This is a genomic window from Facklamia lactis, assembly GCF_015863205.1.
In the GTDB taxonomy this organism is placed as follows: domain Bacteria; phylum Bacillota; class Bacilli; order Lactobacillales; family Aerococcaceae; genus Facklamia; species Facklamia lactis.
The window spans coordinates 403,699-461,369 of record NZ_JACBXQ010000002.1 but is presented as its reverse complement, the minus strand read 5'-3'; the positions used below and the strand labels follow the sequence as shown (position 1 = coordinate 461,369).

General features: G+C 37.1%; 47 protein-coding genes and 3 pseudogenes (2 of these 50 only partly in view). 42 read left to right on the top strand and 8 right to left on the bottom strand.

The window, feature by feature from the left end:
• Nucleotides 1-1,085: the 3' portion of a glutamate-5-semialdehyde dehydrogenase gene (locus HZY91_RS05200; protein ID WP_197115197.1), read on the top strand. Its footprint begins 178 nt before the window's first position; only the last 1,085 of its 1,263 coding nucleotides appear in the window; its start codon lies beyond the left edge, outside the window; it ends in the stop codon at nucleotides 1,083-1,085.
• Nucleotides 1,086-1,211: 126 nt separating this feature from the next.
• Here the strand turns inward: HZY91_RS05200 and HZY91_RS05195 are convergent, their stop codons facing one another.
• Entirely contained in the window at nucleotides 1,212-3,926 is a 2,715-nt protein-coding gene (locus HZY91_RS05195) for a cation-translocating P-type ATPase (protein WP_197115196.1), read from the bottom strand.
• 311 nt (nucleotides 3,927-4,237) lie between these two features.
• On the opposite strand from HZY91_RS05195, the gene HZY91_RS05190 reads away from it, so the two are divergent.
• From HZY91_RS05190 to HZY91_RS05165, 6 genes are all read left to right on the top strand, one after another.
• Nucleotides 4,238-4,546, top strand: coding sequence for a hypothetical protein (locus tag HZY91_RS05190; protein ID WP_197115195.1), 309 nt, complete (start codon nucleotides 4,238-4,240; stop codon nucleotides 4,544-4,546).
• A gap of 151 nt (nucleotides 4,547-4,697) precedes the next feature.
• On the top strand, nucleotides 4,698-7,370 hold the full coding sequence (locus HZY91_RS05185) for a SpaA isopeptide-forming pilin-related protein (protein ID WP_197115194.1): 2,673 nt from the start codon (nucleotides 4,698-4,700) through the stop codon (nucleotides 7,368-7,370).
• Between the two features lie 135 nt (nucleotides 7,371-7,505).
• The gene (locus tag HZY91_RS05180) at nucleotides 7,506-9,017 is read left to right on the top strand and encodes a helicase HerA-like domain-containing protein (RefSeq protein WP_197115193.1); all 1,512 of its coding nucleotides are present in this window, start codon (nucleotides 7,506-7,508) and stop codon (nucleotides 9,015-9,017) included.
• A gap of 4 nt (nucleotides 9,018-9,021) precedes the next feature.
• Nucleotides 9,022-9,942 (top strand): aldo/keto reductase, encoded by a 921-nt coding sequence (locus HZY91_RS05175; RefSeq protein ID WP_197115192.1) that lies wholly within the window; start codon nucleotides 9,022-9,024, stop codon nucleotides 9,940-9,942.
• A 17-nt stretch (nucleotides 9,943-9,959) separates the two neighbouring features.
• Nucleotides 9,960-10,808, top strand: coding sequence for an HAD family hydrolase (locus HZY91_RS05170; RefSeq protein WP_197115191.1), 849 nt, complete (start codon nucleotides 9,960-9,962; stop codon nucleotides 10,806-10,808).
• 14 nt (nucleotides 10,809-10,822) lie between these two features.
• Nucleotides 10,823-11,164, top strand: a complete 342-nt coding sequence (locus HZY91_RS05165) for a hypothetical protein (protein WP_197115190.1) — start codon at nucleotides 10,823-10,825, stop codon at nucleotides 11,162-11,164.
• Nucleotides 11,165-11,208: 44 nt separating this feature from the next.
• Here the strand turns inward: HZY91_RS05165 and HZY91_RS05160 are convergent, their stop codons facing one another.
• Complete coding sequence (locus HZY91_RS05160) at nucleotides 11,209-12,225, bottom strand: LTA glycolipid anchor biosynthesis glycosyltransferase, IagA/BgsA family (protein WP_197115189.1); 1,017 nt, start codon at nucleotides 12,223-12,225, stop codon at nucleotides 11,209-11,211.
• A gap of 388 nt (nucleotides 12,226-12,613) precedes the next feature.
• Here HZY91_RS05160 and HZY91_RS05155 point away from each other — a divergent pair, with 388 nt between their 5' ends.
• The 3 genes from HZY91_RS05155 (at nucleotide 12,614) to HZY91_RS05145 (ending at nucleotide 16,684) form a co-directional block, all read left to right on the top strand.
• Nucleotides 12,614-13,411, top strand: coding sequence for a hypothetical protein (locus HZY91_RS05155; RefSeq protein WP_197115188.1), 798 nt, complete (start codon nucleotides 12,614-12,616; stop codon nucleotides 13,409-13,411).
• A 120-nt stretch (nucleotides 13,412-13,531) separates the two neighbouring features.
• Nucleotides 13,532-14,917, top strand: coding sequence for a 23S rRNA (uracil(1939)-C(5))-methyltransferase RlmD (gene rlmD, locus HZY91_RS05150; protein WP_197115187.1), 1,386 nt, complete (start codon nucleotides 13,532-13,534; stop codon nucleotides 14,915-14,917).
• Nucleotides 14,918-15,478: 561 nt separating this feature from the next.
• Entirely contained in the window at nucleotides 15,479-16,684 is a 1,206-nt protein-coding gene (locus tag HZY91_RS05145; RefSeq protein WP_197115186.1) for an ATP-binding protein, read from the top strand.
• 326 nt (nucleotides 16,685-17,010) lie between these two features.
• Here HZY91_RS05145 and HZY91_RS05140 read toward each other — a convergent pair whose 3' ends face one another.
• Nucleotides 17,011-18,633 (bottom strand): ATP-binding cassette domain-containing protein, encoded by a 1,623-nt coding sequence (locus HZY91_RS05140; protein ID WP_197115185.1) that lies wholly within the window; start codon nucleotides 18,631-18,633, stop codon nucleotides 17,011-17,013.
• Nucleotides 18,634-19,019: 386 nt separating this feature from the next.
• Entirely contained in the window at nucleotides 19,020-20,213 is a 1,194-nt protein-coding gene (locus HZY91_RS05135; RefSeq protein ID WP_197115184.1) for a coenzyme F420-0:L-glutamate ligase, read from the bottom strand.
• Between the two features lie 106 nt (nucleotides 20,214-20,319).
• Here HZY91_RS05135 and HZY91_RS05130 point away from each other — a divergent pair, with 106 nt between their 5' ends.
• From HZY91_RS05130 to malQ, 13 genes and pseudogenes are all read left to right on the top strand, one after another.
• Entirely contained in the window at nucleotides 20,320-21,177 is an 858-nt protein-coding gene (locus tag HZY91_RS05130) for a LysR family transcriptional regulator (RefSeq protein ID WP_197115183.1), read from the top strand.
• Between the two features lie 48 nt (nucleotides 21,178-21,225).
• Nucleotides 21,226-21,654: an aminoglycoside 6'-N-acetyltransferase gene (gene aac(6'), locus HZY91_RS05125; RefSeq protein WP_197115182.1), complete on the top strand. Its 429-nt coding sequence runs from the start codon at nucleotides 21,226-21,228 to the stop codon at nucleotides 21,652-21,654.
• 270 nt (nucleotides 21,655-21,924) lie between these two features.
• A pseudogene (locus HZY91_RS11145) lies at nucleotides 21,925-22,320 on the top strand (EamA family transporter); the annotation flags it as partial.
• Nucleotides 22,303-22,806, top strand: coding sequence for a DMT family transporter (locus tag HZY91_RS10960; protein ID WP_328752123.1), 504 nt, complete (start codon nucleotides 22,303-22,305; stop codon nucleotides 22,804-22,806). The pseudogene HZY91_RS11145 and the gene HZY91_RS10960, both read left to right, overlap by 18 nt.
• 292 nt (nucleotides 22,807-23,098) lie before the next feature.
• Entirely contained in the window at nucleotides 23,099-23,512 is a 414-nt protein-coding gene (locus tag HZY91_RS05115) for a DUF3278 domain-containing protein (protein ID WP_197115181.1), read from the top strand.
• Between the two features lie 221 nt (nucleotides 23,513-23,733).
• The gene (locus tag HZY91_RS05110; protein WP_197115180.1) at nucleotides 23,734-24,510 is read left to right on the top strand and encodes a nucleoside phosphorylase; all 777 of its coding nucleotides are present in this window, start codon (nucleotides 23,734-23,736) and stop codon (nucleotides 24,508-24,510) included.
• Between the two features lie 663 nt (nucleotides 24,511-25,173).
• Entirely contained in the window at nucleotides 25,174-26,712 is a 1,539-nt protein-coding gene (locus HZY91_RS05105; RefSeq protein WP_197115179.1) for an ABC transporter substrate-binding protein, read from the top strand.
• Nucleotides 26,713-26,804: 92 nt separating this feature from the next.
• Nucleotides 26,805-27,761, top strand: a complete 957-nt coding sequence (locus tag HZY91_RS05100; protein ID WP_197115178.1) for an ABC transporter permease — start codon at nucleotides 26,805-26,807, stop codon at nucleotides 27,759-27,761.
• Nucleotides 27,761-28,588: an ABC transporter permease gene (locus tag HZY91_RS05095; RefSeq protein ID WP_197115177.1), complete on the top strand. Its 828-nt coding sequence runs from the start codon at nucleotides 27,761-27,763 to the stop codon at nucleotides 28,586-28,588. The genes HZY91_RS05100 and HZY91_RS05095 overlap by 1 nt, the downstream gene beginning before the upstream one ends.
• The gene (locus tag HZY91_RS05090; RefSeq protein WP_197115176.1) at nucleotides 28,585-29,472 is read left to right on the top strand and encodes an ABC transporter ATP-binding protein; all 888 of its coding nucleotides are present in this window, start codon (nucleotides 28,585-28,587) and stop codon (nucleotides 29,470-29,472) included. Before HZY91_RS05095 ends, HZY91_RS05090 begins: the two co-directional genes overlap by 4 nt.
• 2 nt (nucleotides 29,473-29,474) lie before the next feature.
• Nucleotides 29,475-30,350 carry an ATP-binding cassette domain-containing protein gene (locus HZY91_RS05085; RefSeq protein ID WP_197115175.1) on the top strand — a complete coding sequence of 292 codons (876 nt, stop codon included), beginning with the start codon at nucleotides 29,475-29,477 and terminating at the stop codon, nucleotides 30,348-30,350.
• Between the two features lie 316 nt (nucleotides 30,351-30,666).
• Nucleotides 30,667-31,608 (top strand): NAD(P)H-dependent flavin oxidoreductase, encoded by a 942-nt coding sequence (locus HZY91_RS05080; protein ID WP_268888814.1) that lies wholly within the window; start codon nucleotides 30,667-30,669, stop codon nucleotides 31,606-31,608.
• A gap of 122 nt (nucleotides 31,609-31,730) precedes the next feature.
• Nucleotides 31,731-33,269: pseudogene (malQ, locus tag HZY91_RS05075) on the top strand (4-alpha-glucanotransferase); the annotation flags it as partial.
• 62 nt (nucleotides 33,270-33,331) lie between these two features.
• Here malQ and HZY91_RS05070 read toward each other — a convergent pair.
• From HZY91_RS05070 to HZY91_RS05060, 3 genes are all read right to left on the bottom strand, one after another.
• The gene (locus tag HZY91_RS05070; protein ID WP_197115173.1) at nucleotides 33,332-34,204 is read right to left on the bottom strand and encodes a carbohydrate ABC transporter permease; all 873 of its coding nucleotides are present in this window, start codon (nucleotides 34,202-34,204) and stop codon (nucleotides 33,332-33,334) included.
• Nucleotides 34,204-35,121, bottom strand: a complete 918-nt coding sequence (locus tag HZY91_RS05065; protein WP_197115172.1) for a carbohydrate ABC transporter permease — start codon at nucleotides 35,119-35,121, stop codon at nucleotides 34,204-34,206. The genes HZY91_RS05070 and HZY91_RS05065 overlap by 1 nt, the downstream gene beginning before the upstream one ends.
• 70 nt (nucleotides 35,122-35,191) lie before the next feature.
• Nucleotides 35,192-36,475: an ABC transporter substrate-binding protein gene (locus tag HZY91_RS05060; RefSeq protein ID WP_197115171.1), complete on the bottom strand. Its 1,284-nt coding sequence runs from the start codon at nucleotides 36,473-36,475 to the stop codon at nucleotides 35,192-35,194.
• Nucleotides 36,476-36,607: 132 nt separating this feature from the next.
• Here HZY91_RS05060 and HZY91_RS05055 point away from each other — a divergent pair, with 132 nt between their 5' ends.
• Together HZY91_RS05055 and rlmD (HZY91_RS05050) are read left to right on the top strand one after the other, a co-directional pair.
• Nucleotides 36,608-37,909, top strand: a complete 1,302-nt coding sequence (locus HZY91_RS05055) for an alpha-amylase family glycosyl hydrolase (protein WP_197115170.1) — start codon at nucleotides 36,608-36,610, stop codon at nucleotides 37,907-37,909.
• Nucleotides 37,910-38,030: 121 nt separating this feature from the next.
• Nucleotides 38,031-39,437 carry a 23S rRNA (uracil(1939)-C(5))-methyltransferase RlmD gene (gene rlmD / locus HZY91_RS05050; RefSeq protein WP_197115169.1) on the top strand — a complete coding sequence of 469 codons (1,407 nt, stop codon included), beginning with the start codon at nucleotides 38,031-38,033 and terminating at the stop codon, nucleotides 39,435-39,437.
• 353 nt (nucleotides 39,438-39,790) lie between these two features.
• On the opposite strand, the pseudogene HZY91_RS05045 reads toward rlmD (HZY91_RS05050), so the two are convergent.
• Nucleotides 39,791-40,177: pseudogene (locus HZY91_RS05045) on the bottom strand (IS30 family transposase); the annotation flags it as partial.
• A gap of 930 nt (nucleotides 40,178-41,107) precedes the next feature.
• On the opposite strand from HZY91_RS05045, the gene HZY91_RS05040 reads away from it, so the two are divergent.
• The 17 genes from HZY91_RS05040 to HZY91_RS04960 all read left to right on the top strand — a co-directional run.
• Nucleotides 41,108-41,863 carry a DeoR/GlpR family DNA-binding transcription regulator gene (locus HZY91_RS05040; RefSeq protein WP_153833502.1) on the top strand — a complete coding sequence of 252 codons (756 nt, stop codon included), beginning with the start codon at nucleotides 41,108-41,110 and terminating at the stop codon, nucleotides 41,861-41,863.
• A 276-nt stretch (nucleotides 41,864-42,139) separates the two neighbouring features.
• Nucleotides 42,140-42,568, top strand: coding sequence for a galactose-6-phosphate isomerase subunit LacA (lacA, locus tag HZY91_RS05035; protein WP_153833503.1), 429 nt, complete (start codon nucleotides 42,140-42,142; stop codon nucleotides 42,566-42,568).
• A gap of 23 nt (nucleotides 42,569-42,591) precedes the next feature.
• Nucleotides 42,592-43,107 (top strand): galactose-6-phosphate isomerase subunit LacB, encoded by a 516-nt coding sequence (gene lacB, locus HZY91_RS05030; protein ID WP_197115168.1) that lies wholly within the window; start codon nucleotides 42,592-42,594, stop codon nucleotides 43,105-43,107.
• Nucleotides 43,108-43,123: 16 nt separating this feature from the next.
• The gene (locus HZY91_RS05025; RefSeq protein WP_197115167.1) at nucleotides 43,124-44,059 is read left to right on the top strand and encodes a tagatose-6-phosphate kinase; all 936 of its coding nucleotides are present in this window, start codon (nucleotides 43,124-43,126) and stop codon (nucleotides 44,057-44,059) included.
• Between the two features lie 2 nt (nucleotides 44,060-44,061).
• Entirely contained in the window at nucleotides 44,062-45,030 is a 969-nt protein-coding gene (lacD, locus tag HZY91_RS05020) for a tagatose-bisphosphate aldolase (RefSeq protein WP_197115166.1), read from the top strand.
• 31 nt (nucleotides 45,031-45,061) lie between these two features.
• Nucleotides 45,062-45,373, top strand: a complete 312-nt coding sequence (locus HZY91_RS05015) for a PTS lactose/cellobiose transporter subunit IIA (protein WP_086950604.1) — start codon at nucleotides 45,062-45,064, stop codon at nucleotides 45,371-45,373.
• 9 nt (nucleotides 45,374-45,382) lie between these two features.
• Complete coding sequence (locus HZY91_RS05010; RefSeq protein WP_197115165.1) at nucleotides 45,383-47,107, top strand: lactose-specific PTS transporter subunit EIIC; 1,725 nt, start codon at nucleotides 45,383-45,385, stop codon at nucleotides 47,105-47,107.
• Nucleotides 47,108-47,124: 17 nt separating this feature from the next.
• The gene (lacG, locus tag HZY91_RS05005) at nucleotides 47,125-48,528 is read left to right on the top strand and encodes a 6-phospho-beta-galactosidase (RefSeq protein WP_197115164.1); all 1,404 of its coding nucleotides are present in this window, start codon (nucleotides 47,125-47,127) and stop codon (nucleotides 48,526-48,528) included.
• A 166-nt stretch (nucleotides 48,529-48,694) separates the two neighbouring features.
• Nucleotides 48,695-50,626: an ImmA/IrrE family metallo-endopeptidase gene (locus tag HZY91_RS05000; protein WP_197115163.1), complete on the top strand. Its 1,932-nt coding sequence runs from the start codon at nucleotides 48,695-48,697 to the stop codon at nucleotides 50,624-50,626.
• A 388-nt stretch (nucleotides 50,627-51,014) separates the two neighbouring features.
• Nucleotides 51,015-51,512, top strand: coding sequence for a sigma-70 family RNA polymerase sigma factor (locus tag HZY91_RS04995; RefSeq protein WP_197115162.1), 498 nt, complete (start codon nucleotides 51,015-51,017; stop codon nucleotides 51,510-51,512).
• A gap of 63 nt (nucleotides 51,513-51,575) precedes the next feature.
• Complete coding sequence (locus HZY91_RS04990) at nucleotides 51,576-51,794, top strand: hypothetical protein (RefSeq protein WP_197115161.1); 219 nt, start codon at nucleotides 51,576-51,578, stop codon at nucleotides 51,792-51,794.
• Nucleotides 51,757-52,083, top strand: a complete 327-nt coding sequence (locus HZY91_RS04985; RefSeq protein WP_197115160.1) for a hypothetical protein — start codon at nucleotides 51,757-51,759, stop codon at nucleotides 52,081-52,083. Before HZY91_RS04990 ends, HZY91_RS04985 begins: the two co-directional genes overlap by 38 nt.
• On the top strand, nucleotides 52,073-53,200 hold the full coding sequence (locus tag HZY91_RS04980; protein WP_197115159.1) for a DUF2800 domain-containing protein: 1,128 nt from the start codon (nucleotides 52,073-52,075) through the stop codon (nucleotides 53,198-53,200). Before HZY91_RS04985 ends, HZY91_RS04980 begins: the two co-directional genes overlap by 11 nt.
• A 16-nt stretch (nucleotides 53,201-53,216) precedes the next feature.
• On the top strand, nucleotides 53,217-53,771 hold the full coding sequence (locus HZY91_RS04975) for a DUF2815 family protein (protein ID WP_197115261.1): 555 nt from the start codon (nucleotides 53,217-53,219) through the stop codon (nucleotides 53,769-53,771).
• 11 nt (nucleotides 53,772-53,782) lie between these two features.
• Nucleotides 53,783-53,935, top strand: coding sequence for a hypothetical protein (locus HZY91_RS04970; protein WP_197115158.1), 153 nt, complete (start codon nucleotides 53,783-53,785; stop codon nucleotides 53,933-53,935).
• Nucleotides 53,916-55,859, top strand: a complete 1,944-nt coding sequence (locus HZY91_RS04965; protein WP_197115157.1) for a DNA polymerase — start codon at nucleotides 53,916-53,918, stop codon at nucleotides 55,857-55,859. Before HZY91_RS04970 ends, HZY91_RS04965 begins: the two co-directional genes overlap by 20 nt.
• Nucleotides 55,860-55,872: 13 nt before the next feature.
• A protein-coding gene (locus tag HZY91_RS04960; RefSeq protein ID WP_197115156.1) for a phage/plasmid primase, P4 family crosses the window boundary here: on the top strand, nucleotides 55,873-57,671 show its 5' portion. Its footprint extends 436 nt past the window's final position; 1,799 of the gene's 2,235 nt are visible here — the first part of the coding sequence; its start codon is at nucleotides 55,873-55,875; its stop codon lies off the right edge, out of view.

Below are 57,671 nucleotides of genomic sequence, written 5' to 3'. Positions count from 1 at the left end.
CAAGAGAAAACGGCATGGCCCCAGCCATGCTAGAACGTTTAACCTTGGATGATAAACGACTTAAAGCCATGGCGGAAGGGTTAAGGAAAATTGCTCAATTAGAAGATCCTTTAGCGCAAGCAAATAAACAATGGAAGAATGATAATGGGTTAATGATTACTCAACGTCCAGTCCCATTGGGTGTGATTGGCATCATTTATGAATCTCGTCCAAATGTTACAGCAGATGCAACGGGTCTTTGCTTGAAGGCGGGAAATGTCGTTCTTTTAAGAGGAGGCAAGGAAGCTATAGCTTCTAATGAAGCGATTGTTGAGGCTCTTCATATGGCTCTGGAAGAAGTAGGCTTTCCAAAAGAATCCGTCCAATTGATTACTAATCCGGATCGCCAGCTAGTTACACAATTAATGCAGATGAATGATTATGTAGATTGTTTAATTCCACGTGGAGGGGCAGGTCTGATTCAGAACGTAGTCAAAAATGCAACAGTACCAGTGATTGAAACAGGTGTAGGAAATGTGCACATTTATATTCATGAAAGTGCCGATTATGAAACCGCAAGAGATATTGTGTTAAATGCTAAAATACAACGTCCTTCTGTGTGTAATGCAGTAGAAAGTTTGCTGGTTGACCAAGCGTTTGCTGAACGTTATCTGTCGTCTTTGGGTAATGCTTTATATGATGGAAATGTTGAGTTAGTGGGAGATGAAAAGGTTCGCAAGTTAATACCTTTTGCAACGGTAGCACATGAAGAAGAGTATGAAACTGAGTTTTTAGATTTAAAATTAGCTATTAAAGTGGTAGCCAATTATGATGAAGCGATTCAGCATATTGAAAAATATTCGAGTGGTCATTCTGAAGCGATCATTACATCTGATTATCAAATTGCCCAAGATTTTCTAAATGATATTGATGCAGCAGTTGTTTACGTGAATGCATCAACTCGTTTTACAGATGGTGAAGTATTTGGTTTTGGGGCAGAGATAGGTATTTCCACTCAGAAACTTCATGCCCGTGGCCCAATGGGGCTTGAGGCCTTAACGAGTTATAAATATACCATTGAAGGATCAGGACAAATTAGAGAATAAAGTAAAAGTTTATGATTGATTTTTCTGATTTTAATGAGAATGGACAATCGAAAAAATCCTGCTAAGACACATCTTAGCAGGATTTTTTGACTTATTTCTAAAGTAACTAATTAAGCTCTGAAAGGCTTACTCTACAGCACGATTATATTTTTCATCAGTTCCGGTTGCACGGAATAAGAATTTAACGATCTCAACGATGATTACTATTGAGAAGGCTGCAGCAATTACAATTCCCCATTGACTACCTGTTAAGGCATGAACATCAAAGAATTGGCTGATACCAGGAATTAAAATAACTCCTAGTAGCATGAACCCTGATAACAAGAATGCCCCATTGAGCCATTTGTTATCAAAAGGATTCCGTCTAAATAATGATCCAAAAGTTGACTTCACATTATATGAATGGAAAAGTTGGATTAAACCTAAGGTGATAAAAGCCATGGTTTCTGCAAGTACATGGCGTTCGTCGCCGACTAGGTTTGTTTGCATTGGACCTTCTGCTGCATACCAGTATACAAAGAGTGTGATAGCAGCTTCAAGAATTCCTTGGTACAAGATAGAGGGTGCGATACCGAAAGATAAGAAAGAGTCATCTTTTGTTCGTGGACTATGCGACATAACGTTCGCTTCAGCTGGCTCCATTCCTAGAGCAATAGCTGGGAAGACGTCTGTGACTAAGTTAATCCATAGAATATGGATAGGTTCTAAGATTACCCAACCAAATAGGGTGGCCATAAATAACGTAATGACTTCTCCTAGATTGGCTGATAATAAGAATTGAACCGCTTTTTGAATATTAGAGAAAACTTTACGTCCTTCTTCAACTGCCACAACAATTGTTTGGAAGTTATCATCTGCAAGTACCATATCAGAGGCACCCTTAGATACTTCTGTTCCGGTAATTCCCATACCAACGCCGATATCAGCTTGTTTAAGAGAAGGGGCATCATTGACACCGTCACCGGTCATAGATACAACACGTCCATTAGCTTGCCATGCTTTAATAATACGAACTTTATGTTCGGGTGATACACGAGCGTAAACTGAGTAATCTTGAACGCGTTTAATTAATTCTTCATCAGAGATTTCATTTAATCCAGCACCTGTCATGACGTGCTCTTCATTGTTTGCATCATTTGGATCTAAAATAGTAAGACGCTCAGCAATTGCTTGAGCAGTTACGGCATGGTCCCCTGTGATCATAACAGTACGGATACCTGCTTTGCGTGCCTTTTCGATTGAAGCTTTTGCTTCAGAACGCTCTGGATCTATCATTCCGACTAGTCCAGCAAAGACAAGATTATTTTCAATCGTTTCTGTATTGATCTCTGATGGAACAGAGTCAATAATTTTGTATGCTCCTGCTAGAACACGGAGAGCTTCACGGGCCATATGAGTGTTATTCTCCATGATATGATCAATATCTGCTTGTTCAATCGGAACAATTTCACCATTTTTGTGAATATGAGTGGCGCGCTTGATTAGTTGATCAGGAGCTCCTTTGACAGCGACGAAGTATTTCCCATTACCCATATCATGGATGGTGGACATTAATTTACGATCAGAATCAAAAGGAACTTCATTCACTCGTGGGAATTCTTGTAATTGCTCTTTAAGATTCATCTTGTGGTCAAGCGCGTATTTCACCATAGCGGTTTCTGTTGGGTCCCCATTAACGTTTCCTTGCGAATCTATCTTAGAATCGTTTGCAAAAACAAAGGAACGAATAAATTCAGAATTGGTATCTAATTCGTCATCAGCATTATGCAATTTACCATCATAGTAAACTTTTTCGATCGTCATTTCATTTAATGTTAGAGTACCCGTTTTGTCGGAACAAATTACTTGTGTAGAACCTAGTGTTTCAACAGCTGGCAGAGTTCTTACTAAAGCTTTTCGATCAGCCATTGTTTGTGTTCCTAATGATAGAATGATGGTAGTGATGGCTGGTAGACCTTCTGGAATAGCAGCAACTGCTAAAGAAATTGAAACGAGTAACATTTGAATAGGAGCAAAGCCTTTCAAGAAGACACCCACGATAAAGGTTAGGACAGCGATCGCAATGATAAGGTAGGTAAGAGTCTTACCTAACTGTTCTTGGTCGCGTTGTAACGGTGTTAATTGTTTGTCAGTAGATGAAAGCATAGCAGCAATATGTCCTACTTCGGTATTCATTCCAGTGTGGGTAACAACCCCTAATGCTCGCCCATAAGTAACGTTAGTAGAAGAGAACCCCATATTGGATCGGTCACCGATTCCGGCATCTTCCGCTACTTCTGCGGACGCATCTTTCTCAACAGGAACCGATTCTCCGGTGAGGGCAGCTTCTTCAATTTTTAGTGAGTTTGTTTCAATGAAACGCATATCTGCCGGAACGACATCCCCTGCTTCTAAAGCCACAATGTCACCAGGTACTAATTCAGTTGATTTGACTTTGATATGGTCATTATCACGGATGACAGTTGCTTCGGGAGAAGACATATCTTTTAAAGCATCAATCGCATCTTCGGCTTTAGCTTCTTGGAAGACACCCAATAGCGCGTTTAAGATCACAACAATTAAGATAATGATCGCATCGGCTACCCCTTCACCTTCAGCTATTCCTACAACGGCTGAGACAACAGCAGCTGCGAGTAAGACAATGATCATGAAATCTTTGAATTGATCAAAGAATTTTTGAAGCATGGAGCGTCTTTCTTCTTCATGAATAACATTCTCGCCATATTGTTCTAAACGAGCTTGGGCTTCTTCTTTTGAGAGGCCACTTCGAGGATCCGTTTTGAGTGTCTTAATTATCTCATCACTAGATCCAGTAAAAGCAACAAAATCTTCTTTTGACATTATATTCCTCCTTTAATAGTTGAGTGTTCATCTGAATGTTACTTGCATGAAAAAAGACTTATGCCTCTAGGGCAACACAAAGCTGCACTCATCGGCATAAGTCTCACTTTTTAAGCCAGTACCAGTAATGGTTACATTACTTATCGTTGTTGACACTGACAAGGCAATAAAGCCTCAAGTTACTCCCTTATGAACATCTAATAAAATTATAATCAATTTATTGTTTTAATGCAATCAGATATACTTAAATTTACTGACTTCTGTTAAAATAAAAACAAAGAACATACGTTCTCATTTAACGGAGGGATTATATGAAAACAATAAAGCTGGTTGATCAGGCGATGTCTTTTAATATTCATTCTTTTTTGCAAGGAAAAGGATATCGGTTGAATGTTGACTATGCGAAAATGTGGAATGATGTTCTGATTGCTGGAAGTAAGAGCCAAGTGTGGACTTTACATGCAAAAGGTCGTAATTATTTATTAATTAAACAGCAAGCATCGCCGTATAAATTATGGATTCTTGAAATCGAAAAAGAATTAATAACTCCTCAATTAGTAAAAGTCTATATAGAAGAAGGGAAACAAATAGTACAAGAAAGCTATTTAGACTATCTGTAATTTCAAAGTAGAAATGTGAATATTTAATGATGAAATTGGGTAAACTTGAACAATAAATGTGATAAAAATTTGGAATTGAACCTTCTCAGACAGCTGTATGATAAAGTAGGGATGTAAGTAAAGATATTATTTCGTAATTAGGAGGTAGGCTATGATGAGCCCGATAAAAATAATTAAGTTAATGATGGCAGGTAGTTTATTAATAGCGCCAGTTTGCATGGCCCCGAATATATTAGCCCAAGCACAAGAAAATCAAGTACAGACAGAAACAAATCAAGAAGGGGTTTCTCCAACGTTTAATGTGCATTTACAATTAGATGAAAATGAACCTCAAGTTCAGTCTCAATTGTCATATGATATTATTGATTTAAATACTCAAGCAGTGGTTTATTCTTACCGTTCTGAACAAGGCCAGGTGGAGCCCCTTTCTTTACCAGCTGGTGATTATATTTTTAGAATGTATGATGGGGGAGGTTTCCAGAGGGATGGACAACAGATTCAACCTTATACCGTACAAGTAGAAAATGGAGAATCACAGCAGAACGGAGAACTTGCGACTTTAAATGATGGAAATGTGGTGTATGATCTTGCTTTTTCAATTGAACAAGAAGAGGTAGCTACACAACAAAATCCAAACTTTTCAATCTATCTAGTTGGAGAAGAAGTTCAGAGTCCACAAGCACCGCAAGCAGAGGGAATTGAAGGAGAGACAACGTCTGAAGCATCTGAAACAACAACGACAGTTGAGGATCCTCAGTTAGTAACAACCGAGGAGACGAGTATAGAAGATTCTGAAACAATTGAAGTGGCTGAAGGAATGGGTGGAGTGATCATTCAGGCGACAGATAGCCAAGGTAATCCAGTTCCTAATATTGAGTTATATGTAGGTGATCAAATAGTAGTAACAGATGAGAAAGGGGAGGCTCACGTTACAGATTTAGTTCCTGCTAGCTATTCAATTAGCTTTGGTAATTTGCCCGAAGAATATGTCGGTTATGAATTATCTGATCAGTTAGATATAGGGGAAGGCGAAATTCTAACTTATACCATTCAACTAGATGGTAATGGTATTGTACCTGAAAGTTCCACTACTGTAGAAGAAACAACTTCAACTGAAGAAATCACGACTTCTCAAGAGACGACACTTGAGGCGACAACAACAAGCAGCGAAGCAAATGACTTAACATTTAAGATAGTTGGACCAGATCAAGAGCCGGTGGCAAATGTTGTGATTGAAGTGGAAGGGCAAGAATATACAAGTGATGCTCAAGGTGAAGTGACGCTTTCTGAGTTGGAAGCTGGAACTTATACTTATTCTATTCAATCAGCTGGGGAAGAATATTCAGAACCAGAATCTGCAACGGTTGAACATGGATTGGATGGCACTCAAGAAATTATTCAATTAGAGAAAGTTAAAGCTGGAGATTTAGAAATTCAAGTTTCTGATCAAAATGGAGATGCCGTAGAAGATGTTAAATTACAGTTGACCCATGTTGACAGTCAAGAAACTTCAGAAATTGTGACAGATGCTTCAGGCTTAGCTTTGAGTGAAGACTTAGTTTCAGGGGAATATCAGTATCAAGTGATTGAGACACCGGATGGCTATTCAGCACAAGGGAATGTACTGAATGCTCAAGTTCAGTCTGAAGAAGATAATACTCAGGCTGTTACCATTATGAAAGAAGATGAACCTGCCAAATTAATTTTTAATTTAATGGATCAGGAAGGGCAACCTATACCTTATGCGAAAATTTCTATTGGGAATCAAATTTTTGCTAGTAATCTTCAGGGGCAAGTGACATTTGAAAATTTAGAGCCTGGCACAATTTCTTATACGGTAGATTATTTGCCAGAAGGTTATACGGGAGAAACGAGTGGTCAAGTTGAGTTAAATGCTGCTGAAGAGCAAACACTTGATCTGACGTTTGAAACCGCAGCAGAGTCGACGACTACTACTGAAGAACCGACGACAACGACAGAATCAACAACCACTACTGAAGAACCGACGACAACGACAGAATCAACAACCACTACTGAAGAACCGACAACGACAACAGAGTCGACGACCACTACTGAGGAGCCGACAACAACGACAGAGTCGACGACCACTACTGAGGAGCCGACAACAACGACAGAGTCAACAACCACTACTGAGGAGTTGACCACAACTGTTGAGGAGACCACAACAGATAAAATTACGCAAAAATATTCAGATGCTGAAACAGGAGTAGAGATTGGATTGTCTGAAATTGATGCAGAAAAAGCTGCAGAAATCAAAGTAGAAACAGTTAATATCGAAGACGAACAGCGACCGCAAATGTTGAAAAATATGGATGTTGATTTCTATCAAATTCAGATTGTAAATCAAAACAATGAGCCTATCCAAACTCAACAACAAGCACAAGTTAAGATACCGACTCGTCCTATTAATTCACAAGTAAAAGCGGTATTCGTCAATGGACAAGAAACAAAAGATCTGGATGTGACGGTTCATAACCAGACAGCAACGATTGTGACAGAAGGTGTGGAACAAGGACAGATAGCCCTAGTATATGGTGAGCAGAAAACAAACGAAACTAGCGTGGAGGTTCAACAAGGAAACGATGTTGAAACCACGCAGGCAAGCAGCCAAGAAACTCAAACTACCACAGTCAATGATCAAGAGCAATCTGCTATCGTAGTTAAGAAGTCGACAGACCGTAAGAATGCAGAGAATAACCTTCCATCAACAGGTGAAGTATCTTCTTGGATCCTTTATATTTTAGCAGGCGGTTTGGTTGTTGCAGGAATTTATCTACTGTTTAAGAATAAAAATAAGAAATAAAAATACTTTTTTGAGGATCTTTTGAGATCCTCTTTTTTTATGGAAATGTTGTTTAGAGTTAAAATGATAAAATTAATACTTATATAATAGTGATTATGCTACAATTAAGCTGTTATTATATTCAGGAGGACGGTTATGGAGACACAGATAAAATTTGCCTATGGCACTCAACCGGTTTACTTGACACTTAATCAACTAAATCGTCACGGCGTCATTGCGGGGGCTACTGGGACGGGGAAGACAATAACGCTGAAAGTAATGGCAGAACAACTAAGTTTGGCAGGTGTTCCTGTTTTTCTTTCAGATATTAAGGGTGATTTGGCTTCATTAGCTGAGCCAGGGAATCGTGAAGGATTAGAAGAAAGATTAGAAAAGACCCATTATAGTGATTTTGAACCGCGATCTTTTCCAATTGAAGTATGGGATGCTTTTGGAGAACAAGGGGTCCCTCTGAGGGTGACGGTTTCAGAAATGGGTCCGATTCTATTAGCAAAACTCTTAGGACTAAATGAGACCCAAACAGGAGTTTTGAATGTTGTATTTACAGTAGCAGATGAAAAAGGTTTGCTCTTAATTGATCTGACAGATCTACGTGCTATGCTAAACTATGTAGCTGAACATACAAAAGAACTCGGAACCACCTTTGGAACTATTTCAAAGGCCTCTATTGGGGTTATTTTACGGAGTATCGTTGTATTAGAGAAACAAGGGGCTAGTCATTTTTTTTCAGAGCCTAGTCTAGAGATTCAAGATTTTATGCGTGTGGATAATGAAGGACTAGGGGTTATTAATATCTTAAATGCTAGTCAACTTTATCAGTCACCCACCTTATATGCGACAGTGCTATTGGCCTTGTTCGGGGAAATTTTTGATAGTTTACCAGAAGTGGGCGATCTGGATAAACCGAAATTAGTCTTTTTCTTTGATGAAGCGCATGTATTATTTGAAGATACGCCAAAAGTATTGGTAGACAAGATTGAATTAATGGTACGCTTAATTCGGTCGAAGGGAGTGGGCGTTTATTTTGTGACTCAGAACCCTGTCGATATACCAGATGAAATTGGTTCGCAACTAGCTAATCGAATTCAACATGGCTTGAGAGCTTTCACTCCAAAGGAATTAAAAGTAGTGAAAGCAGTTAGTCAGACGTTTCGGCAAAATCCTGATGAAGCAGTCGACTTAGAGCAAGTCATTCAAGAATTAGCGACGGGACAGGCAGTTGTTTCAACATTAAATGAGGATGGAACTCCGAGTTTTGCACAGGCAGCCTATATCTACCCACCATTAAGTAAAATGGGTGAAGTAGATCCTCAAGTGTTATTAAAGATCATTAATCAGTCTTCCTTATTAGAAAAATATGCTGAGTCTGTTGATCGAGAATCTGCTCATGAACAACTTAACCAAGCAATGGCGACTACCCAAGAGGAAATGATCGGAGAAGCAGATGCAACTCAGGTGGACCATCCGAGTGAAGAGAGAATTAGAGAATTAGAAGCAGAATTAGCCAAACAGATTAAAAAGTCGCAAGGTTCGAGTCGTAGAACGGATACTAATTTTGATCGTTTTACCAAAAATATGATGAGTCAGGTTGGTCGTGAGATAGGTCGAGCGATTACTCGTTCTATCACTGGGATGTTTAAGAAATAGTGCCATGAAAAATATACAAATAGGAAATACCGATATATATACTAGCCAAGTTGCTTTAGGTTGTATGAGGATGGCGGATTTATCCAGTAATCAGGCCACGAAAGTGATTGAGACGAGTTTTGAAGCGGGGATTAATTTTTTTGATCATGCAGAAATTTATGGACACGGAAAATCTGAGGAGCTTTTCTGCCAAGCGCTAAAGGCGAGTTCTATTCGGCGAGAAGATCTGATTCTCCAATCAAAGTTTGGGATCCTTGAGACTCATTATGATTCTTCTGCTACAAATATTTATAAATCTCTAGAGGGTATCCTTCAGCGTTTAGGAACCGACTATTTAGATATTCTATTAATCCATCGACCAGATCCATTGATGGAAGTGGAAGAAGTGGCGGAAGCTTTTAATTCGCTTCAAAAACAGGGAAAGGTCCGTTATTTTGGTGTTAGTAATCATAATAGCAGTCAGATTGCTTTGTTAAATCAGTATCTTGCAACGCCGATTCAGGTTAATCAAATTCAATTTGGACCGGGTCATACCTTGCCGATTGATAGTGGCTTATATGTTAATACTCGATTTGATCAGGCGGTGAATCGTGATGGTTATTCCATTGAAGAAAGCCAATTACAAAATGTTCGCTTACAAGCCTGGTCACCGTTGAAGTCTAGTCTATCGAAGGGCCTGCTCAAAGATGACCCAGAACATGTACAAATGGTGAATACGATTCAAGATTTAGCAGATCAATATCAGGTGTCATTTGAAGCGATGGTATTAGCTTGGATTCTTCGTCATCCAGTTGCCTTTCAACCTATTATAGGCTCAATGAATCCAATACGGATAAAGGCGATGGTAGAGGGGTCTCTGATACACTTAAGTCGCAAAGAATGGTATGATATATACAGTAGTCGTCAAGATTATCCAATGCAATAAGAAGGGGATATGGGAACATGGAATTAAAGTTAGTGACAATTGATTTGGATGAGACCTTGCTGAGAACAGATAAGACTTACGATGTGGATCGTTTTAATAAAGTCTTAGAAAAATTAAATGAGCAAGGGATTATAGTCGCAGTTGTAACAGGGAATTCATATCATAAAATTCATGATTACTTTACAGCTGAGGTGTTAGCTAAACTGTACTTCGCTTGTGATAATGGAAATTATATTGTTAAAGATGGGACTCCGATTAAGAAAACAGGGATTCCTTATCAAGATTTTACTCAAATAATTGACTTTATAGATGAGTTTGACGGATATTATCCGTGTTTAAGTTTAGGAGATGCAAGTTATTTCCGTAAAAAATCGGGGCCGGCTTTCGATTTTGTAGCGCGTTATAATAATGATTTACAGTATATTCCGCTTTTTTCTGAGCTGCCAGAAGACTCTGTCGTGACGAAGATTGCGATTGCAACTGAAGATAGTCTTGATAAGAATAAAGTCTTAGCCAGAATTATTAATGAGCGTTATGAGAATGTAACAGCGGTAACTTCAGGCGATGGTTGGGTGGATGTATATAATCGACAAGGCGGTAAGGGAAGTGCCCTTGCTTATCTCCAAGATAAGTACCAGATCAAAGCTGAGGAAAGTATGGCATTTGGAGATAGTTTGAATGATGAAAGTATGATGTCCCAAGTCTATTATAGTATTGCAATGGAAAACGCTGATGTCGATCTTGAAATGCAGTGTCGCTTTAAGATCGGAACTAATAATGACCAAGCCGTATTAGGTGTATTGGAACGATATATTCAAAAAGGAAATTTAGATTTTCTCAATGATAAGCGCACAATAAAACAATAGTTAGGTTGAAATGTATGGCTAGAAAAAGTCCCAAAAAGCAGGCGAAGCGTCAGAAGGAAGAAGCAATGGTTCAAGTAGATGCTTTTTTGATCCCTGCGCCACAAGTAGAAATGTATCAAACGTTAAGAGAGGCTGTAGCCTCAGAAGCAATTGAATATTGGCAAGCGAAGTATCCCATTGTCAATCGAATTACTGATGATCCGGAAGAAGGAGAAGCGATCCAGGTAAAAGATCAAACAGGTCAAGAATTGTTTCGTTTCTATTTAAACCCATTCAATATGTCTCAAGCTCAAAAGGCGAGAGATAGAGACCAATTAGATAAATTTTTAATTAAGTTTGAAGAGGTTATAGACTAAAATAAGGCACAATCGCTATCAAAAAATAACGATTGTGCCTTATTTTAATGCTTAATTTTCTCATAAGCTATTTGGTAAACTTTCTTAAGCTGAAGTCCAATTGTAGGGATTGAACGCTCGAGAGCCACTTGATAGGCCGCCTCACCAAGAGAAGGAAGTTCTCGACGATAGAAACGATCAATGAGTTGTTGAAATTCCTCAATATTCTTGGCCTTATAGACATTTATCTTATCTTCTAACCAACCTTCAAACACTGGTATATCCCTCACAATAAAATTTGCTTTCATCGCACAAGCCTCAATGGCGGGAATTCCTTCTGTTTCCTCATAAGTAGGAAAAATATACAAATCGGTCGCAAGAAGGGCTTGTTTGATTTCTTCATTAGGAACATAGCCTGCAAAAATGAGATTATCGAGTTGAGTTGTGATCGCATCTTTAATTTCTTGTGGAACTAATGCTAAATCGAGTTCACCGAACCAAATAAAATGAACATGGGGCATTCGTTTCGCTAGTTCAACAAAATCTAGGAGCCCTTTTCGTTTCAAATAGAGACCAATTCCCATCACAACAAAGTCAGAATCTTTGTAGTGATATTTTTGCCGAAAAGATTTTGAAGCGTACTTGCGATCATTTATTTGAAATTGAGTGAGATCAATTCCGTTTGAAATGGCATAGATAGGACGATTTAAATGGTAACTTTCAAGTAAACGCTTGGAATAAGGAGTAGGGGTAATAATCACATTTCCTAATTTGTAACAAAGGATGAGCCATTGCTTAAAAAAGGGAGCTAGAATATTAGAGAAGCGAAAGGAATTACGAAAATCTTCCTCGGTTGAATGGGCGTGATAAACCACAGGAATTCCTTTCAGTCGGCATTTAAGCGCAAGAAGAAAGGACGAGAGAAAGTAAGTATTAATATGGAGAATATCATAAGGTTCCTTGAGATCGGTGGTGAATTCTATTCCAACTTCTTGTAATGCTTTTTGTTGATGTTGAATTGATTTGCCCAGGCCTGATCTTTTAATTTTCTCTAAATTTTCAGAATATAATAATACGCGCACAACACTACCTACTTTCTTCAATATCACTTAAGAGTTAAAATTATAAAATAACTTCTTTTACTTCGATAGAATCCCTTTAAAAAGAATTCAGTCCATATTTTGTCCTATTTCTAATCTATTTATCAAATTTTGTGAGGAGAATTAATAAAATAACGATGCCAACATGATATAATGAAAACCCATGGTGGGCTGTCTCTCGCCTTATAGAACTATTTTATCTGATTGTTAAGGGATAAAGCAATGTAAATGAGAAAAAGAATTACAAGGCAAAAGGATGTTATTTAATAAAGAGAAGATATTTATCAAAAATATTAATGAATACAAAAAAGAGAAGATGGTATAATGTTGTAAAGCTTAAAAAAAATGATGAAAGGAGTGAAGGTGACGGATGAAGGAATCATTATTTGGAAGAGTATTTTTGATGCCAGGACGAAGCTTATTGGAACAAGATATTAAGCAAATTCGACAAAGAATGCTTCAATGGGTATTTGAATATGACGAATTAAGATATAAAGATGTTGTGTTTCTAGAAAATCAGTTCTATCTGCATTTGGGAGAAGACCACCTCGCTTTATTGGAAAAACATTACCAAGCAGAGTACCTAAGACGTCTGATAAAGGATGTAGAAGTTAACCAATACTTAGATATTGATGAAAGCAAAAGAAAATTAGACCGTCAATTTAAGACCTATCAGGTTAAAATTCAAGAGGAAAAAAAGAAAATCGATGAAGCGATCACTTGGTCATACGAACCTGAAATACCGATTGAAGATTCAAGATTGATGCGAAAGTATTATCGAAAAGCGGTTGAAGCACTTCATCCTGCTCTGCACCCTCTCCAAAGTCAGACCCAAAAACAATTATTTCAAACTGCAGTTTCAGCTTATAAGAGAAATGATCTTTCTATTCTGGAAATGGTTTATGATAATCTTCAGGAGGAATATGTTCAAGAAAGACGTTACTCCTTAGCAGAAATGGTAGATCTTCGCTATGCGCTTTTGGCAGCTTCCTATGAAGTACAGCTAGAAATAGCAAAAGTTCGTTCTGATTGTCCTTATGCAATTCGTTATCATATTCTAGTGGAAGAACATTGCGAACGCATTCGGCAAGGAATGCGAGCAAAGGTGGAGCGCCTAGAAGCTAAAATTCTTGTATTAGAAAGTAAATTAAGAGATCTTACATCATAAGAAAACAGTCACCTGTCAGTGCGTTGAGATGGGTGATTGTTTCTTGCTATATCAAGTGAAACTTATTTCAGGTAAACTAGAACTAAATCATCATTAGAATAAAAGAAAAGTAGGTTGTCTATGGTTGAAATAAATAGATATCAAAAAAATCAAGAATTAATGGGGGAAGTAGTAGACTTGACCCATGAAGGAATGGGAGTCGTGAAGTTAGAGGGCTATCCTTTCTTTGTTGAAGGTAGTTTAACAGGTGAGACAATAAAATTCAAAGCAACCAAAGTAGGAAAGAAATATGGTTATGGACGATTAATGGAAATATTAGTCGAAAGTCCTGATCGAGTAGCGATGACTGATGATATAGGCCGTCTTACGGGGACGATGACCTTACAACATTTATCCTATGAGGGACAGCTCCAATTTAAAAAGAAGCAGGTTAAAGATGCATTTGAACGAATTGGCCAATTTCAAGAAGTTGTGGTGCAAAATACGCTGGGAATGGAGAATCCATGGCAATATCGCAATAAAGCTCAAATTCCAGTAAGAGAAATAAATGGGCGATTGGAGACAGGTTTTTATCGGAAGAACAGTCATGAGCTGATTCCAGTAGAAAATTATTATATTCAAGACCCAGTCATTGATCAAACCATACTAACAGTCCGTGATATTTTACGTGATTATCAGCTAACGGCCTATGATGAACATACGCACACTGGTCTACTTCGACATATTATTGTCAAGCGTGGTCATCATACACGACAAATTATGATCGTCTTAGTGACTAATGGTAAGAAAATTCCTCATCTTGACGAAATAGTGGAGCGTTTACAGCACGAAATTCCAGAGATGGTTTCTTTAATTCAGAATATTAATCAGCAGAAAACGAATGTGATTCTAGGTAGACAGTCCTACTGTCTATGGGGTCAACCCTATTATCAAGATCAAATGTTAGGAATAACTTTTAACATTTCTGCCCAATCTTTTTATCAAGTCAATACCCCTCAAGCTGAGAGAATGTATCAACTAGCTTTAGACTTAGCGGATTTACAAGGAGGGGAAACGGTTTTAGATGCTTATTGTGGCATTGGTACCATTACTTTAGCACTTGCCAAAAAAGCAGAACATGTATATGCAATGGAAATCGTTTCTGAAGCCATTGAAATGGCCAGAGATAATGCTGAATTGAATCAGATTGAGAATGCTCACTTTGAAGTAGGAAAAGCCGAAGATTGGTTGCCTCGCTGGAATGAAGCGGGAATCCATTTTGATATTGTAGTGGTAGATCCTCCAAGGAAGGGGCTAGACGTGAATTTTGTGGAAGCTTTAATTGAACAAGCACCACCTAAAATCGTCTATATCTCTTGTAACCCTTCTACACAAGCACGGGATTGCCGCTTATTAGCAGATGCAGGCTATCAATTAAAGTATATTCAACCAGTGGATTTATTTGGACAAACCAGTCACGTTGAAACCATCGCTTTCTTAGTGAAATCAAGTCATAGCGAAGATTAAGCTTAGAGATGCAGTTGGTCTACGAGAGAAACGAGTAGATCTTTCTTTGGATGACAAGGAGTGAAGCTTTGTAGTCAAAATTTACGAATGCTTTATGTACGGAACTCCCAAGAACGACGAATGGAGTGAGGAAGTGATTGGCAGAGTTCAGCTGCCGAGGCATGTGTCCTCATAGAAAACCAAGCGTAAGAGTAGGTTTAGTTAGAGGTACAGTTGGTTTATGAACTAAGGGCGTAGAGCTTCTTTCTATGCATTAATGGTAAAAGTAAATAATTGAGATCAAGATGGCAAGTGACAAAATTGCCATCTTTATTCATTATTGTAGCTGCATTCTTAGGTTTGGTTTCAGTTATTCATTGAATGATTAGCAAAATCGAAGATCGTAACCTGTTGATTGGCGTATATAGAATTTATAAGGCAATTTTTCCTTATAAGATTTTTGATTTCGACTATAGTTAAAATGTAAAAAACAATTCGCGATATTTTTCGTCTATAATCGAAATGATTGTTTAAAAATGGTTTATTTCGAGTATAATAGAAACTAAATAAGGAGGTGAGCAAATGCAAATTATTAATAGACCCTTATATATGAATCAAATAAGTAAATTTATTGATAAACCTGTGATAAAAATTCTTACTGGAATGCGTAGGGTAGGTAAATCTACTTTGATGACCATGGTAAGAGAACTGTTGTTAGATCGAGTTCCTAATGAGAATATTATTTATTTTAATTTTGATTCTTTTTCAAACCTTCATATAAGAGGTTGGAAGAGCTTATTTAATCAGCTTAAGCCGCTGATTGAAAATAAAGATGGAAAGTTATATTTCTTTTTTGATGAAATCCAATTAGTGGAAGGTTGGGAGCGGGTAGTTAATGGATTACTGGTAGATTTTGATGCAGATATTTATATCACTGGGTCGAATTCAAGCATGTTATCTGGGGATCTGTCGACATCCCTTGCTGGACGCTATGTTCACTTTGAGGTTCAGCCCTTTACCTTTTCTGAGTTTTGTGAGGCGTATAAGTCAGAACCCTATAGTGTTGATCAATTATTTTCAAAATATCTTCTCCTTGGAGGAATGCCATTTCTAGGTTATTTTAATCTTGAGGAAGAGGCTGCTTATAAATATTTAAATGATGTCTATCATACTGTCATGGTAAAAGATGTGTTGGAATATTATCAAATTCGAGATGTTGATATATTTAACCGGATCTTGAATTTCGCCGTGGAGAATATCGGGCATACCTTTTCAGCTTTAAGTATTCGGAAATATTTTAAGGGTGAGAATCGCCAAGTGTCTGTAGATACTGTCTTGAATTACTTGGAATATTGTCAGAAAGCTTATTTAATCAAGAAAGCAAGTCGTTATGATACCCTTGGAAAGAAGTTATTAAAGGTAGAAGAAAAGTATTACATAACCGATCATGGTTTTCGTCAGGCCCGTGGCTTCTCTAACCAAAAGGATATCGAGCGTGTGTTAGAAAATATTGTCTATATAGAATTAATTGCTCGGGGATATGATGTTAAGATTGGCAAAGTGGACCAGCAAGAGATCGATTTTATTGCGGAATGCGAGGGTAAGTTAGCCTATTATCAAGTGTCTTATTTACTAGAGAGTGAAAGTACTCGTCAACGAGAATTTAAAGTTTATGATAAAATTCAGGATCATTTTCCTAAATATGTCTTATCTATGGATAAGTTGGATTTTAGCCAGCAGGGCATTGAACATCGGAATATTATTGATTGGCTATTAGAGGTTCACTAGGATGTGAGTCTTATTTTTTAAACAAATCATCACAACAAGGAAATTGAACCAAAATTAATAAGAAAACGGTTAGCCTTTGCTTCACTGTTAGTAACGTCGAAGAATATACTAAATATGTAGATGATGCGAGGAAATGGTTCGCTGATAGCTATTGACAAGTGCGTGGTATTGATGCAAAAGGTGAAAGAGTAAAATGTTGTTACATCGGAAGAATTATTTTATTCATACCAAATATTGCACTTGATTTAACAATTTGCCTCCTTTAAAAAATAATTTACCCAAAAATTCTCCAAACTTATTCTGAGAATTTTTGGGTTCTTTAATGTTTACACATGAATATCAGTTGCTTGCGTTTCTATGACAAGGCCATTTTCGACCACAAATATTTTATCTACTTTTTGTGCAAAGTTAGAAGTATATTTATGCGAAATACAAATAAAACCAATAGGTAAATTTAATAAGGTTTCTTCAATTTGTGGAATTAATTGAGGATCTAGTGATGAGGAAAGTTCGTCTATTATCAGAAACTTAGGATCCTTATAAATGGCTCTTGCCAACAAGAGTCTTTGCTTTTCTCCACCAGATATACTGTTTTTATTAATTATTTCATCCTGAGACCATTTCGACAATCCAGACATTTTTAAACATTCAAGAACTTTTTCACTATCAGGGTTCTTTTCAAACAAGGTAATATTATTAAATAAACTATCATAAAATATATATCCGTCTTGTGGTATGTAAGCAACTTCCTCTATAAAGTCTTGATTAGTCTGATACGTTAGAGCTTGCCCTTTGTAATAAATTTTTCCTGTAGTTAATTGAGGATTTTCAAATAGAATTTTTATTAAGGAACTTTTTCCAGAGCCGCTCTCTCCAATAATTAAATATTTATGGAATAAGTCAAACTGAACATCAATATGATTTAAGATCTGTCTACCTTGCTTGTTCAAAGTAACATCGTCAAATTCAAGACAGTTTGATGCTTTATATTCTTTTTCAAAGTCGATGATAGTCCTATTCTGACGGGTATTAATCATGTCCATTAAGTCATTGGCTACTTTATTGCCACCAATATAGTTGGTCAAAATACCTATGGCTGAATTCAGTGGAAATGCTAAATTCGCTATTAAATTGGTGAATGCCAAAAGGCTGCCAAAGGTAAGCTGTCCTTTTAAAATAAAATAGATACCTGCTAACCAAGTTCCATAAAATAATATTTCTGAAAAAATTTTATTGATAATCCCAATCTGATTATCTAGCGTTATCTTATCGGCTTCGTGTTCATATAATGTGTTAATATTATTGGTGGCTAAATCTATAAATTTATCATTTTTTCCATAGCTATTCCAGATCACTTTTCCGTTTAGAAAGTCTTGGATATTTTCCTGAGATTCATGTATAGTTCGGGTGATTTTTTCACTTTGGTCAACGATTTTACTTTTTAACAGGTACGGAATCAGAACAAAGGGGATACACAATAATAAAGAAAAGATTACTAATTTAGGTTGAATCAACATAGAACCTATGAGAGCCGCTAGAAATTGGCAGAATAAATAACCCCCCCAGAAAATAGAATAAAAGAAATTATCTTCTATGAATTTCACTTGGCTTGTTAATAAAGAAATGTAATATCCTACTCCTTTTTCATGAAATTCATCAATGGTCAGCTCAGAAATATATTGTATAATCCTTTTCTTCATATCATTGGATAATAATTTTGAGAGTTTCTCAGTTTGTAGTTGTTGAAAATAATGGATACCATATTGCACTAATATAAATATACTGGTGATGATCACTAATTGAGAGTATGTTATGTTCGATTGATTTTGAGCGACATCAGAAAATAATTTTAATATTAAGGCACTTGAGACCGTTAGAATCGATAAGGAAATTGTCAACAAAGTGAAGATTATCAATTCTTTTCGCCTCTGATTAAAAATCTCCACCATACTGTATTCTCCTTTCAAATTCCATAAAGTTAGTCAATAATTCTTGAACGCTTAAATTTTTTACTTCCTTAATATAATTTTCTGCTATATCAAATTTATGACGATTAATAAGAAGTATCACTAAAGAAAGTACTTTTTCATCTTTTTATCTCTCAAATTTATTCTTTCTTCCTTATTTATACTATTTTATATTAAATTTATTTTATATAATATCAAGAGCTTTTATTTTTTTCAACAACGCAAAATTTTCTATGGATATTTTATGATTTTAAACTTTAAAGGTAACTATGAATTTTGGTACGACGTTTAAAAAATGTTGGAAAATTAAGGGGTTAACAATAGAGTAAATAAAAGCGTCTGGAAAAAATCCAGACGCTTTTTATCTATTAGTTTATATAATTATCAAAGTAACCTTGAATATATACGATTGGAGTCCCCTTATCGCCAGAGCCTGAAGTCAAATCACATAAGCTCCCTAAAAGGTCTGTTAATTGTCTAGGTGTCGTTCCTTGAGTGGCCATTTGACCTACAAGATTATCTTCCTTAGAATTAATCGCGTTTTTTATCGCTTCCTTTAATTCTTCTCCTTCTAAATCCTTAAAGTCATTATCAGCTAAGTATTTTAATTTTAATTCATTTGGAGTTCCTTCTAATCCCTTGGTATATCCAGGCGATACAACGGGATCCGCTAATTCCCAAATCTTTCCTACTGGATCTTTGAAAGCACCATCTCCATAAACCATCACTTCGATGGTCTTACCCGTTCTCTTCTTAACTTTTGACTGGATCGCCAAGACGAGTTCATTACATTCACGAGGGAATAATTTAATGGTATCTTCAGTCGATTTATTTGATCCTAATAGACCGTAGTCAGCGTTATAACCAGAACCATCAATGGATTCATTCATTAAGTTATCTAAGCTGCAAACGCATTTAGCACCATTCTTTAATAAGAGTGCCTTCGTGCGCTTACGAGTATGGATATCACAGTTAATGACATATTGAGTATGTTCTAAGATTGTTAATGGACTATTAGAGAAGATGATTTCACATTCTTTATCGAATGATTCAACTATTTCTTTGTAGTATGATACATAATCAATACCAGTGAACTCATGCTTCTGAATGCCGAATAAGTCACGATATTGCTTTTCAGTTAAGGTATCCTTGTATGGATCTAATCCCGCTTCATCCATCTGTTCGACTGATATCAAATGGTTACCCACTTCATCAGAAGGGAATGATAGCTGAAGAATAACTTTCTTAATATCAGACTTAGCGATGGCTCTTAAGATAGTAGCAAAACGGTTACGGCTTAAGATTGGGAATATGACTCCAACTTCTTGTCCTTTAAAGTTCTTGTTGATATCTGAAGCTACCTGGTCGATCGTCACATAGTTACCCTGAGCTCTAGCAACAACGCTTTCGGTGATGGCAACGACATCTTTTTCACCAATTTCAATAGTTTCGTTGGTGTAAAATTTATCTAAAATATCGGGAACTAACTGAGTTAAATCATCGCCCGCTTTAAATATTGGAGAACGCAAACCTCTAACGACTGTTCCTACTAATCTTTCCATAAGTATCTCCTTTAAAATTAAGATCATAATAGCATTATAATGCAAAAAGTGATATAAATATAATAAATAATATCGAGAATAGATATAAGTAGGAGTAATATCACAAATGAATATGAATCTCTATCAAATATTTGTAGCTGTTGCTGAAAAAGGGAACTTTTCGAAGGCGGCTGAAGAATTATTTCTAAGTCAACCAGCGGTATCACAGATGATAGCACAATTAGAACAAGAACTTGATTGTAAGCTTTTTACAAGGCAATCTCGAGGGGTTTCTTTAACAACAGAAGGCCAAGAATTTTATCATTTGGTAAAAACAGGTATCCAGCAATTAGAAAAAGCTAATTTAAGGATAAAAGAAATGAAGTCACTGGAATGGGGGAACCTGAGATTAGGCGCATCTGACACGATATCAAGGTATATATTACCCAGGCATTTAAAGGAATTTTCTCAAATAAATCCTGAATTACGTATCAGTATCAAAAATGGCACTTCTATGGAATTAGAAAACATGCTCTTGAACGGTGAAATAGACCTTGTTATCGGGTTTGAACCCAAGCATCCAGATGAGATAGAGTTTAAGACATTGATGACCTTGCATGAAGTTTTTGTTACGTCTGAGGAGTATTTAAAAAAAGTTCCTCAACCTTTAACATCTGAAAACATTGATGAAGTTAAAATCATGTTGCTAGATGACAAAAGTCAGACTAGAAAAGAAATAAACAAAATGTTAATGCGTCAAAATATCACTCTAAAACCTGAAGTGGAGTTGGCTAACTATGAGTTACTTGCAGAGTTTGCCATACAAGGTTTGGGAATTGCTATTCTATCTAAGGAATTAGTTGAAGGATTATATGTGATTGATTCTAATATAGAACTCCCGACAAGAGATGTTGGATATTATTATAAGAAAAAGACAGATTTGTCATTAGCAGCTAAAGCATTTATAAATACTTTAAACCACTAGCCGATATTTCAAATGACTATCGATCAGATTTTGAAAGGAGTAAATTTTATGCAAGCAAGTCTCAAAGATATTAATAGAATGGCAATATTGATAAACCAATTATGGCCAGATTTGTCTTTAGAAGAGTCAATTGTTGAACTAGAAACTTACATTGTTGGGACTACGACTGCTGTATTCACTAATATTTCTGGAGAAGAATGTCTTGGACTTGCTTTATGTTCTTTAAGAAATGACTATGTTGAGGGGTGCGACGCTAGTCCAGTAGGCTATCTTGAAGGAATTGTGGTAGACGAAAAACATAGAATGAACGGAATTGCCAGTAGTTTATGCAAAGAATGCGAAGCATGGGCTAGGTCAAAAGGATGTAAAGAATTTGCCAGTGATTGTGAACTGGCTAACACAAATTCTCTAAAGTTTCATTTAAATATTGGGTTTAAAGAGGTAAATAGAATGATTTGCTTTAAGAAAACCCTATAAAATCTAGTTTACAAGTAGATAAATCAAGACTTTATCTTGAGGCGGTAGGGAAATCTATCGTCGATTATTTATGTTGAAATTATCATTTTTTGAGGTTCGATGAAATTTAGGAGAGAGGGTCAAATCCAAGACTGCTATCTGTTTTAGAAGATGGACGACTGAGATGCCTGAGGGATTAGACCCATCTATGAAATAAAGATGATGTGTCAAAATTGTAGGGTAAATATTTACTTGATATAATAAGGGCAAGTTTAAATATTGGAGGTCTTTATGAAGAACACAAACTTATTAGGTAAATTAGGTTTATTGTTAACTGCTATTATTTGGGGATCGGGATTCACTTTTTCCTCAATGGCATTGGAATATTTTACTACCTTTCAAGTGATTGCCCTACGTTTTACTATTGCATTTATTATTCTGCTTATTATGAATTTTGGAAAGTTGAGACAAATTAGTAAGGGCGATTTGATTAAAGGGATAATGATTGGAGCTATCTTATTTATGGCTTACTTTTAAACAAAAGGTTTAGAATTCACTACGACGTCTAAAAACTCTTTCTTAACGGCAGTGAATGTGATCTTAGTTCCATTTATCGCTTGGATTGTTTTACGGCAAAACCTTTCAAAAAATGCCTTATTAGGAGCTCTAATTTCCTTAATTGGGATTGGTTTTACTTCCTTCGCTGGAGGAGTTGGCGAATTAGCTTTTAACTTTGGTGATGTTCTCTCTTTAGCAGGTGCTGTATTCTTTGGGGCTCATATTTTCTATACGGATCATTATGGGGATGGGATGCCAAACTGGGTTGTCATGCTGTTACAAATGGGAACCGCCGCTGTTCTAAGCTGGATTGCAACCATCTTCTTAGGTGAGACCCATATGACTTTCACTGCGCAATCGTTAATGCCAATATTATATATCGGGATTGTAGCAACCTTAGTGGGCTATGGCTTACAGACGGCTGCACAAAAGTATACAACGAGTGGGGAGTCAGCAGTTATCTTATCAACAGAAGCCTTCTTCGGTATGCTAACGGCAATTCTCCTGTTAGGAGAACCAGTAGTGATGACAATGATTCTAGGAGGTATTCTAATTTTCTGTGGAATCCTTATTGTTGAATTGAAGCCAATCAAGGAGCCTTCCTCAACTGAATAAATTTTTTGAAAACCACCTAAGCAATTGTTGCTTAGGTGGTTTTTTTGATGTGGTTCATTGGTATAGATGCCCTCAGTGAAATTTATTTTCAATTTAGTTGAGTCTGTATATTGTATAACAATGACTCTTAATAAATTTTCAATTCTTTTACCTTATTTGAAAAAGTCTTATTATAAAATCGATATAATAAGACTTTAAAATAAAGCGATAAAGGTTACAATTGAATAAAGCTTTTCATGAAATGAAAGCGTCTAATTGTTTTCCAATTGTAAAATGATATAGGAGTTTTTTAATGAAGCAAAAAATATTTAATCACTTATATAATTTTAGTGTGGATCCCCCTGAAAATGTTAAGACTGAGGTAAATAGGATAGGGAATAATGCTTTTATGTTTATGTGGCTATTTAACCTGATCTTTAACTTAATAGTGACACCTCGCTTAGATGAGAACCCAATTACCGTTTTATATCTTTATTCCTTTGCAAGTTTGGTAGTCTCACTATTCGGTGTAGGTCTTTACATTACAATCGCAACTTATAATAATGAAATTATTTCCGAATTTCGACAATCCGATCAGAACCAAAATGCAAAAACGCAAAGTAAGAATTTTTTATGGATGAGCTTTATTAGATCAATACTTGGCTTTTTAGTGCTGAATGTATATTTTAGCTATACTTTACCCTTAGTTAGTTTATTTAATAATTAGAGCTTTTCTATGGTTCTTTATAATATAATAGGTATTATAGGATTGGCATTAATGAATTATTATTTAAAAGCACCCAAAAAAACTATAAGATAATAGGGGCAATTTTGAATTCAATTCTATTGTCCTTACTAAAAAACAGATATTGTTCAGTTAACCTATTATGTTATGTAAATGAAAAAGTTATAAATTATTTATTTCAATAGAATTTGAGAGGAAAGCCAATGACGCTTTATAAAAATGAAATCCCCATTTTAGAATACGATGATGAGAAAATGGCTGTTATCATGCCAACAGATGAAGAGTATCATGCTAAGCTACCTACAAAATGCGTGTTTGCTTTTTTAGGTGAAGAAACGATAGAGGATTTTGCTAAGGAGCATGGGGCTAAAAAAGTAACGGAATTTGAGTCGGTTACTAAAATCTACAATGTGTATCAGATGACGTATCAAGGACATGAGGTTTGTTTTATGCATGCACCAATGGGCTCTGTAGCAGCAGTGCAAATTATGGATTGGCTAATTGCTTTGGGAGTGAGGGAAATAATGAGTGCGGGTTCTTGTGGATGTTTGGTAGATATTCCAGAAAATACTTTTATTGTTCCCTTTAAAGCATTGCGAGATGAAGGTGCAAGCTTTCATTATTTACCGCCTACCAGATATGTTGAGGTCAATCGAAAGGCACTAAAAGCCATCGAAAGAACCTTGATAGATCATGGGTTGAATTATACTGAAGTGGTAACGTGGACCACGGATGGTTTCTTTAGAGAAACGAGAGATATCGTGAAGTATCGGGTCGAAGAAGGCTGTTCAGTTGTGGAAATGGAATGCTCCGGTCTGGCGAGCTGTGCTGAGTTTAGAGAGGTGATTTGGGGACAAATTCTTTTTACGGCAGATTCTCTAGCGGATATAGAAAAGCACGATAAACGCAACTGGGGAGGAGACTCTTTTGAATATTCGTTGAAACTGTGTCTAGATGCGGTAGTGAATATTGAGAGTTAGTTGGATAGAAATTAAATATAGTATGGTAACTTATTAAATAAAGAAGATGGAAATATTTATAAAGACGTTTTTAATAGAGTAATTAATTATCTGAAGTTTCAAAAAAAAGTATTTATTAATTATATTAATAAAAGATAGGAGAAGGAAAATAATAAACATTTAGATTTATATAAAGAGCGGGTGAGTTTATTAACGTTTAAGCACTAGAGTTGATTCGTAACTGAAAAGAAACCGGTGAAATAATGCGATTAACTTATGTATAGATGGATACTGTTTTAATGGGACCGAGTCTTTCCATTAAGGTAGTATTCTTTATCTATTTGTATTTTTAATTAGTCTTTCCATGAGGACTCTAATAAAATAATATTGTGAGAGATATCACTTTGTTGGAAAAGTATACAATTTTATTTTATTGCTAACATTTTATTGATACAGGGAGGTGACAAGTGAAAAGGACTTTGGTCTTTTTTTTCTTCATTTTAGTCTATCTGTATATCACCTTGTTCAAAAGGAAAGGCTAATGATAGAGTTTTATCTATGATATTTTATAAGATGAGTATGAATTTGAAGTTAGTATGTTTCTGTTAGGAATTATGGGAAACGGGATGTTACTAATTTATATTGAAGATGATTATTAAAAGTTAAAGATGGAGGATTAATTAAATGAGAAAATTTATTACGGCACTTTTTGTTTCATTAATAATGTTGGTTAGTTTGCCTTTGGGTATAAATGCTCAAGAATCAGACACCTTTACGTATGCAATTTCTGGAGATCCAATGTCTACTAATCCTCTAAATGCTTCAGATCGTTGGGGATTAACTTATACAAATATGATTTTCTCTCCATTAATGCGTGTAAATGAAGATGGTAGTACGAAGTATGAATTGGCAGAATCATTTGAGATTGCAGAAGATGGTTTGTCTGCTGAAATGAAATTAAAGGAAGGGCTTAAATGGTCTGACGGAGAAGCGATTACAGCAGATGATGTAATCTTTACCTATACTACAAAAGCTAAAAAAGAAAATGGTTCTTCAGATGCCTTTTGGATTGGTGAAAAACAAATTAATTTTGAAAAAGTAGATGATTTAACTGTTAAATTTGTTTTACCAGAGGTATCAGCAGCTGCTATTAATAAATTGTCTTTTGAAAATTACATTATTCCAGAACATATTTATTCAGAAGTAACTGACTTTTCAGAAAGCTCTTTACCTATTGATCCTATTGGCTCAGGTCCTTATAAATTTGTAGAGTATAAGAATGGTGAGTATATTAAGTTTGAGGCAAATGATCAATATTATGGTGGAGAAGCTGGGATAAAAAATATTATTTTCCGTATTATTCCTGAAACTGATGCCGTGAAAGTGGCTTTACAGACGGGGGAAGTTGATGCAAGTATGGTGGGTGTAATGGATATGGCTGAATTAAGTCAAAGTGATTTAGATGTTTATTCTTATAGTGAAGGCGGAATAGGATATATTGGTATGAACTTGTCTTCTGATAATTTACAAGAACAAAAGGTTCGCCAAGCAATAATGTATGCAACTAACCGTGAAGAGATCAATCAAGCGATTTATCAGGATAAAGAATATTATGAACCAGCTTATTCATTCTTACCTCAAACCAATCAATTCTATAATGATGATGTAGAACATTATGATTACAATCTTGAAAAAGCCAAGACCTTATTAGAAGAAGCAGGAGTTGACAACTTAAAAATAAATATTGGATATGATTCAACATCAAAAACAACAGAGATGATGGTAACTTTATTAAAAGAACAATTAGCACAAGCTGGGATTGAGTTAGAGTTATTAGGTTCAGACCAAGCCACTGTTATAAATGAAATGTTAGATCCAGAATCTAAAAAATATGATCTTTTTGTTAATGGGTATGTTTTTGGAGTAGAGCCGGATGCATATAGTGCTATGTTTGGTTCAGAAGGGTCATTTAATATTTTTCATGTAAAGAATGATAAAATAGATGAGTTATTTAATGCAGGTCAAAAAGAATTAGATGTTGAAAAACGTAAAGAAATTTATAATGAGTTACAGTCTGTAATAGCTGAAGAAGCTATTTTCTTCCCTCATGCTACTGGAAAGAAAATAATTGTCTCTAATAAACGTATTCAAGGCTATGAAGAGGCAAAATTTGTACCAATTTATAGTTTGGAAGATATGTCTAAGTTAAAAATTGTAGAATAATTCTTAACTATAATTTATTAAAGCTGGTTTTAAATGCTACCTGTTAAATTTATTCAGGTTAGTGTTTTAAGCCAGCTATTTTGGAGGAAAAGATGTTTAAATATTTTGTTAAAAGGATTTTACAGAGCATACCTTTATTATTGCTAACATCATTGATAGTATTTTCTTTGATACAAATCGCTCCTTTTGATGCGATTGATGCCATAACGACTCCTGATATGTCTATCGAACGCGTGGAGTTTTTGAAACAAAAGCATGGTCTAGATCAACCTTTTTTGATTCAATATTTTATTTGGTTGAAGAATATATTGCAAGGAGATTTTGGACATTCGATTATCACTCACCATCCTATCTCTCAAGAACTTGCGACTCGTATTCCTAATACTATTAAGCTGATACTACCAGCTTATGTTACAGCATTGATAATTGGAATTCCGTTAGGTTTGTTCTCTGCCAGTCACCGTGGGAAGTGGATTGATGATACCATTGATGGAGTGCTGTCATTAGGAATTTCGGTTCCAACGTTTTGGATTGCGATGATTTTTATCTATTTTTTTGGTCTTAAGTTGCGGTGGGTACCAACAATTGGAATGCATACGATTGGAAAAGAAGGTTCATTATTGGATTTTTTACATCATTTTATTTTACCGTATAGCATTCTTGTGTTAGTCCTAATGCCAGGGATTGCTCGGTATGTTCGGGCAACGGCTATTAATCAATTACAAGAAGATTATATTCAAGTGCAAAAATCTCTTGGGTCTAAACGCAAAGAGATCTTCTCAAGACATGTTTCACGGAATACTTTATTGCCGATTATTACAAGTATAGGTATGGACTTACCAATGTTAGTGACAGGGGCAATTATTTCAGAGCGAATTTTTGCCTGGCCAGGAGTGGGACCATATCTAATGGATGCAACGAGAAAAATGGATTATCCTGTTATTATGGCTATTATGATGTTATCTGCAATTCTTGTTATTTTAGGTAATTTATTAGCTGATATAATGTACAGCATGATAGATCCTCGAATTCGAAGGGGGCAATCGTAATGTCATTAAAAAAAATAAAGCAAGTTTTAAAAGAAAAACCTACTTATTATATTCCAATTGCTTTATTAGTTTTATTATGTTTATCAGTTCTTTTAGCTCCGTTAATTCCAATTGATCCAAACCAGTCAGATGTTTTAAATATGAATCAACCACCTAGTTTAAAACATATATTTGGAACGGATCAAATAGGTAGAGATTATTTTATAAGAGTACTTTATGGGGGGCAGATTTCATTGCTAGTAGGGATACTAGCAATGTTAACTTCAATTATTATCGGGACAAGTGTAGGATTAATATCAGGTTATTTTGGTGGAGTAATTGATAATATTTTAATGAGGTTTATTGATGTCCTATCATCAATACCTTGGCTGGTCTTGGTAATTGTATTAAGTGTATATATGAAACCAGGATTGAAAACGATAATCATTATTATTGGTTGCTTTTCTTGGATGGGGATTGCTCGTTTAATACGAGCGGAAACTTTATCCTTGAAAGAACGTGAATATGTTACTTATGCTCGATTTATAAAGTTACCTGCTTTTAAAATTATTATTCGGCATATTTTACCAGGAGTTCTGCCGATTTTGATTGTGACTGCCACAGGAAGTATTGCTGGTGCGATTATGACAGAATCAACATTGAGTTTCTTAGGATTAGGAATTCAACCTCCTTATGCTTCGTGGGGAAGTTTACTTCAAAATGGTCAAACGATTCTTGCGACGGCACCTCATATGGCACTCATTCCAGGTGTATTTATTATGCTTACAATCTTTTCTTTTAATAAGATTGGGGATTTATTTCAAGAGATGATTGGAGGCGGAAATTGATGTCTGATATATTGGAAGTTGAGAATCTGTCGGTGGTTTCTCACAAAAAAGGAACTAGAAGTCAAAGAATTATACAGGGTATTAATTTAAATATTGAAAAAGGTAAAATAACAGGTATCGTGGGTGAATCTGGTTCCGGAAAAAGTATGACGATGAAAGCAATAATGAATCTTTTAGAAGGTAAGTTAGAAAGTCGCTTTGACCGTTTTACTTTTGAAGGGCAAATAATCAATAAACGAGAAATTATTAAACGTCGATTGCCTATCGCAATGATTTTTCAAGATCCAATGACTTCTTTGAATCCTTTAAGAACGATTGGTTATCATTTGATGGAAGTGATTCGTCGCTATCATAAAGTTTCAAATATGGAAGCTAAAAAATTAGCCATTGAGGAGTTAAATAAAGTAGGAATTGATCAAGCGCAAAATCGGATGGGACAATATCCACATGAGTTATCAGGAGGTATGCGGCAACGAATTATGGTTGCAATGGCTATGTTATGTAAACCTAAAATTTTGATTGCTGATGAGCCAACGACTGCACTTGATGTGACGATTCAAGCACAAATTTTATCGTTAATCCGTAAACGCCAAAGAGAAGAAGGGTTAACTGTTTTACTAGTTACTCATGATTTTGGAGTAGTTGCTCAAATGTGTGATAATGTTATTGTGATGTTGGATGGAAAAATTGTAGAACAGGGAACATCTGAAGCTATCTTTTATCAGCCTGCACATACATATACTCAAGAGTTACTAAAAGCAATTCCAGGCAATAGGGTAGGTAATCGCTTATATAGTATGCAAGAGTTTAGATTGAATGAACGGCAGAAGGCGGAAGGGAAAATGATTCTTGTGGCTGAGAATCATTGGAAATTGGAGGAATAAAGATGCTTGAAATTAGAAATCTGACGAAGATATTTGAAAAGAAAGATGCTTTGGGGAGAGTTGTAAATACTATAAATGCTTGTCGAAATGTTAATTTGACTATTCACCGTGGCGAGACACTTGGTTTGGTAGGTGAATCAGGGTCTGGCAAGTCTACATTAGGTAAGATTATTTTGGGCTTGGATGATGCAACTGAAGGAGAAATTTTATTAAATGGAGAGCGTATCGATTCCAGCCGACATAAGAACAGAACATTTATCAATACAATGCAAATCATCTTCCAAGATCCTTATTCTTCAACCAATCCACGACGTTCAGCGCTTTCGATAGTAGCAGAGCCCTTAGAAATGTTAATGAGTAAGAAAGAGGCATATGATAAGGCTGAAATGATATTAAATAAAGTAGGGATTAATGGAGAAGATATCTATAAATTGCCAAGAGAATATAGCGGAGGACAAAGACAAAGAATTGGAATTGCACGTGCGGTTGCGACGCAACCTGATTTTATTGTTTGTGATGAGCCGGTATCTGCTTTAGATGTTTCAATTCAAGCAAATATTATCAATTTGCTAATGGATCTGCAGGAAGAAGAGGAGCTTACTTACTTATTTATTACTCATGATTTATCAGTTGTTAAGTATATTGCAGATCGTATAGCTGTTATGTGTAAGGGTAAAATTGTCGAATTGGGTTGTACAAAAGATATTTTTGAGAGACCTGTGCATGCTTATACTCAGACTTTGTTAAAGGCTATTCCTATTCCTGATCCTCGTATGAAAAAAAAGCAACCGTTTGAAGTCGTTAATAATTCATCGTATTTATTAGATGGTACATGGACAGAGGTCCATGAGGGCCATTTTGCCTTAATGGAAGACTAATGCACTTGCTAAAAACTTTGAGTTGGCAGATATCATATAGATCATTTTTAAAAGAGTTGAATGAAAGCAATGTGTCGAATATTTCTCACAAAATGGGAGTCATCACCTACAATGGTTTCAATTGTCTTACGGGTTTATGATGTTTATAAGAATATGTTTGTTCATATAATTTGAGAAATTTTACTTTTGAACACTTAGTAGCTAGCTGAGTGTTCTTTTTATTGGATAAGTTAGACTAAGAGAATGTTAACTTAACAAAGCTTTCACTATTATTTGTGTTTTTAAACATTTATACTCATAGGTGGAGGTGGGGATTTTGAAGGATATCAGAGAATTGTTAGGGATTGAATATCCAATAATCGTCGGGGCGATGGCCAATATATCAAGATATGAATTGGTTGGAGCCGTTGCGGAGGCTGGTGGAATGGGCTTTATTGCTTCCGGAGGTATGTCAGCTGACGAATTACGTGAACAAATAAAACGAGTTAAAGCAATGACGAATAAACCGTTTGGCATCAATTTGATGCTTCAAATGACTAATATTTCAGAACTCATCGATGTGATGATTGAAGAAGGGATTACAGTAGTGAGTACGGGGGCGGGAACCCCTAAGGCATACATGCCAAAGTTAAAAGCAGCTAATATCAAGGTAATTCCGGTTGTTCCGAATGTTAAATTAGCTAAGAAGATGGATGACTTAGGAGTAGATGCTATTATTGCTGAGGGGCAAGAAGCAGGAGGACATATTGGACAAGTTTCGACACTTCCTTTAGTGAGACAAGTGGTAAAAGCCGTTTCGGTACCTGTGATTGCGGCAGGAGGGATTGCGGATGGTGCTAGTATGGCTGCCATGTGGGCATTAGGCGCTAAAGGGGTTCAAATGGGGTCCCTCTTTCTAACGGCTAAAGAGTGTCCTATTCAAACTAATTTTCAGCAAAAGGTTCTAGAGGCTGATGAAATGGCGACTGTTGTGACTGGAAGGAGAAGTCGCCATGCAGTACGACTTTTAGCAAATCAGATGACGGAACAGTACATCCAAATGGAATATGAGGGAGCTTCAGATGAAGCATTAGCAGGATTAACCGAGGGATCTTTATATCGTGCGGTTTATGAGGATAATGTCGAGTCCGGATCGATGATGTGTGGACAAGGTATCGGTCAAGTTAAAGAATTAAGAACTTGCCATGAAATTATGACAGATCTTATGAATGAATTTAATGAAACGTTAGCTAGCTTAACAGATAAGGTTATTGAATAAAATTTTTATCAAGTCTTGAATTTGTGAGGCTTGATTTTTTTATTTATCCTTTGAAGTGGAAGAATAGAGATCGTTAGGATTATCCAGTATAATAGAATAAATACGAGAAGCAGGAGGTAGATAGGATGGATCGAACGAGTGGTGTTTTAATGCACATTTCCTCTTTACCCAATCAATATGGAATTGGGTCATTTGGTAGGAGTGCTTATCAATTTGTAGATTTTCTTAAAGAGACTCAGCAAACATATTGGCAAATTCTTCCGTTGACGACTACAAGCTATGGAGATTCGCCGTATCAATCTTTCTCTGCTTCTGCGGGTAATCCTTATTTTATTGATTTAGATCTTTTAATTGAGGAAGGGCTTTTAGAGGAATCCGATTTGGAAGGAATTGATTTCGGACAAGACTCAAGCCAGGTAGACTATGCGCTGATTTTTAAATATCGTCATCAGATCTTAGAGAAAGCAGTTGCTCAATTTAAGCAACAAGGTCCCTCTAAGGAATATGTGGCCTTTATTGGAGACAATCATGAATGGTTAGAACCTTTTGCAGAATATATGGCCATTAAAGAACACTTTGGCTTAAGAGCTTGGTATGAATGGGATGAAGACATTCGCCTCAGGCAAGAAACAGCTTTAGAGCATTATCGACAAATTTTATCTGAAGAAATGGATTATTATCGGGTGACCCAATTTTTCTTTATGCAACAATGGCAAAAGTTGAAAGCCTATGCCAATCAGCAAAATATTCAGATTGTAGGGGATATCCCTATTTATGTTGCGCACGACAGTGTGGAAATGTGGCACCATCCTGAATATTTTAGAGTAGATGAATTTGCTGAACCGATTGTTGTTGCGGGAACCCCACCGGATGTTTTTACTTCTGAGGGGCAATTCTGGGGGAACCCAATCTATGATTGGGACTATATGAAGGACAATCAATATGATTGGTGGATTAGACGATTTGAAGAAAGCTTTAAACTATATGATCTTGTGAGAATTGATCACTTTAGAGGCTTCGAATCGTACTGGGAAGTGCCATTCTCTGCTGAAACAGCGGCGGAAGGAAGCTGGGTGAAAGGGCCGGGCTATGAACTCTTTAAAGTGGTTAACGATGCTCTCGGTCAGCTGGATATTATTGCTGAAGATTTAGGTTTCATGACGCAAGAAGTGATTGAGATGCGTGAAGCAACAGGATTTCCAGGAATGAAAATTTTACAATTTGGTTTCTTGGGAGCAGAAGATTCTCCTGACTTGCCTCATCATTATAGTGAGAATACGATTGCCTACGTAGGGACGCATGATAATGAGACAGCGATGGGATGGTATCTTGATACGGCTACTGAAGCAATGAAGGAACAAGTTGATAACTATCTAGGGATTCGACCGGGTGAAACAGTGGCAGATGCTTTGAATCGAGGGATTGCGATGAGTCCGAGTCGCATTGCTATTTATAGTATGCAAGATTTATTGAGTCTTGATAATCGGGCTCGTATGAATGTTCCATCTACGGTGGGAGGAAATTGGCAATGGCGAATGACAGAGGAACAGTTGACTCCTCAAGTCAAAGAATTCCTCTCATCGCTCACAGAAACCTATTTCAGAAGAAATCCTACTCTAAGTAAACAGACAATTATCGATGTTTTTCAACCTAATAATTAAATTCAATCATAAATACTTCTCTCACTTGGTCGATTCAATGACAGTGAGAGAAGTTTTTTGTTTTATTTAATGGATCCTTCTACCATGCCTTTGAGAATCTGTTTCTGGGCAAAGAGAAAGACAATAATAATCGGAATCATAATCATTAACGATGATGACAAGATCATATCCCACTGTTTGGTATAGGACCCTGCAAAGTTTGAAATTGCAATGGGGAGGGTCTGAATCTCATTACCAACTCCCAAGAGTTGCATAGGAAGTAAGAAATCATTCCAAATCCAAATGCCATTGAGAATAATGATGGTAATATAAATAGGTTTCATAATGGGCATTACGACATAGAAGAAGGTTTGTAACTTATTTGCACCATCTATTTCAGCAGCTTCTTCAATTTCAAGGGGCACTCCCTTTAGGAAACCGTGGAACATAAAGACGGACATGCCCATTCCGAATCCTAGATAGGCAAAGATAATGCCTGGATAAGAACGAAGAAGTGAGAATCCTAAGAAAGGATCTGTAAAGTTGTCTGAAATCATCTTAAACCAAGAAATCAGTGGATACATGACGACTTGAAAGGGAATGACCATGGAGGCGACAAATAAATAAAAAATAAAAGTTGAAGATTTGGATTTATAACGAACGAGCCCCCAGGCAGCCAAGGAACTGACGAGAGAAATTAAGAAAAGACTAGTGACGGTTATAATGACTGAAGACAGAAAGGAACCAGGATAATCGATTGAGGGATTATTCCAGATGGATTGAAAATTTGTCCAAATGTTCCCCCAATTTTCAGGTAAAGATAATGGGTTCATCAGGATTTCACGAGATGACTTGGCAGCATTGATGGTAATAAGAAGAATAGGACTGATAAAGAGGACAAAAACGAGAACTGCCAGAATTTCTAGGATCAATCGACGCCATTTGATCATTCTCATTACATCTCAACCTCCTGTCTTTTAGTAAGCGTAGTCTGGGTCACACTGATCACCACTAAAATAACGAATAGAATGACCGCTCGAGCCTGGCCTAAAGCGAGGTGATTTTCAACTGAAGCGGTATTATAGATGTTCATCGTTATAAATTCCGTTGATTTGATTGCCTCATTATTCCACATCATAGAAGGCCCTCCGCCTGTCAGAGAGTAGTTCACGTCAAAAATTTTGAAAGAATTGTTGATTGTCAAGAATAGTGACACAGTAAAAGCAGGCATAATCATAGGTAAGGTAATATGACGAAGTTTATGCCACCCATTAGCTCCATCTAAAGAGGCTGATTCATACAACGATTGAGGGACATTTTGTAAGCCTGCATAATAAATCATCATGATATAACCGGCGTACTGCCAAGTAGAAGTGATGACCAGTGCAGAGACGGCTAAACGCGGTGAGGCTAGAAATAGGTTGCTGGCTAACCAATCGAAGGAAATGACTTCTCCGATTTGAGGGAGAACATTGTTATAGATGAACTGCCAGATATAACCGAGAACAATACCACCAATCAAGTTAGGAATAAAGAAGCCTGCACGATAGATATCTCGACCTTTCAGTTGACTAGAGACAATAAGGGCTAAAGCAAAAGAAACTAAATTGATCACGATAATATTAAAAAAGGCAAAGATAAACGTGACCATTAAAGAATAACGGAAACGTGAGTCTGCAAAAGATTGCATATAATTATCTAGAAAGACAAAGTTTGCCTCGGGTTTAACGATGCCTCCCCAATCAGTAAAGGAATAATAGATTCCCATCACAAAAGGAATTAAGATGACCACTAATAATGAGAAAAGGGCAGGTGCTACTAATAGGATAAAGTTGCGACGTTGCCGTTTGCTACGTGAATTTGAACTTACCATGATGAACCTCCTCATAAAAAATGCTAACTGAGAGAAACTCCTCAGTTAGCACAAATAACTTCAGATAAAATTATTGTCCTGCTAATTCAGGAACTTTAGCAATTTCAGCTGATATTAATTCAATAAATTCAGCTTTATCAATATTTCCTTGCGCAAATTGTCCATAGACAGGTCCTAAATTGTTCATACCAAAGCCATCTGGCATAAAGTAAGTATTATCAAAGGAATAAACAGGTTTTTCGTCAGCTACCCATTCCGCTAAGAAAGCAGACATTGGGGCTTCCGGTGTTTCTTCGGTAGTAGTGAAGGCTGAAATCATATTAGCTTGATTGACAATAAAGTCTTGTCCTTCAGGGGTATTGACCATGTCAGAGAAGAACTTATTGATAGCATCCATTGCGGCCGTTTCTTTGTTAACCACATAGTAAGAAGGGGCTCCAATGAAGAGAGCATCAGCATTTTCTTCAGCTCCAAGTGTTTGATAAGGAATGAATCCCATTTCAAAATCGGCTTCCAATTCTTGCAAATTTGGATCTTTCCAGTTACCTTGATGTAAGAAGGCGGCTTGGCCAGAAGCAAAAGCAATATCCATATCTTCTTGTGTTCCAACGGTTAACATCTGTGGATCGGTATGTTGGAATAATAATTCGACCCAATCTGCATATTTAGCCATGCGATCTTTATCAGCTTCACCGGCTAATACTTGTTCGGTAATAGAACGATCTCCATTTTCAAGACCTCCACCTAAGTAGGCATTAAAGTCATGGTTCCCCATGATCCAAGTTTCACCTTCTTTTGTGGCATTCGCGACAACCGTTGTTAAGCCTAATTCTTCTTTGCGTTTCTCCAAATCTTCAAAAGCAGCCTTGACAGCTTCAAAGGAATTTAAACTTTCTGGATCAATGCCTGCTTTTTCTAATAGGGCAGCATTGTATGCAAGTCCATACCCTTCAACAGAAACAGGGAAGCCATAGACTTCTTCTCCTTGTTTAAATTCAAACTCTGTTTGGTCAATCCAATCGCCTTCAAGGGGTGCTAATTTATCTGCCCAGATATCATAACCACCTTGTCCTTCAATAACGAAGACATCTGGGCCATCTCCAGCAGTAAAGTCTGATTTTAATTGGTCTCCTAGCGTACAAGATCCAGAACACACTTTTATTGTAACGTTGACATCGTTAGCTTCTCCCCACGTTTTGGCATAGTTTGTTAATGCTTCTTGTGTTTCGCTCTTGTTAGAGTATAGGGTGAAGGCATTGGCATCTTTAGAGGCAGCAGAGACAGACGGTGTGACAACTAGAGAGCTGGCAGCCATCACTAGGGCAAGTTTTGAGAATTTTGATAATAGAGACATCGAACCCCTCCTGTATAGTCATATTTATGACTTGATTATACATCTTCGAAAACTTGTTTGCAAACGTTTGCAAATGAAGTTAAAATTGTCTTGGTAACGTTTCAATTAATCGGTAAATAATGGAGGGACAAGATGGCGATAGAAAGCTCGATCGACTTACGTAAATTGACTATTTACAGTATTTTTATTCGAAATTTCTCGAATGAAGGAAATTTTAAGGGAGTGATGCCCGAATTAGAAAGAATAAAAGAGTTGGGCGTCGATATGATTTGGTTTTTACCTCATTATCCATTGGGAGAACTTAAACGGAAAGGGAAGGAAGGCTCTCCCTATGCGATTAAAGACTATCGCGGCTTTAATGAAGCCTTTGGAACAAGAGAAGATTTTCATGCTTTAGTGGAGGCGGTTCATCAATTAGAGATGAAAGTTATGATTGATATTGTATTTAACCATACTTCGCCTGATAGTATCTTAAGCCAAGAGCATCCTGAATGGTTCTATCGGAAACCAGATGGTCATTTTGGTAATCATATTGGTGAATGGACCGATGTGATTGATTTAGAATATCAAGGCAACGACGCTCTCTGGGACTATCAAATCGAAACATTGGTGGAATATGCGAAAATTATAGATGGCTTTCGTTGTGATGTAGCGTCACTTGTTCCTTTAGAATTTTGGTTGAAGGCTCGTCAAGCAGTAACTGAAGTGAACCCTGAATTTATTTGGTTAGCAGAATCGGTGGAACCGGCATTTATTCTGGAAACGAGAAGACAAGGGATTACAGGACTTTCTGATTCAGAGGTTTATCAAGCTTTTGACCTAACCTATGATTATGATATTAACCATTACTTTTTGGCCTATTTACGGGGAGAAGTCGCTTTATCACACTATATTGAGAGTATTCGCCAACAGTTTTGGACCTACCCTGCGAACTTTACCAAATTGAGATTTCTAGAAAACCACGACCAAGAAAGAATTGCAGGTAAAATTCAACCCCATCATTCATTAAAACAATTGACCGCCTTTAATTTCTTCTTACGGGGTGCTCATTTGATTTATAATGGCCAGGAAGTCCAAGCAGACCATCTTCCCTCGCTCTTTGATCATGATTTAATAGAGTGGAATTGGCAAAAGGATATCTCAAAAGAAATCCAACGTTTTATTCAACTAAAAAAAGAACTTGTCCCAGTCTCGGGTACCTTTGAAATGGGGGCTGATGATGAATTGGAGGCCGTTTGGGTGCAATATCAAGATCATCATCAAGAAGTTATCGGTATTTTTGCTCTCAATCAGAATAAAAAAGGTGAGATAGAAGTTCCAATAGAAGATGGCAACTATGAGAACCAATATAATCATCAAGAGGTGCAAGTGAAAAATGGGAAGATAAGACTTGAGCAGGATCCGATTTATCTTCAAACCACAATCCCCTCATAAATGGTTTACCTTAAAGCGGGAAGTTCTCCTAATTCAAAATATGCTATACTACCATTACTTGCTGAGGCAATATAAAGATGAGTGAATAATCTTTTAATAGATAAATAGTTGAGGTGTTCAAGTGAAAAGAAATGATTTTCCTACAGAGGTATTAGATGTAACGATACAGGATTTAGATCACAAGGGCTTTGGATTTGCCAGATACGTGCATGCTCCTGATCGGGGCTCGAATGGCAAAGGGCTCAAATTATTTATACCGAATACAATTCCAGGAGATAAAGTGCGAGTGACGGTTGAGAATGCTAAAGGACGGAGATCGGCTCAAATTCCACATTATGATGAACTATTAGAGCCTAGTCCAGATCGTAATCAGGCGATTCCTTATAAACAAGCGAATTCAGGGGGGACCCCTCTTGTTTTCATGAACTATGAAGCTCAATTAGAAGTCAAAGAGAATCTAGTCAAGAAGGCATTAGCAGATAAGGAAATTGACCCCTCACTGGTCCAGCCAATTATGGGAATGAAGGATCCTTTTCGTTATCGCAATAAAATGGAACTCACCTTTGGAAAAGCGGGTGAGTTAGGCATGCATGAAATTGGAAATTATAAAAAAGTCATTGACTTAGACGATTCAGCCATTGCACCAGAAATTATGGTTGCGATCAAAAAAGTGGTGAGCCAATGGCAGGAAGATTACCAACTGTCAGGATACGATAAAGATCTGGTGATGGGAGATTTGAAGAATTTGATGATGCGAAGATCATTTACCACCCATGAGGTCATGGTGGTTCTAGTCGCAAATGGCTTATTAGAGGATTATCAATCCGCCAGTCAAGAACTTGTGACGCGTCTTAGTCAACAGTTCCCAGAGATTAAGAGTATAATTTGGTTGGAGAAAGAGACGGTACGGGGCGAGCATCCGGTTGAAAGACCACGATTACTCTATGGTCGAGACTATATTCAGGATGAATTAAAGGGTTATCGCTATAAAATTCGTTACAATACATTCTTCCAAGCGAGTTCACTTCAAGCAGAGAAAATGATTGACTGTGCTTTATCCTATGCGCAAGTCAATCAAAATATGCGAGTGGTGGATCTATTCTGTGGGATTGGAACTTTCAGTCTACCTTTTGCTGCAAAAGCAAAAGAACTTGCAGGTATTGAGTTGGTGGAGAATTCAATTCTTTCAGCTCGAGAAAATGCTACTAGAGCAGAACTACATAATACTCGTTTTATAGTGGCAGATGCTAAAGAAGGCTTGGAACAGTTAAAAGAAGAGTGGCCAACCACCGATCTTCTGATTATTAATCCTCCACGTGGGGGAGGCGGCCGGAAATTGATGAGAAGAATTGGACGCTATGGGGCAGAGAAAATCGTCTATATTTCTTGTAATCCAAGAACCTTGGCTGATGACCTTGCCTGGCTGGCAGAATTCGACTACGAACCACAAATCATCCAGCCAATCGATCAATTTCCCCATACCTTGCATGTTGAGTGTGTAGTATTGATGTCACGTACAGGTGAATAAACCGCATTAGAATAGGGTTCCTGAGCGCCTGAGAGGTGTTTGGGAACCCGTTTTTTTGTTTAATTGGATATTTTAAGTGGAAATTCGATGATTTATTGAAAAACTGGGTGTGGGTATGGGGGAACTGGTCGAAAAATAATGATGGAAAAGATTTTATTTTATTAATTTAACATTTAATCGTTTTAGCGAATATCTATAATAATAGTCCATTAAAAGAGATTTATTTTATTAAGTAGTACTATCTTTAGTTGTGATGTATAATTTATTTATGTTCAGTTAAGGAGGGGGCTTTTTGTATTATATTAGTCAAGAAACAATGACGAATTGCAATAATTATTGCGACAATTTTTTATTTACTCAATCAATGAAGTTTCGTGCATGAATTTTTCTAAAGGTGTTTGATAATTCAGACATTTTCTTGGTCGATTATTCATTAGCCATAAAGCCGTGAATAATTCAGTTTCACTCACTTTAGCTAAATCAGTTTTCTTCGGAAAGAATTCGCGCATTAAGCCATTCGAATTTTCGTTTGTCCCTCTTTGCCAAGCGCTGTAAGCATCCGCAAAGTAGAAATCAATGCCTGATGCCTCTACATCTGGGTAACAAGCGAATTCTTTCCCGCGATCAGAAGTAAATGATTTTAAGGCGTGATCAGGCAGATTACTTGTTAACTGCTCAATTGCATTGTACATAGCGTCTTTAGTGCGGTTGGGTATCAGAAAAGCAAGGTATAAACGACTAATAACATAGTTTAAAAACAGATGTTAACCATAGCGTCATGACAGTTGCATAAATAACTAGATGGATACTTATAAAATTATCATTTAAATTAATCTTAATTCGTCTTGTACCAATGCTTTTTCTATTCGAATTAAACGTATCTATAATCATATTTTCTAATTCTAAATCATCATCTTTTTGGCTTTGAGTATTTCTTTTTATTGATTCTTAATAAGTGCTTCTTAGTATTTTCAGGACTTTACACATTGCTTATACCGAATATTGATGTGCATACTTTTGAATGATTTCTATGAGGATAACTAGGCAAGACTAGACGAAGTAGTATCTGAAGAAAGAATAATAGGAATTGAGAATGCTGCTACAGCTCTTTACGAAGATGAAGTTGATGAAGAGAGAATCTGCAAAATAAAAGTGTATCAAAATCGGGTACACAGGGCATTTCAGAATGTGTTGTAAGGAGACTAAAACCTTGCAAAACATTTATTTTTATAAGTGTTCATATGGCGAGAAACTTGGTGTTTTAAGTAACAATAAGCTCCAAAACGAAATTGAACAAAACACAACTTTTTTAACAAAGCCTACAATAAGCGGTTTATAGCACTTTACTAAACGATAAGAAATACCTTTTGATGGTTTGAATAGGGAGAAATTTAACCTGTTAATTGTTCGTGATCGAGTTCGTGACGGTCAATGATCAACGATGCGGTTGGTCGGAGATATCACTTTTTAGTGAATAAATCCGGATTGAATAAAGATAGTACACTGACTTAATAAGTTATTTATTTCAATTGAAATAAGGAAACATCCGTATAGATTATATTCAAACATTAGCGAACGCTTTAACGTTTGAATGTTTATAAATTAAACATTAAGTGTAGAGCTTTCTAAAGAAATGTTGTATAGTGAGTTTATAAACGAGGAGGACGGGTATGAATAAATATCAAAGACATGAAGCAATCATTCGATGGGTGAATGAACAAGGAACTGTCAGGGTTTCAGAGATTGTGTCTCGCTATAATGTGTCAGATATGACAGTGAGAAGAGATTTAGAAGAGTTAGATGATCAGGGGCTATTAAAGAAAATCCATGGTGGGGCTCGTAGTAATAGTGCGTTTCAATATAAGGAAATCGCGCATGAAGATAAATTTGATAAGAATACGGACCAGAAACGATATATAGCTCAAAGAGCCTCTGAATTAATTGATGAAGGGGATGTAATCTTTATTGGGCCAGGAACGACCACGGCTTTGTTAGCAGAGGTGATTAATTACCAAGCCCTGTCGGTTGTAACAAACTGCCTTCCCATCTTTAATATTCTATTAAAGAAAAAGTCCGAGACATTCCATGTCTATCTACTCGGTGGTGAGATGAGAAGTGTCACACAGTCGTTTGTAGGTGAGATTACGAATATGTCTTTGGAGAATATGCGGTTCGGGAAGATTTTTTTGGGTGGTAATGGTGTTAAAGATGGGATTGTCATGACGTCATCTGTCGCAGAAGCCTACACTCAAAAGATGGCATTAGAGCACTCGGTAGAGAGTTATTTGTTATTGGATTCGTCAAAGGTTGGGAAAGAGGATTTCTCTAAATTATGTCACTTATCTGACCTAACAGCGGTAGTTATGGAAGAATCTAATGAGGATAAAAAACAAGCAATTCAAGTATACACAGAATTAATTGTTTAACTAAACACACAATACTAAAGTAAACTCCTTCTAAACTCAAGTAAGTTGAGTTTAGAAGGAGTTTTTTGCATACCAATAAAAAAGTTTTATGACAATAAAGTTGATTAACTCAATATTTCAAACAATAATAAACACTATTTAAACAATAAACGTTTAAATAGTGTTGACTTTTTTAAACATTTGTGATATATTATATGCATAGTAAATCAGAAAGCGTTTTCTACTATCGAACGGAAAAAGGCAAAGCAAAATTAGCAGACATAAAGGAGCAATAAGATGAAAGTTATATTGGGTGCGGATAGAGACGGTAAACAGTTAAAAGAGATTGTGAAGGCCCATCTATTAGATGAGAACTTTGATGTTATCGACGTCAGTGAAGAATTAACAGCTGACTTTGTAGATACTACTTTAGCTGTTGCGAAGAAAGTGAACGAAGAAGAGGGACGCTTAGGAATTGTCATTGATGGGTATGGCGCAGGGAGTTTCATGGTTGCGACTAAGATTAAGGGGATGGTTGCAGCTGAAGTCTCTGATGAACGATCTGCTTATATGACGCGTGAACATAATAATTCAAGAATGATTACCATAGGAGCCAATATTGTAGGACCTGAATTAGCAAAGAATATTGCTACTGAATTTTTATCTGCAGACTATGATGGTGGACGCCATCAAGTGCGTGTAGATATGTTGAACAAGATGTGTTAATTGAATTAACTGGAGGAGAAAAAATGAAAATTGCTATTGGATGCGACCATATTGTGACTTATGAAAAGATTGCTGTAGTTGATTATTTGAAGAAACAAGGCTATGAGGTCCTTGACTTTGGAACATATGACAATGTCAGAACACACTATCCAATCTACGGGAAAAAGGTGGGAGAGGCTGTGGCGAGAGGCCAAGCAGACCTAGGGATTTGTATCTGTGGTACTGGTGTAGGAATTAATAACGCAGTAAATAAGGTAGCAGGTATCCGTTCAGCTTTAGTTCGTGATATGTCAACAGCTATCTATGCAAAAGAAGAATTGAATGCGAATGTAATTGGTTTCGGTGGCAAGATTACAGGTGAATTACTCATGTGTGATATTATTGATGCTTTTATTGCAGCTGAATATAAAGAAACAGACGAAAACAAAGAATTAATTGCCAAGATTAACCAATTAGATCATGCAGAAGTAGATCAAACAGACCCAGATTTCTTTAAAGAATTTCTTGAAAAATGGGACCGTGGCGAATACAAAGATTAGATGAAGAGGTGACCTTATGTCAATCTTAACTGTCACAATGAATCCATCCGTGGATATCGCTTATCAATTACCAACATTCAAATTAGATGATGTGAATCGAGTGAGTAATGTGAATAAGTCTGCAGGTGGTAAAGGCTTGAATGTAACCAGAGTCTTAAAAGAAATAGACGAGGATCTTACAGCAACTGGATTAGTAGGAGGAGACCTTGGGAATTATATTAAGTCTCAATTAGACCAAGGAGCTATTCATCATGACTTTTACCAGATTAAGGGAAATACAAGAAACTGCATTGCTATCTTGCATGAAGGACTGCAGACAGAGATTCTTGAATCAGGTCCGACCATCTCAGATGTAGAGGGAGAAGCCTTTAAAAATCATTTTGAAAGCTTACTTAAGGATGCTGAAGTTGTGTCAATATCGGGTAGCACCCCTTCAGGCCTAGCAACAGATTACTATGTTGAACTCATTATGATTGCTAATGCTAAGGAAGTCCCAGTAGTATTAGACACCTCCGGAGAAAGTTTAAGACAAGTTCTATTATCTGGACATAAACCAAAAGTCATTAAGCCTAATGTGGATGAATTATCACAATTACTAGGCAGAGAATTAGATAAAGATTTAAATCTATTAAAAGAAGCACTGCAAGACAGCTTATTCAATGGTGTGGAGTGGGTCATTGTCTCACTCGGTTCTGAAGGTGCTTTTGCTAAACATAATGATTTGTATTACAAAGTAGACATTCCAACCATTGATATCGTGAATCCGGTTGGATCAGGTGATTCGACTGTAGCAGGAATCGTATCGGGAATCACTCGTAATTATGACGATGTGACATTGCTGAAACATGCGAACGTCTTAGGAATGTTAAATGCTCAAGAAGAAATAACAGGCCATGTTAATTTGAATCATTATGAGGCCTTATTCAATAAAATTCAAGTTAGAGGAGTATAAAAATGACTAAACTAGATTACCTAAACAAATTGACTGATGATAAGGGCGTTATCTCAGCGCTAGCCTTTGACCAACGTGGTGCTCTAAAGAGAATGATGAGTAAGTATCAAAGTGAGGAGCCAACCGTTGAACAGATTGAACGATTAAAAGAAATTGTATCAGAAGAACTTACACCGTATGCGTCATCAATTCTACTTGATCCAGAATACGGTCTACCAGCTGCGAAAGTACGTGATGATAATGCTGGATTATTACTAGCCTATGAAAAGACTGGATATGACGCTACGACGACCGATCGTTTACCAGATTGCTTAGTAGAATGGTCAGTAAAACGCATTAAAGAACAAGGAGCAGATGCTGTTAAGTTCCTACTTTATTATGATGTGGATGGTAGTGAGTTTGTTAATCTTCAAAAACAAGCCTACATGGAAAGAATTGGTTCAGAATGTGCGGCAGAGGATATTCCATTCTTCCTTGAAATTCTTACATACGATGAAAATATTGAAGATAACGGAAGTCTTGAATTCGCAAAATTAAAAGCGCATAAAGTGAATGGTGCGATGAAAGTATTCTCTCAAGATCGCTTTGGAGTTGATGTGCTTAAAGTGGAAGTGCCAGTGAATATGAATTATGTAGAAGGATTTGCGAGCGGAGAAGTATTACATACTCAAGAAGAGGCCAAAGCAGCTTTTAAAGAACAAGATGCGTCAACAGACCTACCTTATATCTATCTAAGTGCAGGTGTAAGCGCTAAATTATTCCAAGATACTTTAGAATTCGCTTATGAAGCCGGTGCGAGATTCAATGGTGTATTATGTGGACGTGCAACATGGGCAGGATCTGTTCAAGTCTTTATTGAACAAGGGGAAGAAGCGGCTCGTGAATGGTTACAGACAGAAGGAAGAAAGAATATAGAAGACCTGAATGAAGTCCTTAATCGTACTGCAGTAGCCTGCGACTTTGGGTTATAATAAAGGTATTCTGGAAAAAGGAGGAACTAACATGAACAAAGATGAAGTGGGAATGATTGGCTTCGAAATTGTTGCCTATGCAGGAGAAGCACGATCTAAACTATTAGATGCTTTGAACAAAGCAAAAGATGGCGACTTTGACGAAGCTGAGAGACTTGTGGCAGAAGCTGAAGAAGTGATAGTTGGTGCACATAATGCTCAGACTGATCTCCTTGCTAAAGAAGCATCTGGCGAAGAGATTGAATACAGTGTCATTATGATGCATGGTCAAGACCATCTGATGACGACCATACTACTTAAAGATCTAATTAATCACTTAATTGGATTCTATAAGAAAGGCTAGGGTAAAGCTATGAATACATTAATTGCTCAAATTGAAAAAGCCAAACCTTTCTTCGAGAAAATTTCTCGTAATATCTATATTCGTGCTATCCGTGATGGTTTTATCGCGGGTATGCCAGTCATTCTATTCTCTAGTATATTTATTCTACTAGCCTATGTGCCAAACGCATGGGGATTCCACTGGAGTCCTGAAGTAGAGAATTTCTTAATGGTCCCTTATAACTATTCTATGGGAATCTTAGCTTTCTTTGTATCAGGGACGACAGCAAAGTCATTGACCGATTCTATGAATCGAGACATGGAAGCAACTAATCAGATAAACTATATCTCAACTATGCTAGCAACGATGGTAGGCTTCTTATTGATGGCAGCCGATCCTGCCCAAGAAGGTGGATTCTTAACGGAATTCATGGGGACGAAGGGGCTAATCACAGCCTTTATCGCTGCATTCGTGACGGTCAATGTCTATAAAGTATGTGTGAAGAATAATGTGACGATTCCAATGCCAGAAGAAGTCCCACCTAATATATCTCAAGTGTTTAAAGACTTAATTCCTTTTACTGTCTCAGTGGTTATCCTTTATGCGGTTTCGTTATTTGTAAGAAGCACACTGGGCGTAAATGTTGCTGAATCTATTGGTACCTTACTTGCGCCTTTATTCCAAGCAGCAGATGGTTACTTGGGGATTACCATTATCTTTGGTGCGTATGCATTCTTCTGGTTTATTGGGATTCATGGTCCTTCAATTGTTGAGCCAGCTATTGCAGCTATTACCTATGCCAACATTGATGTGAACTTACAATTACTACAAGCAGGTGAACATGCGGATAAAATCTTAACATCTGGAACTCAGATGTTCATTGTCACAATGGGGGGTACTGGTGCAACGCTTGTTGTTCCATTCATGTTTATGTGGATGACTAAGTCTAAGCGTAACAAAGCCATTGGACGCGCGTCTGTTATACCCACATTCTTTGGGGTGAATGAACCTCTCTTGTTCGGGGCACCCATCGTCTTGAATCCTGTATTCTTTGTGCCATTTATCTTTGCACCGATTGCCAATGTTTGGATCTTTAAATTCTTTATCGATGCCTTAGGAATGAATAGCTTTACAACGAATCTTCCTTGGACAACACCAGCACCGCTTGGTATCTTGTTAGGAACGAACTTCCAATTCTTATCCTTTGTCCTGGTTGCCGTCTTAATCATCGTGGATGTCTTAATCTACTACCCGTTCTTGAAAGTCTATGACCGTCAGATTCTAGCGGAAGAAGAGTCAGGAGTATCATCGTCTGATGAATTAAAAGCCAAAGTTGAACAGAGCTTTGATACACGTAAAGCTACAGCGATTCTTGAGAAGAGTCAGGTTGAAGAGACTACAACAGTGAAAGCTGAGCCTTCAACAGCTGTTAAAGCGACAGAATCAACTAATGTACTGGTACTATGTGCAGGTGGTGGAACGAGTGGACTTTTAGCCAATGCCTTGAACAAGGCTGCTAAAGAATATGATAGACCTATTAAGGCTACAGCTGGAAGCTATGGAGCACACCGCGAGATACTTCCTCAATATCAATTTGTTATTCTAGCACCACAAGTAGCTTCTAATTATGAGGATATGAAAGCAGAGACGGATAAGTTAGGCATCAAGCTGGCTAAGACAGCCGGAGCGGAATATATAGCATTGACGCGTGATGGTGAAGGTGCTTTAGCATTTGTTGAAGAGAATTTACAATAAGGAATCGAGGCTAATTAATGAAAACATTACCAAAGAACTTTATTTTCGGAGGGGCAACTGCGGCTTATCAAGCAGAAGGAGCCACCAAGACGGATGGCAAAGGGCCTGTTGCTTGGGATAAGTATCTGGAGGATAATTACTGGTATACTGCGGAACCTGCAAGTGATTTCTACCACAAGTATCCCGTTGATCTTCAGCTTGCGGAAGAGTTTGGTGTGAATGGTATTCGAATCTCTATCGCTTGGTCACGAATCTTTCCAACGGGTTATGGAGAAGTGAATGCAAAAGGGGTTGAATATTACCACAATCTATTCAATGAATGTCATAAACGACATGTGGAGCCTTTTGTAACACTCCATCACTTTGATACACCGGAAGCACTTCATTCTAAAGGTGACTTTTTGAACAGAGAAAACATCGATCACTTTGTCGATTATGCAGAATTTTGCTTTAAAGAATTCACTCAAGTAAAGTACTGGACTACTTTTAATGAAATCGGACCTATTGGGGATGGGCAATATCTGGTTGGTAAATTCCCGCCAGGTATCAAGTATGATCTAGCTAAAGTCTTCCAATCACATCATAATATGATGGTTGCCCATGCAAAAGCGGTCAAATTATATAAAGAAGCGGACTATAGCGGTGAGATAGGTGTAGTGCATGCCTTGCCAACTAAGTATCCTCTAGACCCAGAGAACCCTGAAGATGTACGTGCGGCGGAGTTAGAGGATATCATCCATAATAAATTCATCCTGGATGCGACTTATCTTGGAGAGTATTCTGAGAAAACTATGGATGGTGTGAATCACATACTTGAAGTGAACGGTGGACAGTTAGACCTAAGAGATGAAGACTTTGAAGCTTTAAAAGCTGCCAAAGATATGAATGACTTCCTTGGAATTAATTATTACATGAGTGATTGGATGAAAGCCTTTGAAGGTGAGACAGAGATTACACACAACTCTAAAGGAGATAAAGGTGGATCTAAATATCAGATTAAAGGTGTCGGCCAGCGAGAATTTGATGTTGATGTCCCTCGTACTGATTGGGATTGGATGATTTATCCTCAGGGCTTATATGATCAGATTATGCGCGTTAAAAAAGATTATCCGAATTACAAGAAAATCTATATCACTGAGAATGGATTAGGCTATAAGGATGATTTTGTTGATGGAACTGTCTATGATGATGCACGAATTGACTATGTGAAACAACATTTAGAAGCCATTTCAGATGCGATACGAGACGGCGCTGTGGTTGAAGGATACTTCATCTGGTCTCTCATGGATGTTTTCTCTTGGTCTAATGGCTATGAAAAACGCTATGGACTATTCTACGTAGATTTTGAGACGCAAGAACGCTATCCTAAGAAGAGTGCCTATTGGTACAAAGAACTTGCAGCAACTCAAGAAATTAAATAATGACTTAAAAGGGAGACGCGGGTCTTCCTTTTTAATTTGTCGACTAAGTTAGAAAGTTAATTTCATGTATGATATGTCTTATTAAATTATGGTAATATTGAAGCTGCTTAATATAGATGCTACAATATAAAAGCGAACATAAGTTCTTTGGAAAAGAGGTGCTTTCTTGCTATCATTTAAACAGCTAATTAAGAAAGAGTATAAAGATGAAATTAAAGAATGGTTGGAAATCTATATTCCAAATCATTTAATTGAATTAACGGACTTGCATTATCCGAATGAAAATGTTGGCCATATTGAATTATTAGATTTCGATATTATTAAATTATTTATCAATGATATAGGTCCTTATTTATTAGATATAACTATCCAAATAAAGCAGGAGTGGCGGATTTCGGTACATGAAGAATCTGGTTCTTATGGGTTTACTGAGCGTCCGTGGGCTAATTTGCAGGCTCAATTCAGAATCGAGGAAGACTTTCATGAAATGGGAGCTCTTAGCTATGGTAAATATTCAAACACAGTAAATCATGAATATCCCCTTGATGATCAACTAGTTCCTATCATACATAAAAAACAAAATGATGAAATAGCCTCTGAAATTCTTGAAATAGTTTATCCAGAAGTGTTTGAAACTGGCGAAGCTATTAATCCCTTAGCTTTTGCCCATCGCATCAAATTAGATGTGAAAGAATTAGTTCTAAGTGAAGATTGTAGTATTCATGGTCAGGTTTATTTTCGCGATTCTGCTGTTAAATCCGTAGCAATTGAAGATTATCCCGAAGAATTGGTTATTATCGAAAAAGGAACCGTAGTAATTGATCCTCGTCTAAAAGAGAATAAAGGTACCGGGGCATATAATAATACAATCATTCATGAATGTATTCATTGGATACTTCATTATAAAGCAGCTATGTTTGGCGAATTAGTTCACTCCAATATGCAAATAGACGAAGGAATTTCCTCAACAACTAATTTTCAATTACAAAGAGAAAATACTTTTATGGAAATACATGCCCGTAGTTTAGCTCCATGTATACTATTACCAAAGGAAATTTGCATAGATAAAGTCGAGGAATATCAAATAGAACACCAAAATTTTTCTGATATGTTAGGCAACATAGACGGATTTGAGTACTTAAAGGAAAAAAGTGACATTGAAGGTAAGGTCGCTCAGATTAACTGGGCAATATCTCAGATTGCTCAAAACTTTAATGTGTCTATAGTTACGGCAAAGATAAGACTTATTGATCTAGGTTATGAAGAAGCTATGGGAGTACTAAATTATGTAGATGGAAAATATGTTGAAAATTATGCATTTTCTCGAGGAAGTTTAAAACGTAATCAGACATTTTCTTTAAAATATGATGATTTTATTGACCTCCTTGATAGGTCAGAAGAATTAAGGCGTAAACTATCTGGAGAAAACTATGTTTATGTAGAATCACATGTAATTAAAAACGATAGTAAATATCTTTATGAGACGGTTAATGGTGAAATTAATCTGACCGATTATGCCAGATATCATATGGATGAATGTTGTCTTCCATTTAACGTGAAATTAATGTCAACAACCAAATCCCAGCTTCATTTTCTTTATTTAGGGGTTTTATATCATAGCCAACGGTCAAGATTACAATTTAGTTTAGCCTATCCAGAAGATGTGGATGATAAAACAAGCTTCTTGAGAGAAGAACAAAATAATCTGTACGAACTGTTAAAAAACATACCAAATAATTTACCTGAGGCAATTAGTTATATTATCAATTTATATGATTATACAGTAGAGGAAGTCGCGGAATTATGTGATTTAAGTGACCGAAAATTAAGACAATTGAAAAATCAAGATGATATAGAGCATTCTCTTGATGTTATTATGCAATTCTGTCTAGGTATGGGTTTACCTCCTCATATTAGTTTTAAAATACTGAAATTAGCTGGGTACGAGTTAAGGTCTACTCCTCGAGACGTAATGTATCAAACTTTATTATTTAGTCACGCCAATTTAGGCTTACATGCATGTAATAAAATATTATATGCACAAAATTTTAATGTTTTAGGTAGAACAGATAAACATTATTTTGAAGATGCGGAATGAAGCCTGCCGCTTGAAATGCTAATATACTTAAAGTTGTTAAAAAAACTGCTTTAATCCACGGAATAAAAACCGTAGATTGAAGCAGTTTTTTTGTTTAAATCGGCACGATTAATGCCGGGTCATAATGTGAGCTTCCTGTGATAATGGAAATAGAAATAGATAATTTATTTCATATTAAATATCATACTGCCTGATATGCATTAAGGGCAAGAGGATACAAAATCTACTCAAGATCTAAGTTTGATACTTAGGTTTTGAGTAGATAAAAGTACCCTTACCTTAATGCGCTCATTTTATGGCAGGAGTAGGTCTGTGTACTTTGTTGGTCACAGGCCTCTTTGCTGTCCTCTTTGCTCTTGATGCTCTCTAGGCAAGAGGGAGCAAAACAGTGAAACAGTATAAACCGTTAATAGTGAAATATATAGGTAAGAGTGGCAAAGAAATTGAGTTGATGATTGAGGACTTCCCAGATGACCAGGAATTAATCATTGCAATGACTGATTCGAATTATCAGGCTGATTGGAAAACAGAACTTCTAGATTTTTATTATGAGGAAAAGCTGAATGATAGGAAACAATCTAGAAGTGACCGGCATAGGTCTTATGAAGATATAAGTCGTGAGGATTATAAAAATCGTAAATTACAAAAAAGAGTTATTGAATCGAATGTTGATGTGGAGTCCCAGGTATTAAGCAAGGTATGGATGAATGAGTTATCGAGTATCTTATCTGACCGGCAGATATATTTGATACAAAGATGCCTAATTGATGGGGAAAGTTATTCCAGCATCGCGCGAGAAGAAGGTAAAGATGAATCCGCAATTCGTAAAGCAGTCAACCGAGCAAAAACTAAATTAAAAAAATATATCCAAGCCCGTCCGAATTAGGTCCCCCTGGTGGCTAATAATGAAGGGGAAAAAATCAAAAGCCCTTCGAAAGGAGGAACCTGGATGAAACAAACTCTAACCATTAGAACCAGGCCAAAGCGTCAGCAAGAAATGGTTCGTATAAGAAAAGCTCGGCTTAGTCAGCGTTTATATCAAAAATTGTTTGGAATAGAACAGCAAATAACGATATTAGTACCCGGCGATGAAATCGCATCAGTCGAAATTAAAGAGGAGGAAATCTTAGATGAGTCAGATGAAACAGTTACAAGCCATCAACGATAAAATTAAATCGTTTTACGAAGATTGGGAACACTTTTACCAAGCATTTGTTAGTGAGGATCCTAACCAGATGACATTAGATGAGTATGCTATTCCCGATGAACAAGAAACAGTACAGCCAATCAGTTTTGAGGCTATACAAAAACAGTTAGCAAAGAAAGCACAAGAAGGGTTCTCAGATGAAATTCGGTCTCTTATTAAAAAAATGGGGTCCAATAAGTTAAGCGACTTAGATCCATCTACTTATTACATCCTATGGCATGAAGCGGAGGCATTAAGTCATGACGAATAAGAACCATGCTCTCTTATCGGCTTCTAGTGCCCATAAGTGGTTAGAACACCCACCCATTTCAAGACTCGAACAAATTGCTGTCGAAGAAATGGGGGTGGATGACTCCAATGTATATGCCGAAGAAGGAACCGCTGCCCATGAACTAGCTGAATTTAAATTGAAAAAGTCATTAGGTATTGAAAATAATCGTCCGGCCTCTGTTTATCACTCTGATGAAATGGAAGCCTACACTGATGATTACGTCAGTTTTATTCATGAACAAATGTCTGAATTAGAAAGTCCGCTTGTTTTAATTGAACAAAGAGTTGATTTTTCAACTTATGTTCCAGAAGGATTCGGAACCGCAGACTGTATTCTCGCATCGGGGGCAACCCTTAAAGTTGTAGATTTTAAATATGGGAAGACCTATGTTCCGGTTGAGGACAACCCACAAATGAAACTATACGCACTCGGAGCTATCTCGTTACTGGATATGATTTATGATATTGAAACAATTCATCTTTCAATCTATCAACCTCGTATCGGAAATATCGCGACATGGGTCATTGATTTAGATGCGCTCCTGGAATGGGCAAACGGCGAATTGAAAGAGAAAGCGGAACTTGCTTATCAAGGTGAAGGTGAATTGAATCCTGGCGAGTGGTTAAAGCATACCAAGATTAGAGCAGTGTCTAAAGACAGAGCGAATCACCATCTTGAACTTAAAAAGTATGAATTAAAAGAAGCGCATTTGCTGTCAGATGAGGAGATTGAATCCATACTGCCTCAATTAGACGATCTGGTGAGATGGGCGGAGGATGTGAAAGCCTATGCTTACCAACAAGCGATCGAACATAACAAAGAATGGTCTGGGTTTAAATTGGTAGAAGGCCGAACCACTCGAAAATATATGGATGTAGCTTTAGTGGAACAACGCGCAAATGATGAAGGTATTCAAGATATTCATGAAGTGAAACTAAAGGCTCTTACTAAGTTAGAGAAGCAAATTGGTAACAAGACATTTAATGAAATATTTGGTGATTTGATAACGCGCTCATCAGGCAAACCACAGTTAGTCCTGGATAGTGATGGACGTCCAGCCATTGTCAGACACGATGTTAAAGAAGATTTTAAATAGAAAAGGAGAAAAAATTATGTCAAATATGAATCCAACGAAAGTCGTTACAGGTGAAGTGAGATTAAGCTATGCAAACGTCTGGGAACCACGTGCTGCCATGAATGGCGGAAAAGAAAAATATTCTGCATCATTAATTATTCCAAAGTCAGATACGAAAACTATTGAGGCTATCGAACGAGCTATTGATGCCGCGATTGAACAAGGAATAGGAAAGTTTGGTGGCAAGAAACCCAATAAAGCAGCTTTAAAATTACCATTACGGGACGGAAATATTGAGAAAGAAGATGCAGCCTACCAAGATGCCTTCTTTGTCAATGCTAATGCTGTACGTGCGCCACAAATTGTTGATGAATATGTGAATCCAATCCTGGATCGTTCAGAAGTTTACTCTGGCGTTTATGCACGAGTATCCATCAATTTTTATGCTTACAACGTGAATGGGAATCGAGGAGTAGCCTGCGGTCTAGGAAATATCCAGAAAATTCGTGACGGAGAACCGCTAGGTGGTGGATCCTCTGCGAGTTCAGATTTTAAAACACTTTCTGATGTAACTGATGATTTCTTGGCTTAGGGGGGATAGTGATGGGAGAATTAATTGTTTGGATTATTATTGTCGTAATTTGGTTAAACATTATTTTGGACCTTGGAACTGACCTTTTAATCTCAGTCCTTAGACGCTGGAATCAATATAAACAAGAAGTAAAGAGGATGAAAAATGAGGACAATCAGTATTGATATAGAAACTTTCTCATCAGTTAATTTATCCAAAGCCGGTGTGTATAAATACGCGGAGAGTAGGGACTTTGAAGTCCTCCTCTTTGCTTATTCAATTGACAACGGACCTATTCAAGTGATTGATGTGGCTCAAGGGGAGGAGATACCAGTGACTGTATTAGAAGCATTAGAAGACAACACTATTGAAAAATGGGCGTTTAATGCTAACTTTGAACGAATTTGTTTGAGTCGACATCTAGGGTATCCCACCGGACAATACCTCAATCCAGGTGGTTGGTATTGTTCTTTGGTGTGGTCGGCTTCGCTAGGTTTGCCTCTATCATTAGAGAAAGTTGGCGAGGTGCTAGGACTAGAGCGTAAAAAGATGCAGGAAGGTAAGCGGCTGATTCGATACTTTTGCACACCTTGTAAACCCACGAAAGCGAATGAATACCGAACAAGGAATTTCCCTGGGCATTCCCTACAAGATTGGAAATCTTTCAAAGAATATAACCTAAGAGATGTTGAAGTAGAATTAGCAATTCAAGAACGTCTCTCTAAATTTCCTGTCTCCAGTGAAGAATGGAACTACTATCACCAAGACCAGAAAATTAATGATTTAGGGATTGAGGTGGAAATGGATTTGGTAGAAGGGGCAATTTATTGCGGCAGACAAACCAGAGAGCATCATCTTCAAGAAGCTAAAGATATAACTGGTTTAGAAAACCCTAATTCACCGCTTCAATTAAAAGAGTGGCTCAATCAACAAGGGTGTTCCATCGCATCTATGGCGAAAAAAGCAGTGGAAGAAGCTTTAGAAACATCAAAGGGAAAGAACAAGCAAGTGCTCGAACTTCGGCGAGAACTTTCGAAGTCGAGTGTGAAGAAATATGATGCGATGTTATCAGTGACGGGAATGGATTCCAGAGCACGAGGGCTTATCCAGTTTTATGGAGCCAATCGAACCGGGCGTTACGCAGGTAGGTTGGTTCAAGTACAGAACCTGCCTCGTAACCACCTAAGTAATCTAGAGGAAGCTCGTAATTTAGTAAAAAAGAAAGATAACAAAAGTTTGGAACTATTATTTGGTTCAGTGTCTAATACCTTATCTGAGTTGATCCGAACAGCTTTTATTCCCAAGAAGGGTCATCGATTTATCGTAGATGACTTTTCTTCCATTGAAGCACGAATCTTAGCATGGTTATCCAAGGAACAATGGCGACAAGAAGCTTTTAAAGCAGGGAAGGATATTTATTGTGAGTCTGCTTCCCAGATGTTTGGTGTTCCCGTTGAAAAGCATGGAGTGAATAGCTATCTCCGTCAAAAAGGGAAAATTGCTGAACTCGCTCTCGGTTATGGGGGTTCTGTCGGCGCACTTAAAGCCATGGGAGCCATTGAGATGGGGATAGAGGAAGGAGACCTAAAACCACTCGTAGATGCTTGGCGTCATGCAAGTCCTAATATTGTAGACTTCTGGTGGTCAGTGGATCGCTGTACGAAAGAAACAGTGAAGGGACGAATGCTCACTGAAACGCATGGACTTCGTTTTACCTATGAATCAGGAATTTTATTTATTGAGTTGCCCTCCGGACGTCGGTTAGCTTACTGCAAGCCTCGCATCGGAACAAATCGTTTTGGAGGAGAATCAGTTATTTATGCGGGAATAGGAACCGGAAATAACTGGCAAGAAATTGAATCCTATGGAGCTAAGTTTGTCGAGAATATCGTACAAGGCATTGCACGAGATATTTTAGCTGAATCCATGTATCGACTAAAAGATTATCTCATCGTAATGCACGTCCATGATGAAATTGTCTTGGAAGTTCCAGAAGACCAATCTAGTGTTGAAGAAATATCAACCATCATGAGTAAACAGCCAGAATGGGCTCAAGGTTTAGAACTTGGAGCCGATGGTTTTGAATGTCACTTTTATCAAAAAGATTAACAGGAGGGAAAAGATGGATTTATATTGTTCAGACACGATTGGAAATCATCGAGCTACCATATTTCCACATCAAGTCAGTGTCGATTCAAAAGAAAAATTAGAACAAGCAGCAGCGTATGATCACGTTGCTGCTGACTATGAAAATAACTATCGTTCGGTAGGGAATTTTAAGGTGTCAAATGTTGTTGTACTAGATTTAGATAATGATCACTCTGATAACTCAGAGGATTGGATTGAGATGAGTGACTTTACTACCTACTTCCAAGATGTGACGTGTTATTTAGTAGCGAGTCGAAACCATCAAAAGAGTAAAGGCAGCTTATCAGCTCGACCTCGCTTTCATGTGTATTTTCCGATTGAGGAAGTTTATGATGCGCAAGATTATAAACAGTTAAAAGAATCAATTGTCGATTACTTTCCCTACTTTGATCGCAATGCTTTAGATAGCGCGCGTATGATATTTGGGGTGGCCAATCCTGAAATAGTCCACTGCGCCGGCAATCAAAAGGTCTGCAGCTTTATCCGTCAAGTGTCTTCATTTGAGACATGGAATCATGAACAGTCTTTAATACCAGAAGGGTCTCGGAATAGTACGATGAGCCATTATGCTGGACGACTTTTAATTCGCTTAGGAAATACCAAGGAAGCACGAGAGCAGTTTAATCAAAAAGCATTAGATTGTTCGCCACCTTTATCTGAAGAAGAATTGAATAAGATTTGGCAGTCTGCTTTGAATTTTGGAGAGCGCGTGTCTCAGGATCCTAATTACATTCCGCCGGACCAATTTAATGTGACCTATCAATATAAACCCACTGACTATTCAGATGTGGGTCAAGCTTCTGTATTGGCAGAACACTTTTCTCATCAGCTTTGCTATTCTCCTTCAACGGACTTTCTAGTGTATAACGGGAGTTATTGGGACGAGTCAAAGTCTCAAGCTGTTGGGGTTGTAAAAGAATTGACGAATAAACAACTTGAAGAAGCAGGAAATAAAATTAATGAATACAGACAGCTTCTGGAAAATAATGGGGGAATGCAATTACTTGCTTCCATGAGTAAGAAAAAAGCCCAAGAAGCCATGACGAAAGAGCAAGCTGTTATCATGCGAAATCTCGAAGAAGCTTTAGCGTATGAAGATTTTGTGCTCAAACGACGTGATAATCGATACATTCAATCCGCATTAAATGTGGTACGTCATCTGGTCGAAATTGAACAAGGTGAATTAGACCAAGGTGAATTTTTACTTAATACGCCTTCTTACACAATTGAATTAAAAACAGGAGAGATGTTCGCGCATCGGCCAGAAGACCTCATTACCAAACAAACCTTAGTGGACGTATCGGACAAAGGAAAGGAACATTGGTTGGATGCTTTAAATACTTTTTTCCAAGAGGATCAAGAATTGATTGATTATGTTCAGAAAATTGTCGGACTTGCTGCGATAGGAAAGGTATACGTGGAAGCCCTTATCATTGCCTATGGAGATGGCCGCAACGGGAAGTCTACCTTTTGGAATGTGATTGCCAAAGTCCTAGGTAGCTATTCTGGGAATCTATCGGCGGATTCATTGACGATGAAGCAACAAGGTAATGTGAAATACGAACTGGCAGAAGCAAAAGGAAAACGCCTCTTAATCTCTGCCGAACTTCAAGAAGGGATGCGACTCAACACGTCTGTCGTCAAAAAGTTATGCTCCACTGATGAGATTTTCGCGGAGAAAAAGTTTAAGGATCCCTTTTCTTATACGCCGAGTCATACATTGGTCCTTTACACCAATCACCTTCCAAAAGTAGGCGCCTTGGATGAAGGAAC

Bases quoted from the DNA above. Each gene is read 5' to 3' on its own strand.
- HZY91_RS05195 (WP_197115196.1), bottom strand. From the start codon at position 3,926: ATGTCAAAAGAAGATTTTGTTGCTTTTACTGGATCTAGTGATGAGATA.
- HZY91_RS05190 (WP_197115195.1), top strand. From the start codon at position 4,238: ATGAAAACAATAAAGCTGGTTGATCAGGCGATGTCTTTTAATATTCAT.
- HZY91_RS05185 (WP_197115194.1), top strand. From the start codon at position 4,698: ATGATGAGCCCGATAAAAATAATTAAGTTAATGATGGCAGGTAGTTTA.
- HZY91_RS05180 (WP_197115193.1), top strand. From the start codon at position 7,506: ATGGAGACACAGATAAAATTTGCCTATGGCACTCAACCGGTTTACTTG.
- HZY91_RS05175 (WP_197115192.1), top strand. From the start codon at position 9,022: ATGAAAAATATACAAATAGGAAATACCGATATATATACTAGCCAAGTT.
- HZY91_RS05170 (WP_197115191.1), top strand. From the start codon at position 9,960: ATGGAATTAAAGTTAGTGACAATTGATTTGGATGAGACCTTGCTGAGA.
- HZY91_RS05165 (WP_197115190.1), top strand. From the start codon at position 10,823: ATGGCTAGAAAAAGTCCCAAAAAGCAGGCGAAGCGTCAGAAGGAAGAA.
- HZY91_RS05155 (WP_197115188.1), top strand. From the start codon at position 12,614: ATGAAGGAATCATTATTTGGAAGAGTATTTTTGATGCCAGGACGAAGC.
- rlmD (WP_197115187.1), top strand. From the start codon at position 13,532: ATGGTTGAAATAAATAGATATCAAAAAAATCAAGAATTAATGGGGGAA.
- HZY91_RS05145 (WP_197115186.1), top strand. From the start codon at position 15,479: ATGCAAATTATTAATAGACCCTTATATATGAATCAAATAAGTAAATTT.
- HZY91_RS05140 (WP_197115185.1), bottom strand. From the start codon at position 18,633: ATGGTGGAGATTTTTAATCAGAGGCGAAAAGAATTGATAATCTTCACT.
- HZY91_RS05135 (WP_197115184.1), bottom strand. From the start codon at position 20,213: ATGGAAAGATTAGTAGGAACAGTCGTTAGAGGTTTGCGTTCTCCAATA.
- HZY91_RS05130 (WP_197115183.1), top strand. From the start codon at position 20,320: ATGAATATGAATCTCTATCAAATATTTGTAGCTGTTGCTGAAAAAGGG.
- HZY91_RS05115 (WP_197115181.1), top strand. From the start codon at position 23,099: ATGAAGCAAAAAATATTTAATCACTTATATAATTTTAGTGTGGATCCC.
- HZY91_RS05110 (WP_197115180.1), top strand. From the start codon at position 23,734: ATGACGCTTTATAAAAATGAAATCCCCATTTTAGAATACGATGATGAG.
- HZY91_RS05105 (WP_197115179.1), top strand. From the start codon at position 25,174: ATGAGAAAATTTATTACGGCACTTTTTGTTTCATTAATAATGTTGGTT.
- HZY91_RS05100 (WP_197115178.1), top strand. From the start codon at position 26,805: ATGTTTAAATATTTTGTTAAAAGGATTTTACAGAGCATACCTTTATTA.
- HZY91_RS05095 (WP_197115177.1), top strand. From the start codon at position 27,761: ATGTCATTAAAAAAAATAAAGCAAGTTTTAAAAGAAAAACCTACTTAT.
- HZY91_RS05085 (WP_197115175.1), top strand. From the start codon at position 29,475: ATGCTTGAAATTAGAAATCTGACGAAGATATTTGAAAAGAAAGATGCT.
- HZY91_RS05070 (WP_197115173.1), bottom strand. From the start codon at position 34,204: ATGAGAATGATCAAATGGCGTCGATTGATCCTAGAAATTCTGGCAGTT.
- HZY91_RS05065 (WP_197115172.1), bottom strand. From the start codon at position 35,121: ATGGTAAGTTCAAATTCACGTAGCAAACGGCAACGTCGCAACTTTATC.
- HZY91_RS05060 (WP_197115171.1), bottom strand. From the start codon at position 36,475: ATGTCTCTATTATCAAAATTCTCAAAACTTGCCCTAGTGATGGCTGCC.
- HZY91_RS05055 (WP_197115170.1), top strand. From the start codon at position 36,608: ATGGCGATAGAAAGCTCGATCGACTTACGTAAATTGACTATTTACAGT.
- HZY91_RS05040 (WP_153833502.1), top strand. From the start codon at position 41,108: ATGAATAAATATCAAAGACATGAAGCAATCATTCGATGGGTGAATGAA.
- lacA (WP_153833503.1), top strand. From the start codon at position 42,140: ATGAAAGTTATATTGGGTGCGGATAGAGACGGTAAACAGTTAAAAGAG.
- lacB (WP_197115168.1), top strand. From the start codon at position 42,592: ATGAAAATTGCTATTGGATGCGACCATATTGTGACTTATGAAAAGATT.
- HZY91_RS05025 (WP_197115167.1), top strand. From the start codon at position 43,124: ATGTCAATCTTAACTGTCACAATGAATCCATCCGTGGATATCGCTTAT.
- lacD (WP_197115166.1), top strand. From the start codon at position 44,062: ATGACTAAACTAGATTACCTAAACAAATTGACTGATGATAAGGGCGTT.
- HZY91_RS05015 (WP_086950604.1), top strand. From the start codon at position 45,062: ATGAACAAAGATGAAGTGGGAATGATTGGCTTCGAAATTGTTGCCTAT.
- HZY91_RS05010 (WP_197115165.1), top strand. From the start codon at position 45,383: ATGAATACATTAATTGCTCAAATTGAAAAAGCCAAACCTTTCTTCGAG.
- lacG (WP_197115164.1), top strand. From the start codon at position 47,125: ATGAAAACATTACCAAAGAACTTTATTTTCGGAGGGGCAACTGCGGCT.
- HZY91_RS04990 (WP_197115161.1), top strand. From the start codon at position 51,576: ATGAAACAAACTCTAACCATTAGAACCAGGCCAAAGCGTCAGCAAGAA.
- HZY91_RS04985 (WP_197115160.1), top strand. From the start codon at position 51,757: ATGAGTCAGATGAAACAGTTACAAGCCATCAACGATAAAATTAAATCG.
- HZY91_RS04980 (WP_197115159.1), top strand. From the start codon at position 52,073: ATGACGAATAAGAACCATGCTCTCTTATCGGCTTCTAGTGCCCATAAG.
- HZY91_RS04975 (WP_197115261.1), top strand. From the start codon at position 53,217: ATGTCAAATATGAATCCAACGAAAGTCGTTACAGGTGAAGTGAGATTA.
- HZY91_RS04970 (WP_197115158.1), top strand. From the start codon at position 53,783: ATGGGAGAATTAATTGTTTGGATTATTATTGTCGTAATTTGGTTAAAC.
- HZY91_RS04965 (WP_197115157.1), top strand. From the start codon at position 53,916: ATGAGGACAATCAGTATTGATATAGAAACTTTCTCATCAGTTAATTTA.